Source organism: Sorangium sp. So ce185 (genome assembly GCF_051526825.1).
Taxonomy (GTDB): Bacteria; Myxococcota_A; Polyangia; order Polyangiales; family Polyangiaceae; genus Sorangium; species Sorangium cellulosum_D.
This window is the reverse complement of sequence record NZ_CP150316.1, coordinates 8208833-8265130: the sequence shown is the minus strand read 5'-3', so window position 1 is coordinate 8265130 and position 56298 is coordinate 8208833. Positions and strand designations below refer to the sequence as shown.

Below are 56298 nucleotides of genomic sequence, written 5' to 3'. Positions count from 1 at the left end.
GGGCCGGGAGCTCTACGAGAAGTTCTTCCGCAACTACACGCGCAAGCAGTGGGGGCTCGACCCGTCGGAGCTCGACGCCTCGGTCGCCTCGCGCGTGCCGGCGCGCACGAACTACGACTCCCGGTACTTCACGGACGAGTTCCAGGCCATGCCGCTGCGCGGCTACACGCGGATGTTCGAGAACATGCTGGACCACAAGAAGATCCGGATTCTCCTGAACACAGATTACCGCGACATCATGAACGAGGTGAGCTTCAAGGAGATGATCTACACGGGCCCGGTAGACTCCTTCTTCGACTTCCGCTACGGGAAGCTCCCTTACCGCTCCCTGGAGTTCAAGTTCGAGACGCATGACAAGGAGACCTTCCAGCCCGGCGCGGTCGTCAACTACCCGAACGAGCACGCGTATACCCGCATCACGGAGTTCAAGTACCTCACGGGGCAGCAGCACCCGAAGACGAGCATCGTGTACGAGTTCCCGAGGGCCGAGGGCGACCCCTACTACCCGGTGCCGCGGCCCGAGAACGCGGAGATCTACCGGAAGTACAAGGCCCTCGCCGACGCGACGCCGAACGTGCATTTCGTCGGGCGGCTCGCGACGTACCGGTACTACAACATGGACCAGGTCGTGGGTCAGGCGCTCGCCACCTTCGACCACATCCGCGAAGCCAAGCTCGACGGAGCAGCGGTGACCGTCGCCGCCTAACGGACCCATGCCTCGACAGCACCTTGCACAGATCGGTATCCCAGGTTCGGTGCCGCCGCCGGCCGACAGCGGCGCTGCCCGCGGCTACCCGCGCCCGCTGCTCCGGCGAGAGGGCTGGACCTCGCTGAACGGGGCGTGGGAGTTCGCCCTCGATCCCCGGGCGGAGTGGAGCTCGCCGGCCGACGCGCGCTTCGACAGGACGATCGAGGTGCCGTTCGCCCCGGAGACGCCGCGGAGCGGGGTCGGCGAGACCGGCTTCTTCAAGGCCTGCTGGTACAGGCGCCAGGTCAAGGTGCCGGAGCTCGACCCCGCCGAGCGGCTCATCCTGCACTTCGGCGCCGTGGACTACCTGGCCAGGGTGTGGATCGAGGGCAGCTTCGCCGGCGAGCACGAGGGCGGCTACACGCCGTTCGAGCTCGACATCACCGAGCACGTGAAGGGGCGCGAGAGCGTCACGATCGTGGTTCAGGCCCACGACGATCCGAACGACCTCGCGAAGCCGCGCGGCAAGCAGGACTGGAAGCTCGAGCCTCACTCCATCTGGTACCCGCGGACCACGGGGATCTGGCAGACGGTGTGGCTCGAGCGCGTGCCGCGCATGCGCGTCGAGTACCTCCGGTGGACCCCGAACCTCGAGCGCTGGGAGATCGCGGTCGAGGTCCGCGTCGCCAACGCGCCGGTGGAGGGCGCGCGCGTCGGCGTGCGGCTGCGCGTCGGCGACATGACGATCGCGAACGACCAGTACACGGTCGTGGCCGGGGAGGTCCACCGGCGCATCACGCTCTCCGACCCAGGCATCGACGACTTCCGCAACGAGCTCCTGTGGTGCCCCGAGCGCCCGACGCTGATCGAGGCCGACATCGTCCTCTACGACCAGTCCGGGATGACGATCGACCGCGTGAAGAGCTACACGGCGCTGCGCTCGGTGGCCGTCCGCGGGGACCGCTTCCTCCTGAACGGGCGGGCGTACGTCCTCAGGATGGTGCTCGACCAGGGCTACTGGGAGGGGACCGGGATCACCGCCCCCGACGACGAGGCGCTGCGCCGCGACGTCGAGCTCACGAAGCAGATGGGCTTCAACGGCGCCCGGAAGCACCAGAAGATCGAGGATCCGCGGTACCTCTACTGGGCCGACAAGCTCGGCCTGCTCGTGTGGGAGGAGATGCCGAGCGCCTACCGGCACACGCGCAAGTCGATCGAGCGGCTCGCGCGGCAGTGGCTCGAGGCGATCCGGCGGGACATCAGCCACCCGTGCATCGTCGCGTGGGTGCCGTTCAACGAGTCGTGGGGCGTCCCGAACCTGCCGGACAACCCGAACGAGCGGCACTACGTGCAGGCGCTCTATCACCTCACGAGGTCGATGGACTACACGAGGCCGGTCATCGGCAACGACGGGTGGGAGAGCGTGGCGACCGACATCATCGGGATCCACGACTACGATCCGTCGCCCGAGCGCATCGCGCGCCGCTACTTCGCGCACGACGTCGTGCCCAAGCTGCTGAAGCGGGAGAGGCCCGGGGGGCGCGCCCTCGTGCTCGACCCGTCGGTCAGCCACGAGACCGCGATCGTGCTGTCGGAGTTCGGCGGGATCGCGGTCGCGCCCGGCGGCGGCGACGGCGGCACGTGGGGGTACTCCGCGTGCAGGACCTCGGAGGAGTTCGCCGAGCGCTACACGAAGCTCATGAAGGTGATCAACTCCCTCGAGCTGCTCGCCGGCTTCTGTTACACGCAGTTCGCCGACACGTACCAGGAGGCGAACGGCCTCCTCCACGCCGACCGCACGCCGAAGTTCCCGCTCCACAAGATGGCGGCGGCGACGCAGGGGATCCCGTTCGTCGGCCCGAACGAGACGCCCTCGACGCTGAGCGACGGGGGGCTCGCGGACATGCCGGCCCTTGCGGACATGCCCGGGCTCGTGGACATGGGTGCGCCGCGATGACCGCGCGCGGGCTGGGCTTCGAGGCCGTCTTCGGCCGCCCGGCGAAGCTCGCGGCCGAGGCGCCGGGGCGCGTGAACCTGATCGGCGAGCACACCGATTACAGCGGCGGGTACGTGCTGCCGACGGCGATCCCGCAGAAGACGCGCATCGAGATCGCGCCGCGGGACGACGGGCTCGTCCAGGTCGCGAGCGAGAACGTGGACGGCGGCGCCCCGCTCTCGTTCCGCGCCGGCGAGGAGGCGCGCCGCGGCCTGTGGCTCGACTACGTGCAGGGCATCACCGCGGTCCTCCGCGGCCGGGGCGCGTCGATCCCGGGCTTCGACGCGAAGGTAGCGTCGTCGGTGCCGCTCGGCAGCGGCCTGTCGTCGAGCGCCTCGCTGCTCGTGGCGCTCGCCCGCGCCTTGCGGTCGATGCTCGATCTCTCCATCGACGACGTGGAGATCGCCCGCATCGCGCACGCGGCGGAGCACGACTTCGTGGGCGCGCCCGTCGGGAACATGGATCAGATGGCCGCGAGCCTCGCCGACGAGCACACGGCGCTGTTCATCGACACGAGGACCCTCGCGTTCGAGCGCATCCCGCTGCCCGCCGAGGCCGAGCTGCTCGTCGTGAACTCGGGGGTGGCGCACCAGCACGCGAGCGGCGACTACAAGACGCGGCGCGCGGAGTGCGAGCGCGCCGCGGCCCTGCTCGGCGTGCCGCAGCTCCGGGACGTCGACGCGGCCGCCGAGCAGCGCATCGCGTCGCTGCCGGCGCCGCTCGACCGGCGCGCGCGCCACGTGGTGACCGAGAACGCCCGGGTGCTCGCCGCCGTGGCCGCGCTCCGCGCCGGGGATCTCGGCCGTTTGGGCGAGCTCTTCGACGCGTCGCACCGGTCGATGCGCGACGACTTCGAGGTGTCGGTGCCGGCGGTCGACGCGCTGGTGGAGAGCGCGCGGGCGCAGCCGGACGTCTTCGGCGCCCGGCTGACCGGCGGCGGCTTCGGCGGCTCGATCGTGGCCCTGGTGAAGCGCGGCTGCGCGGCACAGGTGGGCCGGGCGGTCGTGGAGGCCTACGGGCGAACGCCGGGCCGGCACGCGACGGTGCTGGTGGGAGGGGTGGCCCCGTGAGCGAGCGCGCCGGGATCGCGCTCTGGGCCGGCGTCGAGTGCACGGTCAACCGCGTCGGCGACCAGTACTTCAACCAGCTGGAGCGCACGGGCCACCACGGCCGCATCACCGATCTGGACCTGCTCGCGGAGCTCGGGGTCACGGCCGTCCGGTACCCGGTCCTCTGGGAGCGCACGGCCCCGGACGGCCCGCGGAGCGCCGATTTTTCGTGGGCAGACGAGCGCCTCCACCGGCTGCGGGAGCTCGGCATCGACGTGATCGTCGGGCTGGTCCACCACGGCAGCGGCCCGCCGTGGACCAGCCTGATGGAGGACAACTTCGCGAGCGGCCTCGCGGAGTTCGCCGGCGCCGTGGCGGAGCGCTACCCGTGGGTGCGCGACTTCACGCCGGTGAACGAGCCGCTCACGACCGCGCGCTTCAGCGCGCTCTACGGGCACTGGTACCCGCACCGCCGGGACTCGGCCTCCCTCATGCGCGCGCTGCTCGTGGAGACGCGCGCCACCGCGGCCGCGATGCGCGCGATCCGGCGGGTGCGCCCGGACGCGCGGCTCGTGCAGACGGAGGACTTCGGCGCGATCGCCAGCACGCCCCGGCTCGCCTACCAGGCGGAGTTCGAGAACCACCGGCGCTGGCTGAGCCTCGATCTGCTGTACGGGCGCGTCGACGCCGCGCACCCGCTGCGCCAGCACCTCCGCGACTGCGGCGTGAGCGACGAGGAGCTCGCGCGGCTCGCGGCGGAGCCGTGCCCGCCGGACGTGATCGGCGTGAACTACTACCTGACGAGCGATCGGTTCCTCGATCACCGCGTCGAGCGCTACCCCTCGTGGACGCACGGCGGCAACGGGCGCGACGCGTACGCCGACGTGGAGGCGGTGCGCGTCCGGGAGGAGGGGATCTTCGGCCACCACGAGGTGCTGCGCGACGTCTGGCGGCGGTACGCGACGCCGATCGCGATCACCGAGGTCCACCTCGGGTGCACGCCGGAGGAGCAGATCCGCTGGCTTGTGGAGGCGTGGGAGGGCGCGCGCGCGGCCCGGGCGGAGGGCGCCGACGTGCGGGCGGTGACGCTGTGGTCCGCCTTCGGGGCGTACGACTGGGACAGCCTGGTCACCCAGGCGCGCGGCCACTACGAGCCGGGGGTCTTCGACGTGCGCGGGCCCGCGCCGCGGCCCACGGCGCTCGCGGCGGTCGCGAAGGAGCTCGCGTCCACCGGCCGGACCGAGCACCCGCTCGCCGGGGCGCCGGGCTGGTGGCGGCGCGACGAGCGGCTGCTCTACGGGGCGCCGCGATCGACGGAAGCGGCGCTGGCGGCCGGGTAGGCCGGCGTTCCAGCCGTGCTCTCCGCTCCGTGGGGAGCCGCAGGGCGATACCCTGGCGTCATGAACCATGGTTCGTGGACTGCTGGGATCCTCGCGGCGCTGGCCTCTTTCCTGGCGATGGAGGCCAGCGCGGGCGCGTGCGGCATGCCGTATCCGGGCGTGACCGAGGTCTTCCCGGCGAGCGGCGCGACGACCCCGGGGAACGCCGCGCTCTTCTTCGCCGGCCACGCCCTCTCGCTGGACGCCGTGTCGGTGACGGTCGACGGCGAGCCGGCGAGCCTCGTGGCCGCGCCGGACGTGCCGGCGGCGGGGTACGATCTCGTCGCGCGGATCGAGCCGCCGCCCGGCGAGGGGCAGGCGATCGTGATCGAGGGCAGCTTCTGCCCGGACGAGGGGTGCGAGGCGACGCGGATCGAGCTCACGGCCGGCGCCGCGGACACCGAGGCGCCGCCGACGCCGAGCGGGCTCTCGTTCGACCTCTACGATTATGCCGACGCCACGCCGAGCAGCGGGAGCTGCGAGTCGCACAGCCACCTCGCGTGGTGGGTCACGGCCGAGGGCGATGCTGCGGGGACCGGCGAGTCCCCCGTGATCTACACGGTCGAGGCGTTCCGGGACGTCAGCTTCACGGAGCCGGTGTTCTCGACGAGCCGGCTCACGACCGACGCGTCGGTGACCATGGCCATCCATCAGACCGTGGACGTGCTCGCCGGCGTCGATGCCCCGACGGCGCTCTGCTTCCGGGTCACGGCGATGGATGCGGCCGGGAACGTCGCCGGCGAGGCCGTGCACGCCTGCAGGCCTTGCTTCTACAGGAAGGATCCGGAGACGGCGCAGCCGAGCTCTTCGCGGCCGTCGGAGCCGGAGTGGACGGAGCAGGACGTCTATCCCGGGGGAACGTGCGATTCAGGGATGGAGCCGGGCAGCGGCGGCGGGGGCGCTGGCGATGGCGACGACGACGAGGACGCCGCGGTGCGCGGCTGCAGCTGCCGCGCCGCCGGCGAGCGCGGCCCGGGCGGCGCGGCGGCGCTCGGGGGAGCGGCGCTCGCGCTGCTCGCGTGCGCGGCGCGGGCCCGGCGAAGGGAGCGCTGCCCTCACTGATCCCACTCGATCACGATCCGCTTTGGGTCCTCCGGATCCACCTTCACCGCGACCGGCTCCTTGCTCGTCAGCTGCCCCACCCGCAGCCGCGGCACGCTGTGCCGGATGACCGCCGTGTACGGCTCGCGGTTCTCGAGCATCACGTGCAGGTGGAGCGTTACCACCGGATCCCGGTTGGTCGTCACGCCGGTGTCGTCGAACTTCGTGATGATCGCCTTGCCCGGGAGCCCCGACGCCCGGATGCGCGCGGTCCGCGCGTTGACCTTGCCCCAGAAGAAGAGGATCGCGCCCATGAGCAGGCAGAAGAAGGCGACCTGGCCGAGCGCCGCTCGGTTCTTGCCGAGGTGCGCCGAGAGGACCGCATACGCGCCGTCGGACACCGACGCCGCGCCGAACAGCAGGCCGAGGAGCGCGAGGAGGACGCCGGCGATGATCATGACAGGCCTCCTCAGGGCGCCAGGAGCAGCACCTTGACCTGGCTCGGGACGAGCCGCATCCCCGGGCAGTTCGTGGAGTTTTGCAGGCTCATGCTGGTCATCCTCGTCGCGGGGATGCCGCCGATCAGGCACGTGAACGCGCCCGTGAGATGGCGGCTCGGGCCCATGACCATCCCGGACGCCACCCCCATGTTGATCCCGGTGTTGTCGCCGTTCGTCAGCGGGACCGTCGTCGCCATGTTGTGCGCCGGGGTGCCCATGAACAGGATGTTGTACGCCGCGGGGACGCCCATCGGGCCGGCCGCGATGTTCGGATAAGGAATGGGGACCGGCGCCGGCGTCGGCGTGAGGCAGACGTCGGGGAACCCGAGATCCAGGCCCATCATCTGGGAGTTCGCGAACATGGCAGCGCCTCCTATCCGAGGTGAATCTGCTCGCCGTCGAGCTTGACCAGCTCCTCGGCGGTGACCAGCGTGTTCTCGCCCCGCAGGCTCGCCGTCTGCTTCGCGGCGTAGTCGATGCGATCGGCGCGCACGTGGTCGAACTGCTCGATGAGGCGATACGACCTCTTGAGCTTCTGCGTGAGCCGCTCGGCCACCGTCTCGAGGCTGGTGAAGACCATCTTGGCCTTCTCCACCTCGGCGTGGACCGCCGCGCCGAAGCAGGAGAGGCGCTGGAAGACGACGTTGCCTTCGACGGTGTTGACCCGGACGCCGGCAGACGCGACCGAGACGTCCTTGCCCGACGCGAGATCGATGCCCTCCTGCGCGGCGACCCGGAAGCGACCTCGCCGCAGCTGGAGCTCGATGTCGCCGTCGTGCACGACGCGCGCGGCCGCCCCCGGCGCGCGCTCCAGGACCGCCAGGACATAGCTCTTGCCGCGCTCGGACCTGGCGAGCAGCACGACGTCGCCGACCTCGGGCTCGACGAGGCAGCTCACCGCGCGCTGCGCCTCGTGCTCGCCCGTGCCCGCGCGGACGACGAAGCCGCCCGCGCCCGCGCCGACGACCCGCCCGGTCTCCTGGAACGTCTCCGTGCTCTCGAGCTTCCGTGCCAGATTCTGCATCGATGTCCTGCTCATCCGATCGTCACACGCTCAGTGGGGGGATTTGAACGCTTCCGCCTCTGCCAGCGCCTCGTCGTCGCCGAGCGCGGCGGCGCGGCTCGTCCAGACGGCGCCCTCCTCCTCGACCTTGTGGTACCGCGCCCGGAAGAGCGTCGCCCCGGAGAAATCGGCGCCCGAGACGTCGGCGTAGGAGAAGTCGGCGTACGTGAGATCCGCGCCGGCGAAGACGGCGCCAGCGCACGCGGCCCGCGTGAAGACGCACTGCTGCAGGTCGGCCGAGGCCGCGTTCGTGGAGGAGAGCGTGGCCTCGACGAACAACGACTGGCGCAGGAGGGCCCGCCGCAGGGAGGCGCGCGTGAGGTTCGCCTGGACGAAGACGGCGTTCTGGGCGGTCGCGCCGGTGAGGTCCGCGCCGGTGAGGTTCGCGCCCTTGAAGTTGCACTGGACGAGCGTCGCGCCCCGGAAGCTCGTGGCCTCGAGATCGGCGTCCATGAACTGCGTGAGCGTGAGATCCATCCCCGAGAGATCCATGCCCGAGAGCTTGCTTTGCATCAAGATCGCGTTCTCGAGCCGGGCGCCCGCGAGGACGGCGCCCGTGAGGTCGGCCTTCATCAGGACGGTCTGCTTGAGGTGCGCGCCCGCGAAGCTCGTGCCCTGGAGGCTCGCGTCGACGATGCTGGCCCGATCCAGGTTGGTCCTGGAGAGGTCGGCGCCGACCAGGATCGGCTTGACCAGGGCGGCGATGACGAGGTTGGCGCCGGCGAGCACGGCCGAGGTGAGGTCGACGTCGACGAGCTTCGCGGCGATCATCGTGGCGCCGGTGAGGTCGGCCCCGGCGAGGCGGCCCTTGTCCATGACGAGGTGATGCAGGTTGGCGCCGGTGAGATCCGCGCCGCGCAGATCGCACTCCATCAGCACCGACTCCTTGAGGCGCGCCCCCGAGAGCTTCGCGCCGTGCAGGTCGACGCGCTCGAAGATGCACCCCGAGAGATCTGCGCCGGTCAGGTCCATGCCGGCGAGGCTGACCTTCTCCAGGACCTCGCCGCCCCGCACCAGCGCGACGAGCTCATCCCTGTCCACGGGCGCTCCCTTGCACGACCCGAGCCTGGTGCACGACCCGAGCCTGGTTGACGTGCGCGTCGTCGAGGTTTGTCGCGCGGTCGCCCTCGACCCGCGCGAGATCGGCGCGAAACAGGTTGGCGCCCCGGAGGTCGGCGCCGCGGAGGTTCGCCTTCTGGAGGAGCGCGTAGATGAGGTTGGCGCCCGTCAGGGCGGCCTGGCTCAGGTCCGCCTTGACGAGCCTCGACTCACGGGCCTCCGCGTGGTGCAGCCTGGCGCCGCGCAGGTCGCACTCGCTGAGATCCGCGCCCTTGAGGAGCGCGCCGGTGAAGTCGGCGCCGGCGAGCTTCGTGCCGCGCAGGTTGGCGGCGGTCAGGTTGGCGCCCCGCAGATCGGCGCCCTCGAAGCAGGAGTCGACGACGATCCGGAGGTTCTCGAGCATGGCGCCCCGGAAATTGGCGCGGTTGCCCTTCGAGGTGACGAACAGGGCGGACTTCAGCGTGGCGCCGGTGAAGTCCACGCCTTCGACGGTGACCTCGATGAAATTGCACTTGGTGAGATCCGCGCCGCGGAGGTTGATCCCGGTGAGGTCGTTCCGGAGGAAGATGAGCTCGGGCGCCGAGGCTTGCTGGAAGTCGGCTCCGGCGACGAGCGCCTCGGAGAGGTCGGCGCCCTTCAGCCGGGCGCCGCGGAAGCTCGCGCGCGAGAGGTTGGTCCTGGCGAAGACCGCCCCGGCGCAATCCGCGCCGGCCGCCTGCGCGTCGCTCAGATCGGCCTCGCCGAGGTTCGCGCCCGCGAGCTTCGCGCCGGTGAGGTCGGCCCCGGAGAGGTCGCACCGCGCGAGGACGGCGTCGCTGAGGTTCGCGCCCGCGAGGTTCGCGCCCGCGAGGCTCGCGGCCTCGAGGAAGATGCCGGAGAGGTCCGCGCCCCGCAGATCCACCCCGGAGAGGTCGACCCCGGTGAAGTCGCGGGCGTCGAACCGCTCGCCCGCCTGGCGGCCGGCGAGCAGCGCGTCGCGGAGGCGCGCGGAGCCGGCCGGGTCGAGGCGCGCGGCGGGAGGGAAGTGCTGCGTATAACGCCGGTAAGCCTCGTTCATCTTCTGCTCTTGCAGGAGGAGCTTCTGCTCGAGCTCCGGATCGGCCAGCTTGGCCTCGACGTCGGGGAGCGCGACGCCGCCGTTCCGCGCCATGACGAGGATGTCCTTGAGCCGCTCGAGCTCGGCCTTCGCCGAGAACCGAGGCGGCCCGCCGGCCTTCTTCTTCTGCTCCTCGACGAGCGCGTCGTAATCGAGCCCCTGCGCCGCCAGCGCCTCCCGGGCCTGCGCCTCGGACGCCTTGCGCCGGTCCTCGGCCTCGCTCTTGAGCTTCTCGACGTCGGCCATGGCGCGCTCGACGTACGCCGGGAGCTCGTCCAGATCGGGCGCGGGCTCCTCCGGGGGCAGCGCGGCGGGGATGTGCTCGTCCGGATCGAGGCCGAGCGCCCGGAGCTCCCCCCGCAGCCGCTCGAGCTCCTTCTCGGCCCGCCGGCGCTGGTTCTTCTGGAGCAGGTCTTCCCGCGCGAGCAGGTCGCCCACGTCGCCTATCTTGTCGTCCGCGATCTTCGGCTTGCTGGCCGGCTCGGGCGGCATCAGGTCGCCGTCGCGCAGCGCGAGCAGGTGGCCGTCCTTCTTGTCGAGGCGCCGCGCCAGGACGTCGCGGTAATGGCTCTCGGGCTTCGGCGACGCCAGCGACTCGCAACCGACGATGATCTCCAGCACGTCGGACGCGTCGTCCTCGGCGATCTCGGTGAGGCCCCGGAAGATCAGGATGCCGCGCTCGCGGTGCGGGAAGAAGCGCACCGTGTCGAGGCGGGTCGCGATCTCGCGGAGCTCGTCGCCGGCGTCGGTCTTCTGCCGGATGAAGCAGCGGGTGGCCACGCCGGGGAGCGCGGACTCGATGAGCGGCTCCGTGGGGTGCATGTTCTCGAGCGAGAACGGCTCGTCTCCGCGGAAGTACCCCTCGATCTGCTGGTCGTCCGGGGCCGTGTTGAAGAACCCGAGATCCGTGTCCTTCGCGAGCCCCGGGAACCCGTCCTTGAGCCACGCCTCGTCGTAGGTGCCGATCTTCGAGAAGCGCTGCGGCCACATGAAGTCGAGCGCGTCGAAGCCGGCCGGATCGGGGCGGTCCCTCGGCGAGCGCACGAGTCGGTCCGGATCCTCGATGTTGGGCAGGAGGTGGACCTCGCCCTGCGCGCCGCGGACCGGGGCGAACCCCTTGCCGACCGGGTTCTTCGCGAACCCCTCGCCGCCGAACGCGTTCTCGTACCGGATCGGCATCTCGGTGAACGGCGCCGGATCCGACGCGACGCCGCGCGTCCAGCGCCGCTCGCCGACCAGGTAAAGGGTCTTGTCGATCGCGCCGAGCCTGACGCGGGCGGAGCACGCGGGGGCCGGGCGGCCTCCGGGCGGGTAGCCCCGGGCGCTCAGGAGGACCTCGCCGCGCGGCTTCGGCATGCACATGTCGAGCACGCCCTCTTTCCCGAGCTCCTCGCCGACCATCTTCCAGAGGTTGATCTCGGGCAGGAGCGTGGAGGGGGACGAGAGGGGGAAGAAGACGAGCAGGGTGGTGACGAAATAGAAGCGGCGGTCGAGCTCGAAGACCTTGTACAGGAGGCCCAGCCGCATCGGCTTGACGGTCTTCATAGACGGATGTGCGCGGCCGCGATGGCGAGATCGAGCGCGGCCTGCTTGATGGTGGGGCCGTGGGTCGCCCAGAGCTCGAGGGCCTTGGTGCGGATCTCCGCGGCCTTGGCCTTGATGTCGGCGGTCTTGATCTCGACGTGCGGGCCGACGTGGATCTCGATGTTGGCGGCGAGCAGGGCCTCGAACTTCAGGCCGACGACCGACTCGATCTTCCCGCCGATCAGGTTCTCGTTCTTGATGCCGACGGTGGTCTCCGAGGTGGCGGAGATGGTGGTGCCGATGAAGGAGCCCAGCGTGGTGAGGATCTCGTCACCCTTGTTGGTGACGTTCATCTTGTTGCACGTGAGGTTGTAGTCGAGGCTGATGGTCTGGTTGACGGCGCCGGTGACGTTCTGGGTGACGCCGGCCTTGTACGTCTGGGTGAGCGCCCCGTCGACCTCCTCGAGCAGGGTGCCGTGCACCTTGAACGTGCTCGGGTTCGTGATGTCGACGGTGGCGCCCCCGGCGCTGACCGTGAGCTTGTAGCCGCCCGTGGTGACGGTCTCCTCGCGCCCCTTCGCGACGGTGGTCACCTGCTTGTCCTTGTAGGTCTCCGTGACGAGGTTGTCGACGACCGTCCTGAAGGGGCCGACGATCCACTCGGTCGAGCTCTGGTCGACCCATTCCTTCTTGTGGCCGACGGTCCAGAGATCGAGGTCCTCTCCGATGTACAAGTACGTCATCCCGTCGGTGTTCAGGTACAGGTTGCTGTCGTCGTTGGGCGCGCCCATCCGGATGAAGGTGTTCTTCGTGGGCGTGGAGAGGGTGACGCGCTGGCCGCCGTCCTGGTCCTCGAGCTCGAGGCGGTTGCGGCCGCCGGTCTGGATGATGTTGGTCGTGCGGTTCTGGGACGTGACGGGGCTCGGGTTGAGCGCGTTCGGGACGACGCCGGCGATGACCGGGAGATCGGGGTCGCCGCCGAGGAAGGTGAAGAGGACCTCGACGCCCTTGCGGAGGGGGAAGTGCCACCCTTCGACGCCGCCGCCGTGGGGCTGCAGCATGCGGACCCAGGTGGAGGCCTTGCCGTCCTTGAGGGGGCTCTCGTCGAACTCGAACTTGACGGCGTAGCGGCCGTGGTCGTCGACCTGCGCGTACTCGCTCTCGGCCTCGCCGTCGATGGTCCCGTTCTCGAAGCCGTAGATGCGCGGCCACGGGGTGCGGCTCTCGGCGCGGTACTGGACGCCGGCCGGGATGGCCTTGAACTCCATCCGGTACACGTCGTCGGACTCGACGCCGAGCAGCTTCTTGATCTCCGCTCCGCCGCCGGCCGCGATCGCGACGTGCTCGGTCTGGGTGATCAGGTATTTCGCGTTGAGGGCGCCGCGCGGGTGGTCCTCGAGCTCGAACAGGTATCCGGGGCGAAAGAAGGGGGCGGTGCCGCCGCCTTGGGCCACGACCTGCCGCGCGAGCAGCTCCTCGGCGCGGATCTTCGCGAGCCGCGCGCCCTCCTCGGGGGTGAAGAAGCGGCCGGCATGCTGGTTGATCTCGCCGATGCCCGTCATGGAGACCGGCGCGCTCCCGGAGACGTCGAGCAGCGGCCGCGCGTAATCGTAGTCGCGGAGCTTGACCCGCGCCGGCAGCGCGGTGTGCCGGCAGAGGAACGACGAGAGCGACGCCCCGGCGACGACGTCGGTGTCCGAGACCGGGTGATACCGGACCGGCGTCCGCTCGATGGGGCCGTGGGCGGAGGACTTGTCGGTGATGATGAGCTTCTCGGAGCTGCCTTCGTGCTCGAAGTAGTAATAAAGCCCCTCGCGCTCCATCCAGCGTGAGATGAAGTCGAGGTGGCTCTCGCGGTACTGGCAGACGTGCTCGTGCGGCTTGTAATCGCCGTAGAGCCTGAGCTCGTAGTCCTCCGGCAGCAGCCCGCCGTCCTCGAGGATCGCCTTGATGATGTCGGGGATCGTCTGATCGGTGAAGATGCGGCTGTGCTGGGTGAGGGTGAGCTGCCAGAGGTGCGGGACGAGCGTGGCGCGGAAGAGCGCGCGGCTGTAGGTCTCCTGCACGAGCTCGAGCGTGGACAGGATGCCGTGGAAGACGAAGGGCGGCGTGTCGTCGTCGTCGCGATCGAGCGTCAACGTGGCCTTGGCGCCGATCGTGTCGGCCATGTCGATGTCACGGCTGTCGTCGCTGGTGAGCGCGAGGTAGATCTCGAAGCAATACGGCCGCGAGATGCCCTCGGTGCCTCGCACGCCGAGCACGCGGGCGGCCTCGGGCAGGACGCTGGAGCTGATGGAGACGACATCCTTCATGGCCATCGCAGGTCCCTGGGCGCCAGGCACCCCGGCGCGGTGGTTGCAGTCAAACGTGGCAAACGTGTGATGGAGAGTGGGATCGAAGACGGCGCCAGGACGAGCCCTGTCCGCAAATCCAGACGATATCGGCCGGTATCCGGACCGTCAACACGGATTCACGGCGGCTCCCCTCCCTGGGTGAGCCGCTCGCCGGCGGCCGCCGTCGAGCGGCCCGCGTGCGCCGCGTGCGCGAGCGACGCGCGCGCGAGCGCCGCGAGGGCGGCCTCTCCCCACCCCGCGCCGAGCTCTGCCGCCGGCCACGGCTCGCCGCGATAATAGAAGGAGCCAGCCATGAACTCGCGAGTCACCGCCTCGCGCATCCGGCGCGCCAGGTCGATGTCCCGGGCCTGCTCGAGCTGCAAGAGGCGGAGATCCTCGCGCTGCGAGGGCGCGCGGCGCTCGGCCCGCCGGATCATCCGGCGCGCGCGGAGCAGATCGATCGAGAGATCGCGCGCGCGCTCCGGGTCGCCCGCGGCGACCCAGATGAGCCGCCCGGCGAGCGGCGGGCGCCCGCTGCGGTCGCGCCACTCCGCGTCGGATCTGCGGTACATCGGGAGGTAGCGGAGGTCGAGCCCGAGCGCCGCGTCCCCCGGAGGCCGGAGCAGCGGCGTGTCGTGCTGGCGCTTGCCGTCCGAGTACCACGCGCGCAGCGGCGCTGACCGCCCCTCGAGGCGAGGGACGACGAGGCCGTGGAGGAGCTCGCCGAGCAGCTCGCGTATCAGCTCGCTCGTGTGCTCGAAGGTCACGGTGAAGTCGTCCCGCTCGCGGCGCCACGGCTCGAAGGACGCGGTGAGGAGCTGGGCCCCGCGGCGCTCGGTGAGCGCGGCGAGGCGCGCGGCCTCGAGCGCCGCGAGGCAGGCGCTCACGGCCGCGACGGGGACGCTCTCCCGAGGGCCGCCGTAGAGCGATCGCGCGATCCCGGACGGCGTGACGGGGGCCGCGTCCGCGGAGAGCTCGAGCAAGGCGACCGCGCGCGCGACGCGCGAGACGAGCGGGCGCTGCCCGTCGAGCTCCGGGAGGTCGTCGATTTGCGCCACCGCGGCGAGGACCGCGGGATCGAGCGCGGCGCGCGCCGCGTCGAAGGCGGCGTCGAGCGGGACGCAGCGGTCGAGCGGCGCGTCGCGGAGGCCCTCGGCGCGGAGGATCTCGCCGACCCAGCCGGGCACGGAGAGCGGGGCTTCACCGCCCGGCGCGGCGCTCGCGCGCAGGGCCGACGCGGTCCGGATGAGGAGGTCGATCACCTCGGGGAGCAGCGGCCAGGAGGCGACGAGCTCGTCCTCGGTGAGCGACGCCGAGGCGCGGGCGTGCTGGACGAGCTCCGCGGCGCGCTGCCGGAAGAGATCGCGGAGGGCGGCCTCGGCGGGCGGCCGCTTGGCGAGCGCGCCGAGGCGGAGGACGTCCGGCAGGGAGCGATCGAGGCGGAGGCGGAGATCGGCTGGAAAGAGCGCCTCGAGCGGCCCGAGGTCCTCGGGCTCGCGGCCGTCGTCGCGGGCGGTCGCGACGAGCCAGGCCCGCGACTTGAGGCGCTGGGCGAGGTGGGAGAGGAACGAGACGACGTTGCGCCGCCCGGCGTCGTCCGCGGCGGCGAGCGCGTCGACATCGTCGATGCCGAGGCACAGCGTCTTCGCCGGCGCGCGCAGGCGGAGGAGGGCGAAGATCTCCTCGACGGCATCCTTGACGGAGAGCTCCCTGCGCCGCTCCGCGGGCTCTCCGAGGCGCTCCTTCAGCTGCTGGAGGACCACGGCGTGCAGCGACGCGCCCCGCGCCCCTTCGCGCGCGGCGCTGACGACGACGCTCGCCCCGTCGATGCGCGCGCGCAGCGCGCCGAGGGCATCGCGGAGCTCGGGGGCGAGATCGCGCGGGCTGCGCGCGGCGCCGGGGAGGGGGCCGCCCGGCGGAGGTGCGCGGTGCAGGCCGGTCAGGAGCAGCCGGAGGAGCGTGGACTTGCCCGAACCAGGAGGTCCCGCGATCCAGAGAAAGGGCAGGGGCGCCGCCCGCCCCTCGTCGAGGGCCGCGGTGAGCCGCCGGAGCGCGCGGAGGAGCGGCGCGCCGAGGCTGGGTGGAACGAGGACGCCGGCGAGATCGCCCGGAGCGGGCGCCGCGCCTCGCCCCGAGGCGCCCGCGCCCGGCAGCGGGAGGCAGGGGTCGACGAGGAAGAGATCGCGGAGCCGCATGCGACGGGTCGCCCAGCGTAGCAAGGCGCGCTCTCCGCCGGCAGCGCGGCGGGCGGCGCGCCCCGGTCAGAGCACCCGCGCGAGCACCACGACCGAGTAGCCGACCGCCTGCTGCTTGCCGGGGTTGTGGTACGAGTGGCGCTGATCGCCGCGGAACACCGCGACGTCGCCGGCGCCGAGCGTGAACCGCTCGCCGCTGACCACGAGCTGGAGCTCCCCCGACTCGCACGTCAGGTACTCGCGGGTGCCGGGGGTGTGCGGGACGCCCGTCATGCGCCCGCCCGGGGGGATCTCGATGCGATCCATCTCCATGCCCGGGATCGGATCCGGCAGGAGCTTGCGGACGAGCGCCTGGCCGGGGGAGCGCGTGGGCAGCGCGTCGCGCGCGTAGAGCTGGCACGTGGCGCGGGGCGCGGAGAGCATCTCCTCGATCGAGACCTGGAGCGCGGCGGCGGCGCGGTGGAGCACGCCGAGCGTCGGGTTCGCCGCGCCGGACTCGAGGTGCGCCCACGTCGCCCGGGGCACGCCGGCGAGCTTGGCCAGCTGCTGCTGCGTGAGCCCGCGGGCCTCGCGCAGCTGCTTGATGTTCTTCGCGAGCCGCCCGGCGAGCTCCGCATCCTGATCCATGACCGGAGATTAGCATGATTCCAAGATACTGGAGGTGGCTCCAAATTATGGGTCAGCGCAGATTAGGCTCTGGGCGAGGAGGAAGCACCATGAACGACGAGTCGACCGGAAGCGAGTCGCTGATCCAGGCTGGAGGCATCTCCCAGCCGTCTCTCGCCGACGCCGCGCGGGACGCCGACGCCGCGCGGGACGCCCACGCCGCGCGGGGCGCGCCGTTCGCGCCGCGCGCGGCGCTGGTCACCGGGGCGAGCCGCGGGCTGGGCGCCGCGCTCGCGCGGGAGCTCGCCCGGAGGGGCGCGAAGGTGGTCCTGGTCGCGCGCGAGCGCGCGCCGCTCGAGGCCGTGGCGGCCGAGATCGCCGCGCAGGGCGGGGTGGCGCACGCGCTCGCGGCGGACATCGGCGACAAGGGCCAGACCCACGCGATCGCCGGCGCGGCGGCGGCGCTGGTCGGTCCCATCGATCTGCTCGTCCACAACGCGAGCACGCTCGGCAGGACGCCGCTGCCGATCCTGCTCGACACCGAGTGCGAGGATCTCGGCCGCGTGCTCGAGGTCAACGTGGTCGGCCCGTTCCGCCTCACCAAGGTGATCGCGGGCGCGATGGCGCTGCGGCGGCGCGGGGTGGTCGTCCACATCAGCTCGGACGCGGCCGTGAACGCCTACCCGCGGTGGGGCGCGTACGGCGCCTCGAAGGCGGCGCTCGATCACCTCAGCCGCACCTGGGCCGCCGAGCTCGAGGGCACGGGCGTCGCCTTCTACGCGGTGGATCCCGGCGAGATGAACACGCGGATGCACGCCGAGGCGATCCCCGACGCCGATCCGAGCGCGCTGGCCGACCCCGCGGACGTGGCGAGGCGCATCGTCGCCCTCATCGGCCGCGCCGGCGAGGTGCCGAGCGGCGCGCGCGTCGAGGCCGCGCGCTTCGAGGAGGCGCCATGAGCCCCGCCGCCTGGCCTCGCGAGAACCCCCTCGAGGAGCGGCTCCTCCACGTGGATCCCCGCCTCGGGCGCCTGCGCGACGGGCGCATCGCGGATCTGCCCGCGCTCCTCGATCCGGGCGATCTCCTGGTCGTGAACGACGGCGCCACGCTGCCGGCGTCGCTCCACGGCGCGACCGGGGGCGGCGCGGCGGTGGAGGTGCGCCTCATCGGCGAGCTGTCCGAGGGGCGCTACGCGGCCCTCCTGTTCGGCGCGGGCGACTGGCACACGCGCACCGAGGATCGCCCGCCGCCGCCCGCGCTCGGCCCGGGCGACGCGGTGACGTTCGGCGACGACCTGTCGGCCGCGGTCGAGCGGGTGTCGCCGGCCTCGCCGCGCCTCGTCGAGATCGCCTTCCGCGAGCGGGGCGCGCCGCTCTGGTCGGCGCTCTACCGGAGGGGGCGGCCGATCCAGTACGCGTACGTCGCGGCGCCGCTCGAGCTCTGGCACACGCAGACGCGCTACGCGAGCCGGCCGCTCTGCGCCGAGCTCCCGTCGGCGGGACGGCCGCTCGTGTGGGGGCTCTTGCTCGAGCTGATCCGCCGCGGCGTGCGCGTCGCCTCGCTGACGCACGCGGCCGGGATCTCGTCGACCGGCGAGCCGGCGCTCGACGCGCTGCTCCCGTTGCCGGAGCGCTTCGAGATCCCGGAGGAGACGGTGGCGGCGGTGCGCGAGGCCAAGGCGAGCGGGCGCCGGATCGTCGCGGTGGGCACGACGGTGACGCGCGCCCTGGAGGGCTGCGCCGCCCAGAACGGCGGTGAGCTTCGGGCCGGCTCGGGCGTCACCGATCTGGTCCTCCACCCTGGCTTCCGGCCGCGGGTGGTGGACGGGCTCCTGACCGGCGTGCACGACCCGACCGAGAGCCATTTCCGGCTCCTCGAGGCGTTCGCGCCGGCCCCGCTGCTCCACCGCGCCAACGCGTACGCCGAGCAGGCGGGGTATCTTTGCCACGAGTTCGGCGACTCCTACCTCGTGCTCAGCTGATCTCCGGGCGACGGCTCGCCGAGTACGGGCCGGTTCGGGACGCCGGCGTGGCTGCCTGGGCGGCGGAGAGCATCGATCTCGGCCTGGGCCTCGGCCACGTCGCGCCCCTGGTGCTCGGCCCGGCCGTCGTCCCCGAGATCACCGATCCGAGCGAGGCGGAGGCGGAGACGGAGCTCGCCGTGCTCTCGGCGGTGGCGCACGGCAACGGGCCGAACGGACCCGCCGTGGTCCTGGCGGCGCTCGCTGCCCTTGGCCGGCTCGACCAGGAGCACGCGATGGTCTACTTTCAGCTCATCTGGAACGCGTTGCGTGAGCCGATGCGGCAGGCTCTGGAGGCGTTGATCATGGAACGGCAGATCGAAGGCGAGGCGACGTTTCCCCCGTTCGTGCAGAAGCTCATCGATCGCGGCATGCGTGAGGGCAAGCTCGAGGGCATGCGTGAGGGCAAGCTCGAGGGCATGCGTGAGGGCGAGCTCAAGGGCAAGAGGGATACGCTGTTGCGGCTGCTCGCGCGTGCGGGGATCGTGCTCAGCGAGAACGAGAGCGCGCGCATCCAGGCATGCACGGACATCGCGATCCTCGATCGCTGGATCGATAACGTCCTTGGGGCGAAGACCGCCGCCGAAGTGCTCTCCTGACGGGTGACGGATGCGGCCCAACAGGCCATGAATCAGACGCGCTTCGACCGCCGGTGATCGCCAGGGCGCTGGGGCGCGAGAACGAAGGTGGACATGGCCCGATGCTGGTCAGAGGAGCACCCTAACCTTCGCGTCACGACGGACGCGCTTCGGCTGATGCCCGTCGTGGAGCTTGAGCCCGGCCGCTTCGGCTCGGCGCCCCATCCGAGCTCGGGGCCGTGGACCGCAACGGAAAGCGATGGCTACTGGCGGGCGTGCCTTCGTGCGGGCGGCCTGGCCGGTGTTGACCCCATCGTGCTCGGCTCGTGGTTCGTTGCGATCGATGCGCTGACGTCCCAGGACGCGCTGGTCCGGGTCCTGCGTGCACACCTCGGCGACAGCGCTCCAGCGGACGACGAGGTCGACGCCCTCAGCGGTGGCCTCGCGCTCGTCGACGACGGCGAGGTCCTCTTGTTACCGGCCTGTTGTGGTGATTTAAGCGATCTCGAAAATTGGCGGACAGCCGCCCATCGGTCGGCCGAATCGCCCGAGGTGCTCTGGATCGGTCACCCATGGCTCATGGCCTGGTATGCTGCCCCGATGCTTCACATTCGGGAAGACTCCGAGCACGGCATACCCGCTCAACCAAGAGAGCTCGTGGTCAAGCCAGAGATCCTGCAGCGCGCGGTGCGCCTCGCCGTCCAGGCTCTCGATGTTTTCTCCGAGCGAGTCGCGTCAGCGCTGCGGCACATCCCCGGCGTCATCGACGCGCGGGCGACTGCCAGGATCCTTGTTGGTAGGAGAGCGTCTTGATGGCGCATCACCCGAACGCGCGCAGACCGATCGCGATGAGGCGCGCTGCGAAGGGCCCGGTGGCTCCCCGCCCCGTCCTGCGCGAGAGGCCAACCCGTAGCCGTCTGGCGTCGACGAGCGCGACCTGGGTGCGCTCGGCGAGGGCCACGGGCGAGCGGCGACCGAGCGAGGGGAGGGCGGCGGTGCCGAGGATGCGCGGCCCGACGCCCGGGAGGCCGAGCACCATCTCGAGAGGGCGGCCTCGGTCGTGGTCGGCAGCTCGGCCGCCGTCTCGGCGGGGGCATCGACGGGGCCCGGCTCGTCGGGGCCACCTCCGATCGCGGGTGAGGGCGCGATCTCGGCCCACCTCTGCGCTCCCGGGGACGGATGGGACCGCCCTGCCCCGCGGGGTTCATCGCTCGCCGGCTTATCCCCGCGCCGGGTGACGGCCAGGGTCGCCCGAGGTACACTGCGCGCGATGAAGCTCGCCATCGACCTGTCGCCCGCGCAAGCCGACCGCCTGCATGAACGCGCAAAGAGCCTCGGCTTGCAGCCGGAAGAGCTGGCGCGGGCCGCCGTGGCAGATCTGCTGACGACGCCGGAGGACGAGTTTCTAGCTGCAGCCGAGATCGTCCTTCAGAAGAACGCAGAGCTGTACAGGCGGCTCGCCTGAGAGTGCGTTACTTGACCTTGGCGGAGGTCTTTTACCTCCACGAGCGGGTCCTTGCGGAGAGCGGTGGCGCCGCAGGCGTTCGCGACCTCCGAGCCGTCGAGGCTGCCGTGGCCCAGCCGAAGGCAACCTTCGCAGGTGAGGAGCTCTATCCTACCGTCGTCGCCAAGGCAGCGACGCTTTGCTTCTCGCTGGTGCAAGGCCACCCGTTCGTCGACGGTAACAAGCGTGTCGGTCATGCCGCGATGGAGGTCTTCCTCATGCTGAACGGCTACTCCCTTGATGCGCATGTCGACGAACAGGAGCGAATCATGCTCTCACTAGCCTCTGGCGCGCTTCCACGGGACCAGCTCCTCGGCTGGCTCGAACAGCATGTCCGGCGGCGGGAGACCTCCGTCTAGCAGGAGTTCATCCCCGTCATGCTGGCGTGACGCTCTGGCCGCCGCTCAAGCCCAAGCAGAACAGCGCCGTTCACATCCGCCTTGTACAGCTTCCTCCTCGCAGGAGCCCAGCCCATGTACATCTCGCTAGATCGCATCGACGTGGAGCTCGAATCGAAGGACGGTCGTGCGCGCGTGATTCAGACCGACCACCGAACGGCAGCCGAGATATCGGCACGACCAGCCCTCTCGACCATCGTTGCGCTGATCCGGTGCCTCAACCCGCGTCGAGCCTATGGTGAGCTCGAGCTGTTCTACAATTGTCAGCACGATCCGCCTGCGTTTCTCCGCGATGCCGTCGCGGCGTGCGGAGCTCGGCTCTGGGTCGGCGATGACCCTGCGACTCTCGACCAGGATCTGCCTCAGGCCGCGATCGATGAGGGCGCGGTCGATCGACTCGTCAACGGCGCGATGCAGGAGCTCGCGCGCGAGCTCGTAGAAGGATCGGGCGCGACCGAACCTCTCGGAGCCCTTGAGCTGCTGGAGCAGGAAATGGCCAGAACGGGGTTTCCCGACGAGGAGGAGGATGTCACGGCGTTCTGGACCTCCGTCTTGGAGCTCGGCGCGCTCGCGGGCGCCGCCGTCGGTGCGTCGAACAGCGGTGCATGGTTCCATGACGTCGCAGGCCAAGCGACGTTGCCGCTCAAGTACAGGTGCTCCTTTCGAGGAGAGGTGGCCGCGGCGAACCCCCTCGGCAAAGCGCTCAAGTTCATTCGTGAGCAGGGAGGCGGAGAGGAGCCGAGCTTTCTCGTCAGGACGCTCAGGTCGAGCTCGTGAGCGAACCAGGCGAGGTGCGCGATCAGCGCCGCCGCACGGAGGGCTCCCGCGGGCCATGAAACCGCCGCTGCCTTCCCGGTGTCGTAGAGCGAGAAGAGGCGACAACGCACCGACAGGTACATCGAGATAGGCGGCCTCGAGGTCGTCTGAGCGCGCGTGCGGCGCTCCCCCTCACCTCACGAGCGGGACGTCCGCGGCGACCTCCGCGAGGTCATCCTCGAGCTGATGACCGCGGGCGTCGAGCTCGCGAAAGGTCGCGCTGGGGAGCGCTTCGCGGTAGCGCGCGAGGTGCGTGAACGGCACGGTCTCGTCGTCACGGCTGTGATAGAAGAAGAGCCGTAGCTCCGCCGGCAGCTTGGCCGCGAAATCGTCGGCGAGCGCAAACTCGGGCACGTCCCAGTCCTCGACACGCCAGAACGGCGCGGCGATGAGAAAGAGGCCGGAAGCTCGGCCGTCAAGCGGCTCCTCGGCGGCGTACTTCAGCAGGAGCGAAGCGCCGAACGAGTGGCCGACGAGCGCCGCCTTGCGCTCGAACGCTGCGAGCTCCCGCGCGATCGCGTCCTTCCACGCTGCATAGGTCGGGTTCCGCTCGTTCGGCATCGCTGGATAGCGGACGTCGTACTCGACGCCGAGCGCGCCCTGGAGGGACTCCGCGAGCGGTCTGTCCGCTTCATATGCACCTTCACCGCCGCCGTGGATGAACAGCACGGGATTTTTCAAAGCTTGCTCCTCGAGGCTCCGCCGAGGGCGGTGTTATCACGATTCTCCGCGGCCTGAACGAGAACCCGCCGCGGAGGCAATCGGGCTCGCTCGGCGTGGAAAGCGGCGGCCTCTCCGAGCGCTCTGGCGCGGGGCGCCCCCGTCCGATGATGCGCGTGGCTCGCGTCACCAGGGCCTCCCGGCGGCCGCGCGCGCCGCCTCGACGCGGCGCACGCACGCCTCCCGGCTGGCCCTGGCGGCGGCCTCGGGCACGCGCAATAGCTCCATCCGCCGGTCGACCGGCATGCAGTAGGTGGTCGCCGCCCACAGCTTCGGGTCCTCGACGCTGCGGAGCTCCTCGAGATCGGTCCACACCCGCACCACCGTGTCGTCCGCCGCGGCGACGATGCGCTGGCCATCCGGGCTGAACGCCACGGCGTTGATCGGCGCATCGACGGCGCGGAGGACCAGCGGCTCGCCCGCGCCGCCTCCGTGCCACACCCGCACGGTCTCGTCCTGCGATCCTGTGGCGATGCGCGTGCCGTCGGGGCTGAACGCCACCCCGAGCACCCAGTGCTCGTGGCCGCGGAGGACGAGGGGCTCGCCGGCGCCGTCGGCGCGCCACACCCGCGCGGTCCGGTCCCAGGACGCGGTGGCGACGCGCCGGCCATCGGGGCTGAACGCCACCGCGTTGATGCCGTCGTCGTGACCACGCAAGACCGTCGGCTCGCCGGCGCCGTCGGCGCGCCACACCCGGGCGGTGTTGTCCGACGATCCGGAGACGATGCGCTGGCCGTCGGGGCTGAACGCCGCCGCGTAGACGCGATCCGTGTGGCCGCGGAGGACGAGGGGCTCGCCGGCGCCGTCGGCGCGCCACACCCGCACGGTCCGGTCCCAGGACCCGCTGGCGATGCGCTGGCCGTCGGGGCTGAACGCCGCCGCGTAGACCTGATCGTCGTGACCGCGGAGGACGAGGGGCTCGCCGGCGCCGTCGGCGCGCCACACCCGCACGGTCTTGTCGGCGGACCCGCTGACGACGCGCTGGCCGTCGGGGCTGAACGCCACCGAGTTGACCTCGTCGTCGTGACCCCGGAGGACGATCGGCTCGCCGGTGCCGTCGGCGTTCCACACCCGCACCGTCCTGTCGAGCGACGCAGAGGCGACGCGCCGGCCATCGGGGCTGAACGCCACCCCGTAGACGCGATCCGTGTGGCCGCGGAGGGCGAGGGGCTCGCCGGTGTCGTCGACGTTCCACACCCGCGCGGTCCTGTCGTGCGACGCGGTGACGAGGTGATGGCCATCCGGGCTGAACGCCACGGAATAGACCTGATCGTCGTGACCGCGGAGCACGAACGGATCCCCCGTGCCGTCGGCGTTCCACACCCGCGCCGTCTCGTCCTGCGACGCGGAGGCGACGCGCCGGCCATCGGGGCTGAACGCCACCCCGTAGATTCGATCCGTGTGGCCGCGGAGGACGATGGGCTCGCCGGTGCCGTCGGCGTTCCACACCCGCACCGTCCTGTCCCAGGACGCGGTGACGATGCGCTCGCCATCGGGGCTGAACGCCGCCGCGTACACCCGATCGGTGTGGCCGCGGAGGACGATGGGCTCGCCGGCGCCGTCGGCGCGCCACACCCGCGCCGTCCGGTCCTGCGCCCCGGTGACGATGCGCTCGCCATCGGGGCTGAACGCCGCCGAATAGACCTGATCGGTGTGGCCGCGGAGGACGACGGGCTCGCCGGCGCCGTCGGCGCGCCACACCCGCGCCGTCCGATCGGCGGACGCGGTGACGATGCGGGCGGCGTCGGGGCTGAACGCCGCCGCGTAGACCCGATCGTCGTGGCCGCGGAGGACGATGGGCTCGCCGGCGCCGTCGGCGTTCCACACCCGCGCGGTCCGGTCCTGCGCCCCGGTGACGACGCGTCGGCCGTCGGGGCTGAACGCCGCCGACTCGACCTGAGCCGTGTGGCCGCGGAGGACGATGGGCTCGCCGGTGCCGTCGGCGCTCCACACCCGCGCGGCCCTGTCGGCCGACGCGGTGACGATGCGCTTGCCGTCAGGGCTATAGTCCGCGTCCAGCACCCCGTCCGGGTGGACGAGCACCGCGCGCGCGAGCCTGCTGTACAGCGCCCAGCGCGCGAGGACGGCCCACCCCCGCGGCTCGTCGCGCGGCTCGACCTCGCGCAGGATCGCGAGCACGCTCGTGGGATCGGCCTGCAGCTCGCGCGCCGCGGCCACGCGGGTGGCGTTGCGCGCGCGCAGGGCCTCCCGATCGGCGCGCGCGGCCTGCTGGTCGGCGCGGACCGCCAGGTACGACACCGCGACCGCGAACGCGGTGAGCGCGGCGATCACGCCCGTGGTGAGCCGCCGGCGCAGGCGGCGCGCCCGCTCGCAGTAGGCCACGACGGCCAGGAGATAGCGCTCCTCGCGCCGGCCGAGCCCGGCGCGCCACTCGGCCCCGTGCTCGGCGCGGCGGCGCTCGTACCACGCTCGGGCGTCGCTCGCCGCGCGATCGCGCCAGAGCAGCCCCTCGGCCTGCCCGCTCGCCGCCCATGGCTCGGCCGCGGCGCGCAGCCGGGCCAGGAACTCCGCGTCCTGCTCGCTCTCGGCGAGCCACTGCCCGAGCTTCGCCCACCGCTCGATCAACGATTCGTGCACCAGCTCCACGGTCGTGCCCTCGCGCTCGCCGCCGGGCTCGATGAGCAGCAGCCGCGCGGCGGCGAGGTGCTGGACCACCTGCGCGATCGCCTGGGCGGCGTCGCCCTGACCGTCCGGCGCGAGCTCGCGGAGCTCCTCCAGGCGCACGACGGCGCGCGTGCGCTCGGGCGTCACGAGGCGCAGGAGCACCGCCCGGGCCAGCCGCTGCTCGTGGGGCGGCAGCGCCGAGAGCACCGCGTCCGCGTGCGAGGACAGGGCGCCGGCCACGCCGCCGAGCCGCTCGTAGCTCTCCCGCGTCAACATCCGGCGCTCGCGATCGCGCGCCTCCCACAGCTTCGCGGCCGTGAACTGCAGGAGCGGCAAGGGGCTCCGGGTGCTCTCGAGCGTGCTCAGCATGTGCTCGACCATGGCCGGGGTCTCGAACCGGTGGCCGGCCGCCTCGGTGGGCCGCGTCAGGGCCTCGCGCAGGCCGTCGCGTCCCATGGAGGGGAGGAACGAGAGCCCGCGGGTCACCTCGGTCATGAAGTGGTGGTCGTCGGCGATGCGATCGAGGAAGTCCGAGCGGATGGCGAGCAGGACGCGCAGCGGCGAGGACGCGTCGTCGGCCGCGCCCGCGAGGCACGCGATGAACGCCGCCCGCGCCTCGGCGGCGGCGCCGAGCGTGTAGAGCTCCTCGAACTGATCGACGAAGAGCAGGATGCGGTGCCGCTTCCCCACCCGGCGGCAGCGCGCGCGCAGCCGGGCGCCCAGGCTGCCCGGCTGCACGCGCAGCGTGGCGACGAGCTCGTCGTGGTCGGGGAGCTCGGGCGAGCCCGTCGCGCTGGCGGGCTCCGCCTCGGCGACCTGCGCGAGCACGTCGACGAGGGCGGACAGCGGGCTGTGCCCGGGGCGCAGGATGAACGCTTCCCAGCGATCGCCCAGGCGCTTCAACGCCGGGATCACGCCCGCGCGCACGAACGACGATTTGCCCGCCCCCGAGGGCCCGGCGACGGCGACGAGCTGCTGGTTGCGCAGCCGCGTCAGCAGGGCGGCGACCTCGCGCTCGCGCCCGAAGAAGCGCGGGGCGTCCGCCTCCTGGAACGCGGCGAGGCCGGCGAACGGGCTCTCGTCCTCGCTCAGCGCGAGCGACGTTCGGCCGGGCAGGAGGTCCTCGAGCTCGGCGAGGAGCTCCTTGGCCGAGCCGATGCGCTCGGCCGCGCGCTTCTTCAGGCAGCGGTCGATGAGGGCGCCGAGCGGGCCGACGTCCGGGCGCCGCTCGCTGGTGGCGGGCATCGGCAGCTCGAGGTTCACGATCTCCACGAGCCGCGCCGCCGAGAACGGGTCGAGCGGGTGCGCCCCGGTGACCAACTCGTGGAGGATGATGCCCACGGCCCAGAGGTCGGAGCGGGCGTCGATGTCCCCGCCCCGCAGCTGCTCGGGGGACATGTACCGGGGCGTGCCCAGGATCGTGCTCTGCGCGCTCGGCCGAGCCCCGCCGGCGAGCACCATGCGCACGCCCGTGAACATCGAGATCCGCTCGGCCTCGATCTGCTTGGCGATGCCGAAATCGAGCACCTTGATGGAGCCGGAGTCCTCCAGGGCGATGTTCTCCGGCTTGAGGTCGCGGTGCACGATCCCGAGGTCGTGCGCGCAGGCCAGCGCGCGGACCACCGGGATCATGAGCTCGACGGCCAGGCTGGGCGACAGCGGGCCGGGCGGCGTGTGCGCGATGGGCGATCCGGACGCGCTCGGGTGCTCGCGCTGCGACATCCACTCGCGCAGCGTGCGGCCCTTGACGTACTCGAGCACGAGGTACGGGTGCCCGTGGATCTCGTCCGCCTCGTGGATGACCACGATGTTCTCGTGCCTGCAGCGCGCCGTGGCGCGCGCCTCGGCGAGGAAGCGGGCGATGCCTTGCCGGCTGTGCTCGCGGAGCAGCTTGATGGCGACGAGGCGGCCGAGCCTCGTGTCGCGGGCCAGGAACACGACCCCCATGCCGCCCTGGCCCAGCTTGCGGATGATCTCGTAGTGCTTGATGGTGTCGCCGACGTTCGGGGGCACGTAGGCCGCGAGGGCATCCGCCGGCGTCGCCAGGGCATCCGCCGGCGTCGTCGGGGCCTCCTCCGCGGACGGCGTGGCCCCCGACATCTCCGGCGTCTCCACCTCCTCGGGCAGCGCGCCCGCGGCAGGCCGCGTCAGAGGCGCCGAGCCCGGGCTCTCCGCCGTCTCCGCGCCGGTGGGCACGCCGAGGTCGACGAGGGCCGCGCGGCGGAGCCCGCCCGGCTCACAGGCGTCGAGCTCGCGCAGGAGGCCCTCGGCCGTGACGAGCCGCTCGTCGGCCTCCTCGTTCGTCGCCCGCCGCACGATCGCGCCGACCGGGTGCCCGAGGAGCGCGGGAGGGATCCGGACCGGCCCGCGGCCCTGCTGCTGGACATCGCCCCCGTCCGGAGGGCTGGCCCGGTCCGCGCGCCTGCCCGTGAGGCACTCGAGGAACATGAGCGCCCAGGCGTACAGATCCGAGCGCGCCGTCGGGGCGGGCCCCCAGATCTGCTCGGGGGCTGCATACGCCAGCGAGCCCAGGGGCTCGGTCCCCGAGGCGGGCCCTCCGCCCCGGCCGCTCCGCAGGCTCGCGGCGACCGCGGCGACGCCGAAATCGAGCACGCGCGCGTCCCGCCGCGCCGTCGAGGGGACGATCATCACGTGCGTCGGCCGGAGCGCCCCGTGGACGATGCCCTGTCTATGCGCGCAGGCCAGCGCGTCGAGGACCTGCCGCATCAGGTGCCGCGCCTCCTGCGGCTCGAGCGCGCCCTGCTGCGACAGCTGCTCGGCCAGGCTCTGGCCGGGCACGAGCTCGCTGACCGTGAACACGTGCCCCTCGTCCGCCTGCCCCCAGTCGATGGGCCGGACGATGCTGGGATGGTGGAGCTGCGCGCAGCGACACATCTCTTGCAGGGAGCGCGCGAGGTCTTCTGGATCGGCGGGGTCGCCGCCGAGGTCGAGGCGCATGAGCCTGAGGGCGATCGGCTGCCCGGTCTCGATCCGTCGCCCCCGGTACACGGTGCCGAGGCTGCTCTCCCGGAGCACGGAGAGGAGCTCGTAGCGGCCCTGGAACACCATCCCTGGAGCGAGAGTCTCCCGGTTCATCGAAACCCCTCAGGTGGCAGCCGCCTCCCCGCGGCGGCCTCGGGCGGAAGGCCCGACGCCACGAGAGCATCGCGCCGATCGCGGCCGTCGAGCCCGTTCGGCGCGTGGCCGGGAGAGCTCGACGAGATGGCCGGTCCGATGCTCGGGCAGCCGATGTCGCTGCCCACCATTTCATAAAGTGGCCCCCGCGCGTCGTCCGGCGCCGGCGCGCCGCCAGCGCGTCGAGCGCGGGCCGGGCGGGCGGCCCGACCCACGTCGCAGCGGACGACCCGGCCCACGTTGACGGCACCGCGGCGGATCGCTAGACGGCGTGCGAATGGTCGATGCGTCCGAGACCCCTTTCGCCCTGCTGGGCGGCGAGCCGGCGGTGCGCCGGCTGGTCGAGCGCTTCTACGACCTCATGGGCCGCGACGAGCCGGCGCTCGCGCGCCTCCACGTGTGCGACGAGCGCGGCCAGGTCGCGCGGGAGAGCCGGGACCGATTCGCGCTCTTCCTGATCGGCTGGCTGGGCGGGCCGCAGGACTACATCGCGGCGCACGGCCACCCGCGGCTGCGAATGCGCCACGCCCGCGTCCCGGTCGATGTGGCGATGCGCGACGCGTGGCTGCGCTGCATGCGCGCGGCGATGACCGAGCTCGGCGTGCCCGCGCCGCTCCACGCCTTCCTCGACCAGCGCTTCGGCGAGGTGGCGGACTTCATGCGCAACCGACCGGGCTGAGCCGTTTCCTCCACGTCCGGTGAGCGCCCGCCGCTGCTGGTGCGGAGGTTGCACGCAGGCCCACCATGAAGACGCAGAAGAAGAACCAGCCAGCGAAGACCGCAACGACCGCAACCCGGCAGGAGACGCCAGCCCCGGCTGCCGAGCGGGAAGCGAAGGAGTCGCCGGAGGGCGATCTCGTCGGCGGGGCTGCCGAGGGCGCGCTCGTCGGAGGTCTGCTGGGAGGCGGCGGCGGCGCGGCCGCGGGCGGCGCCGCCGGGCTGATCGGCGGTGTGCTGGGCGAGGACGACGACTCCGGCTGGTGAGGGGCGCCGGTCCTCGGGCGCCGCGCGCGAGAGCGCCCTGGCTGCTCGGGCGTGAGCGGCGCCTCCCGGAGCGCACCGGGTCAGGCGCCTGCGGGCGTCGCGGGCGGCGCGGCGTCCGCCTGCCGCTCTTGCCAGGCCGGGCCGTCGAGGAGGCGGGCCACCATCATGCTGCTCACGTTGTCGCCGACCGCGTTGACCAGCGTGGCCGGCGGATCCACGAGCGCGCCGACGGTGGAGATGATGGGCAGCGCCTCCATCGGAAACCCGAAGAGCGAGACGATCACCAGCTCTCCGATGAATCCCCCGCCGGGGACGCCGCTCATCACGGTGCCGCTCAGGAGCGCGACCCCCAGCACGGCCAGGTACGTGTCGGCTCCGCCGAGCTCGCGGCCGAAGACGCCGAACAGCAGCGCCGTCTTGAGCACCGCCGAGAGGCACGAGCCCTCCATGTGGATGGTCGCGCCGATCGGGATGACCACCTCCGCGATGTCGTCAGGCACCCGGGAGCGCCGCGCCGCCTCGAGGTTCGCGGGGATGGCCGCCATGCTGCTCGAGGTCGCGAGCGCGGTGAGCGCCGGCGCGGGGATGTTCTTCCAGAACGCCCTCGCCCCGCGGCCGCGGCCGGCGAGCCACGCGTAGAGCGTGAAGGCGAGGAAGAAGTACGCGGCGGCGAGCGGGTAGAAGAGCCCGACGGCGCGCACGTACGACTGGAGCAGCGTCGGGCCGAAGGCGCCGACGAGGTGCGCGAAGTAGGCGCCGAGGCCGATCGGCGCGTAGTACATCACGAAGTCGACGAGCTTGAGCATCACCTCGTTCGCCGAGGCGAGCAGGCGCGCGACCGGCTGGCCGCGCTCGCCGGCGGCCGTGGTCCCGAGGCCGACCAGGAAGGCCATCACGATGAGCGGCAGCACGTTCCTGCGGGAGAGCAGGTCGCCGAAGTCGGGGACGCTGACGGCGCCCACGAGCTGATCGCCGAGGCTGACCGGCGCGACCTCCGGTTTGCCGGGCAGCGTCACCTGCAGGCCTTCGGCGGGCGGGTAGAGCGCGACGGCGGCGAGCATCAGCGCCGAAGCGACAAGGCCGGTCGCGACGAAGACGCCGAGCATCGCGGTCACGATGCGCCCGAGGCGCCGCAGGCTGCCCATGCCCGCCACCGCGGAGGAGATGGAGAAGAAGATCAGCGGCACGACGAGGGTGAACAGGAGGTTGAGGAAGAGGTCGCCGAGCGGCTTGAGCACCGCCGTGCGCTCGCCGAGCGCGAGGCCGAGCCCGGCGCCGGCGGCGATCGAGGCGAGCAGGAGGAGGGTGAAGCGGTGGGCCGTGAGGAGGGGCCGCAGCGTTCTCGTCATCGCGGCCGCCAGCATGCCGGCCGCGTCACTCCGGCCTGAGCGCGAAAAGTGCCGCCCTGGTGAAAATTTCCGCGATGAGCCCGATCGCGCGCTCATCGAGGTCGAACGCGTGGTGATGGTGCGGCGCCGCGGTCGGCCCGCCCGCCCCCACCGTGAAGAGGCATCCAGGAACGCGGCTCGTGAACTCCGAGAAATCCTCGCTGACCGTGAGCGGCCCGGGATCCATGACCTCTGCGCGCTGCGTCGCCCGCGCCGCGGCCGCGACCAGATCCACGGGCGCTGCGGCGTTGGCCGTCACGGGCGAGCTCGACAGCACCCTGAACTCGCACGAGGCCCGCAGCGCCGAGCACACCCCCGAGGCGATCCCCTGGATGCGGTCGAGCGCGTGCTCCCGGCTCTCCTGCGAGAACCACCGCACCGTACCCTGGAGCGCCACGCGCTCCACGACGACGTTGGCCGCGTTCCCGCCGGAGATGGCCGAGATGCTCACGACGAGCGGCTCGCCCGGCTTCGTCTCGCGCGAGACGATCGACTGCAGCGCGGTCACGACCTGCGCCGCCGTGTAGATCGGATCGACCGACAGGTGCGGCAGCCCGCCGTGGCCCGCCTTCCCGACCACGGCGATCTCGAACGTGTCGATCCCCGCGAAGAACGGCCCGGGCCGCGTCGCCACCACCCCGAACGGCAGGGGCGAGATCACGTGCGCGCCGAGCGCCTGATCGACGCCGTCGAGCGCCCCCGCCTCGATCATCTGCAGCGCGCCGCCCGCGAGCTCCTCCGCGGGCTGGAAGAGGAAGCGCACCCTGCCGGCGATGCGGTCCCGGCGCGCCGCGAGCAGCGTGGCCGCGCCGAGCAGCGCGCTCACGTGGGCGTCGTGGCCGCACGCGTGCATCACGCCCCTCGTCTCGGACGGGAAGTCGTGCCCCGATTGCTCCTCGACCGGGAGCGCGTCCATGTCGGCGCGCAACAGCAGGGTGCCGCCGGCGCGCTCGCCCTCGAGGTCGGCGATGACGCCCGTCCCGGCCACGCCGGTGCGCACCGACAGGCCGAGCCCGCGCAGCCGCTCCGCGACGATCTGCGACGTGCGCACCTCCGTGTAGCCGAGCTCGGGGTGCCGGTGCAGATCGCGCCGCACGGCGACGAGATCGCGATCGAGGAGCTGCACGTCCCTGCTCAGGTCATCGGCCATGCCGCGATGGTACCACCCGCCTCGACGCGCCGCGCCGGCGACCGCGTCGCCCGCGGCCCGCGGGGCGAGCTTCGCGCCGGTGACGATTTCCTGAATCCTTCGCCCCGCGCCGGGGCTTCTCCGGGCGAACGATGGAGGAGCGCATGAGACGCAATGTGGGAAAGATGGATCGCCTGTTCCGTGGTCTTTCGGCGCTGGCCCTGCTGGCGTGCGCCTGGGCGGCGCCGCTGCCGCTCGCGGCGCGCCTCGGCGCGCTCGGTCTGACGGGCGTGTACCTGCTGTTCACGGCGCTGTCGGGCGCGTGCCTCGGGTACGCTCTGCTCGGCAGGTCCACCTGCCGGCTCCGGTCGGGCTGAGGCGCTCGATGGACGCGTCGACGTCACACGAAAAAGCCGGCTCCACCGGGCGCGGCAGCTCGTCCGGGCGGAGGTCCTCCGGCGGGAGGGCGCGCCACCCGCGCCTCCCGCGCGTAACGGAGGAGGGTAGGGGCATGTTCGCGAGCAAGAGCCTCGCGGCGCACGTCGCGCGCGGGGCGATCGGCCTCGGGGCCCTCGCGGCCTCGGCGCTCCTCGCGCGGGATCTCCTCTGGGCGTCGATCGCGCTGCTGCCCGTCGCGCTCGTGGCGCTGCGCGGATGCCCGATGTGCTGGACGGTGGGGCTGATCCAGGTGGTCGTCGCCAGGGCGCGCGGGGAGCGCCCCGAGGGGGTGTGCGACGACGGCGGGTGCGCTGGAGGGCCGGCGGGGCGCGGGTGAGCTCTCGTGGTGCCTCCGGAGCTCGGCGCGCATCCGCGAAAGGCGCCGATCCGGCCGCCCCTCGGGCGCGCGAAGCGCTGGTCCCGGGGGCGCGCTCGGCGTATGGAAACGCCCATCATGCATCGGGTGTTCATCGACGGGCAGGAAGGGACGACGGGGCTCCAGATCCGCGAGCGGCTGCAGGGCCGCCGCGATCTCCAGCTGCTCGAGATCGATCCGGAGCGGCGCAAGGACCCGGCGGCGCGCCGCGCGATGATCAACGAGGCGGATCTGCTCATCACGTGCCTGCCCGACGACGCCGCCCGCGAGTCCATCGGGATGATCGAGAACCCGAGCACGCGCGTCATCGATCCGAGCACCGCGCACCGCACCGCCGACGGCTGGGTGTACGGCTTCCCGGAGCTCCGCCCCGGGCAACGCGAGGCCGTCCGGCGCGCGCGGCGCGTCGCCGTCCCCGGGTGCCACGCGACCGGGTTCCTCGCGCTCGTGGTCCCGCTGGTCGACCAGGGGCTCCTGCCCAGGGACGCCCGCGTCGTCGCTCACTCGCTCACCGGCTACAGCGGCGGCGGGCGCAAGATGATCCAGGCCTACGAGCAGGCCGACCCGGCCCGCCGCGAGCAGCTCCGCAGCGCGCGCCCGTACGGGCTCACCCTGCAGCACAAGCACCTGCCGGAGATGCGCGCGATCGCCGGGCTCGAGCGGGCGCCGCTCTTCCAGCCGGTCGTCGGCGATTTCTACAAGGGCATGCTCGTCTCGGTCCCGCTCTTCGTGGACGCCCTGAGCCGACCGGCGACGCCCGCGTCGGTGCACGAGCTCTACGCGTCGTACTATGCCGGCGAGCCGTTCATCCGGGTGATGCCGCTCGGCGGCCAGGGCGCGCTCGACGACGGCTACCTGGGCGCCCTCGAGTGCAACGACACGAACCGACTCGACGTCTTCGTGTTCGGCAAGCCCGATCAGATCCTGGTCGTCGCGCGCCTCGACAACCTCGGCAAAGGCGCCTCCGGCGCGGCGGTGCAGAACCTGAATCTGATGCTGGGCACGCCGGAGGACACCGGCCTCGGCTGATCCCGGCCGCGCGCTGGGCGCTCGCTGTCGCGTCGGCCGGCGAGCGCCCAAGCGCCCGCCGGCGCGCCGCGGTCGACGCGTCACGCCCCCATGCGCTGCGCCGGCTGCGCCAGCATCTCGGGGAGCCCGGCCACGGCCTGGACGTCGGGGGGGAAGTCCGCGAGCTCCTGGACCTGGCGAACCTCGATGATCGCGTCTTCCGAGCCGGGGCAGCGCGAGGCCCACGCGATCGCCTCTTCCCTCGATTTCACCTGGATGATCCAGTAGCCGCCGAGCACCTCCTTCGCCTCGGCAAAAGGCCCGTCGACCACCCGGGGCTTCCCTCCGGGGAACGAGATGCGCGCGCCCATCGAGGGCGGGTGGAGGCCGTCGAGCGCGAGCAGCACGCCCGCCTTCTGCAAGGATTCGTTGTACCTCATCATCGCAGCGACCGCCTTGGCGTCCGGCATCGTGCCCGGCGCCGCGCTCTCGTATCCCCTCGGGATCATCAGCATCATGAATCGCATCGTCGTGTCTCCCTTCTCGAGCCGGGCTCGGCGCGGCCTCGACCGGCCGTGAGCCCTCGCCCTTGTCGACGCGACGAACGAGCGGACGCGAGATCGACACGGCCGTCGATTTTTTTTCTGCGTCGGCCCAGGCGAGGGCGCCCGCGCCGCCCGCCCTCACCCGTCCGTCCGGCCCCCAGCGCCCTGGCTCGGCGCCTCCGTCATCCCCCCGTACGTCCCGAGGAGCAGCTCGCCGGCTCACCCGGCGCGGGTGTAGAGCCGCGGCGCCGAGCTCTCCAGCGCGGCGCTCAGGCGCTCGGCGGCGTCCTCCGACGCGCGCCGGCAGGCGATCCGCCATGGCCGGCGCAGCGGGCCGGACGAGAGCCGCTTGACCGTCAGATCGCCGTCCCCGAGATAGCCGTGCGCCATCCACTCCGACAGGACCGCGATGCCCATGCCGGCGCGCGCCGCGTCGATGACGGCCTCGGTCAGCGGAAAGCGCAGGAACTCGAGCCTGGGCCGCCTTCGCCCGAAGACGGCGCTCATGAACCAGCGCGCCTCGGCCGGCGGCGTGTTCGACGTGATGAGCGGGACCTTCCGCAGGTGGTCGCGCGTGAGCGACCCCCGCCCGGCGAGCGGGTGCGAGGTCGAGACCACGAACACGACCTCGTCCGAGAAGAGCGGCCGCTCCGCGAGCGCGCCGCCCCCCTCGCGGGGGCCCGGCAACGAGGCGGTGGTGAGCAGCGCGACGTCGATGTCGCCCCGGACCAGCGCGCCGACCGGATCCTGGGTGTGCTCCACCGCGAGCTCCACCTCGAGGCGGGGCAGCCGGCGCCGGAGGCTCGCCATCGCCGAGGGCAGCCAGCGGTACGCCGTGTAGCACTCGCACACGAGGCGGACGCGCGTCGTCGGGGCCGCGGGCGCCGCCACCTCCAGCTCGAGCTCCCGGAGCTGCGCGAGGATGAGCCCGGCGCCCGCGATGAGCCGCTCGCCCGCGGCGGTCGGCGTGACCCCGCGCGCGGTGCGCTCGAACAGGCGCGCGCCGACCCGCTCCTCCGCCTGGGCGAGCGCCCGGCTCACGGCGGACTGCGTGATGTGCATCGCGGACGCCGCGCCCGCCGTGCTCCCGGCGGCCGCGAGCGCGACGGCGAGCTCCAGATCGCGGATCTCGAGCTGGGGCCGCGGGCCGATGGCCGGGGGCGCGGGGAGAGAAGTTATGCGTGACACGCATAGATCCTATCACGACGATGCGTTGGACGCACAGCCCCTCGAGGCGCACCTTCCTCGCCGTCAGGAGGTCTTCATGAAGCTCTATTTCTCCCCGCTCGCATGCTCTCTCGCCACGCGCATCGCGCTCTACGAGGCCGGCGCCGAGGCCTCGTTCGTCGAGGTCGACCCGAAGACGAAGCGCACCGAGGACGGCGCGGACTTCCGCGCCGTCCACCCGCTCGGGCTCGTGCCCGCGCTCGAGATCGAGGGCGGCGAGATCCTCACCGAGAACGCGGCGATCCTGCAGCTCGTCGCGGACCGGTCCCCGGAAGCCGGGCTCGCGCCGCGGGATCCGCTCGGCCGGGCGCGGCTCCAGCAGTGGCTCTGCTTCATCGGCACCGAGCTCCACAAGGCGGTCTACGTGCCGCTGCTCGACAAGGCGGCCCCGGCAGAGGTCAAGGGTTACGCGCTCGCCAAGGCGGACGCGCGCCTCGGCTGGGTGGCGGGGCGGCTCGAAGGGCGGGAGTTTCTGCTCGATCGCTTCTCGGTCGCCGACGCCTACCTCTTCGCGGTGCTCAACTGGTCCTCGGTCACGCCCGTCGACCTGAATGCCTGGCCGGCGCTCCGCGCGTACCAGGCGCGCCTGCGGGCGCGCCCCAGCGTGGCGCGCGCCTTCGACGAGGAGTGGGCGCGCTTCGTGCGGGAGACCCAGCGGCACGGGGAGAGCCTCCCCGCCGGCGCCCAGCGCGCCGTCGGGTGACGGATCCACCGCGACCTGCGCGCGCCGCACGAGATCGACGGCGGCGCGCGGCCCCGGGGCGAGCTGCCCGGGGCCGCGGCCGGACATCGCGCCGGCCGGCGCAGCGCGTCGTCACGGGAGCTGGTGCGGCATGGGGTGGCATTCCTGCTTTGGCTTTGAGCGCGGATCCGGCATCCTCTATATCGAGCTCCTCGGCTGGCGCTGAAAGGCGAGCTGCGCGCAGCGCTTCAACGAGCGTTGATCGAAGCGGCGGCCAGAGCGCCGGCGAAAGCGCCAGCAACACTCCGGGGAGACCAGTTTATGCAACTGCGGTCGGTTCTGCTCAGCGTCATCGCGTGTTCTTCCCTCTTCACGCCCGGCTGTTACCTCGGGGACGAGGGCGCCTCCGAGGAGGTCGGCGAGGTCGCCTCGCCGCAGCTGGAGCCGGACCGCTGGTCCTGGCGGCTCTTCAAGCTGTCCCTCGGCGGGGTCCCGTTCGCGAGGGCGCTGGCCATCGGCGGCGCGAACACGGGCAATTACACGGCGGACACCGAATATTGGTACGTGGATCCGGCGGCCCTCTCGGCGCTCGGAACCAAGAACATCGTCTTCACCCACAGCGGCGGCGACAGCTACCCGCCCTCGCAGCGCGGCCCGCAGAGCTTTGCGCTGCCCAGGGAGGTGCCCTGGGAGGCCTTCCAGACGGACCCGGTGAGCGGCGGAGCCCTTTACCGAAAGGACAACGTTTACCTCCGGATCACCAAGAACCAGAGCGGCCTCACCCGGCTCACGTGGTACCAGATCCTCGCCGACGGCGTCCCGAAGAACATCGTGCCTTCCGGGACGTTCGTGCCGGTGCGCGGGTCGGTGAGCGTGCCGAGCGGGCACGTGGGCTATTACATCGACCAGGCGGTCGAGTAGCGCGGCCGCGGGTTCCTGGCGTCGCGACCGGTGCGCCGCGCCGCGCTCCGGCCAGCCCTGGAGGCCGCGCATGTACGGGGTCGGGCCGCCGTGGGCGACCAAGCAGCTCGTGACTTGCGCGCTCGGGGGGCCTCGCGCGACGGGGGCCGACCGCGTGGAGGCGTACGTCTTGCGACATTCCCCGACACGGAGCGGCTCTCCCCGGCCGCGAAGGCTCTCCCCCGGTCGTGAAGCGTATCGCTCGCGCGGCACGCGGCACGAGACACGCGGCACGAGAGACGGCCGCGCGCCGTCGTCGCGCGTCCGCCGAACGCGCTTTTCGTGCGCGAGCGTCTCTGATACGAAGTCATCATGAGATACTTGCGACAACTCTTCGTCTGCTCGGTTCTTTCGGCGCTCACGATCCCGGTCGGCTGCGGACCGGAGGCGCCGGACGTCGCCGAGCAGGTTTCCGACGTTGGCTCGATCAGCCTCGCCCTGGTCGGGACCAGCGCCACGGGCGCGACCTACCGCCTATCCCAGGCGTGGTTCAACCTCTACGGTCCGACGCACCGGCTCGTCCATGGAGACGGCGACACGGCGGTGCTCACGGAGGTGCTGCCGGTCGGCCACTACGACGTCTACCTCGAGCCCGGCTGGATCCTCGAGCGGTGGACCGGCGGCGGCTACCAGCAGGTCGAGGCGACGCTGACGTCGCCGAACCCGACGCCGGTCTATATCTACGAAGGCGCGGCGGCGACGGTCGTGTTTCAGTTCCGGTCGGACGGCGATGTCATCTCCGTCGGCCAGGGGACGCTCGACATCGCCATCGGGGTCGACGACACGCCGGCGCTCAGCGAGGACACCGACGTGGCGTGCAGCAACGGCTACGACGACGACGGTGACGGGTACACGGACTGCAACGATTGGGACTGCCAGTGGCAGCCCTTCTGCGCGCCATTGCGCGAGGACACCGACGTGGCGTGCAGCAACGGCTACGACGACGACGGTGACGGGTACACGGACTGCAGCGATTGGGACTGCCAGTGGCAGCCCTTCTGCGCGTCATGGCGCGAGGACAACGACGCGGCGTGCAGCAACGGCTACGACGACGACGGGGACGGGTACACGGACTGCAGCGATTGGGACTGCCAGTGGCTGCCCGTCTGCGTGCCCTATCCCGAGAACACCGACGTGGCGTGCAGCAACGGCTACGACGACGACGGGGACGGGTACGCGGACTGCAGCGATCCGGAGTGCCAGTGGCAGCCCTACTGCCAGCCGGTGCGCGAGGACAACGACGCGGCGTGCAGCAACGGCTACGACGACGACGGGGACGGGTACGCGGACTGCAGCGATCCGGAGTGCCAGGGGCAGCCCGTCTGCACGGTGTGGGGCGAGAGCACCGACGCGGCGTGCAGCAACGGCTACGACGACGACGGGGACGGGCTCGCGGATTGCAGCGATCCGGACTGCCAATGGCTGCCCTTCTGCGCGACGCCGGCCATCCTCATCGAGAGCTTCGACGACGGAGACTTCATAAGCGGCGCGCCGTACGCCGGCATCTCGCCGCCGTTCACCGGGCCGTGGGTGGCGATTCTCGACGCGACCATCCCGTACGTCGAGCTGGTCCCGTCGGCAGGGCCCGGCACCGGGACGGCGCTCGGCGTTTACTCCCCGGCGATCCCCACCGAGTGGGGCGCCGGCGTCATGCTCGACTTCGACCCGTGGTCGGTCAACGTGGCGAGCTTCCAGGGAATCCGATTCAAGATGCGCTCCCTGTCCTACCCGATCCGCTTCGAGGTCAGCTCGATCCTCACCGTGCCCGAGGGCGGATACTGCTCGAATTGCCTCGACTATCATGGAACCGAGCTCTGGTCCGGATCCGATTGGATCACCGTGGAAGTGCGCTGGTCGGAGCTGCTGCAGCGGGGGTGGGGCACGCCGGCGGCGCTCGACCCGTGGAACGTCATGGCCCTGATCTGGCGCACGCCCGCGGGGCAGGCGGCGTCCCTCGAGCTCGACGACATCGAGCTGTTCTGAGCCCAGGCGCCCGGCCGTCCGCGGCGCCGGGCGTCCGCGCGGCGCCAGGGCTGGTGTCGCTTCCTGCGCGGCGCCGCGGGGCGGCGCGCCGGTCACGGGCTCGATCGCGGCGACGCCGGGCGCCGGCTCAGCCGCTGCATGCAGTGCGTGAGGCCGGCCCGCAGGTTGGCCTTGGTCACGATGGCGCTGAGGTCGAGCCCCAGCGCCACCATCGTTTGCGCCACGTTCGGGCGAATGCCGCAGATGATCCCCTCGGCGCCGAGCAGCTGGATGGCCCTCACGAGCTTGATCAGGTGATCGGCCACCTTCGTGTCCACGACCTGCACGCCGGTGAGATCCAGGACCGCGAAGCGCGCCGAGCGATTCGAGATCGCCTCGAGCAGGCTCTCCATCGCCTCGGCCGTCCTCGCGCTGTCGACGACGCCGATCATGGGCAGCGCCAGCACGCCGTCCCAGACCTCGATGATCGGCGCGGCGAGCTCCCGGATGACCCGCTGCTGCGCCTCGATCACGTCGAGCTTCGTCTGGAGGGCCTCGTGCGCGCGCTGGCCCTCCGTCACGTCGAGCGAGAACCCGACGACGGAGCGGACGCGCCCCGCGGCCTCGGAGAGCGGGACCATCCAGCTCTCCCACACGCAGCCGTGGACCTCCGACAGCCCGTGCACCGCCTCGCCGGCCAGCGCGCGCTCGATGCCGCCCGCCATGTCGCCGTAAAGCGCGAAGATGTTCTGTCCAACGAGCTGTCCAGGCCGATGACCGGCGGCCGCGAGCCCCTTGCCGTCGTGGTAGGTGTACGTGCCATCGGCGTCGATGGCCCACACCGCGATGGGAAGAGCGTTGATGAGCGCGCCGAGGATCCGGTCCCGTTCCCTCAGCCGGGCCAGCTCGCCCTGGGCGCCGTCGCCGGGGGGCGCGTCGCGGAACGAGCCGTAGACCAGCCCGTCCGTGCGCGCGCCGCGCACGACGCACGAGAGCGGCTTGTAGCGCTGCTCGGCGCTCAGGACGCGGCCGCGGAGCTCCACGGGGGCGGCGCCTCCGCGGACCTGCTCCCAGCTCGTCGTGAGCGTGCGGCGGTCCTCCGGGTGGAAGAGCTCTGTCAACGTGGTCCCTTGTGCGAGCGCAGGTCCGACGGCCTGGCCCAGCGCTTCGCTCCATCGCAACAGCGCGCCGTCGCCCCTCGCGACGAACAGCATCTCCGTAGAGTGGGCGATGAAATCGTCCAGCGAACCAAGCGATCCATTCGCTTCGGTCATCGTGCTCCCCTCCGCAACCGGACAGGCGAATCGCGGTTGCGCATCCGACGTTACATCGATGACCGCACGTCGATAGTAGGGGGCAATCCGGAACGCGAACCAGGGCCTGACCTTAACCCGGCCGCAGACCTCCACGACAGGGAAGCGGCGCCGCTGGCCGCCCGCCAGCGAGCGCCGCTAGGCGTACGACCGGTACATACCGGTTCGTCCGCGTCGGAGCGGCTCAGTCGCCGGCGACCTGGGTGGGAATGCCGAGCAGGTAGATCTTCTTCATCCTGCCGCCGATCACCCCCTTTTCCCATCGGTACCCTTCGTCCCCGAGCCCTCGCAAGAGCTCGTCCAGGTCCTCGAGCGTGTAGGTCCTCGCGTTCGAGACCGCCCCGTCCCAGGCGAAGCACAGCGGGATGATCGGGAAGAGGTACGTGAAGACGAGCTGCCGCGCGGTCACGGGCCTCGCCAGCGGCGTCATGAGGAGGCACATCAGGAAGTTGGCCGGCAGGGCGGTCCACCAGAGAAACGCCGGATAGCTGTTGTCGCTGATCTCGAAGATGCAGATGGGCTGTCTGCTCCTCTGGGCCGTCTCCAGGATCTTTCTCGCGCTCTCCGGTCTCATGTGGTGGAAGCTGCTGATCATGGTCCTGAGCCCCGCCGTCTCGCGGCCCACCTCGGTGGCGTCGAGCGGGGTCGTCCGGTACGACACGTTGCTCCCTTCCCGGGCGTTGATGCGCGCCGCCGCCTCCGCGTTGGGGTAGAGATCGGTGAGCGTCAGCGTGACGCCCTCGAACCCCGGCTTCTGGTTCAGGCGCTCCAGGACGTCGAGCATCGGGCCCCCGCTCCCGGAGCAGAGGTCGACGATGCTCGTGGAGCGCGACTCACGGAGCGCCCGGGCGACCAGCTCCGCCAGCTCGTCGCTCGATCCGAGCGCCCGGTGTACGGTCACGATCAGGCGCGTCATGCAGGCCCGCATCCACCCGGGAAACCAGCTGAAGTCTTCGAGCTCGAACAGATGGATGCGCTTCATGTCGTTCCTCGAGGCCGTGCGGCTCGGCCGCGCGCGGCAACGCGGATCGAGCGCTGGAGCCGTGGGCTATCGCTCGTCCGCCCTGCGGGGGATCTCGGGTCGTGGAGTGTATTCGAGTTTGCGCCGGAGCGGAGGGAGATTCGACGCGGAGCCGAGGGGCGCATCAGCGCTCGCCTCGCGGGTCGGAGCGCGCCAGCACGCCGGCCTCGGCCCGGGCGGGATCGGCGCCCCCGGCCTCCTGGCTCCGGTCGATCTCCGTGCCTTCCTGTCTCCCCGCATGACTCCGCCCAGGCTCCTCGCGGCGGGTATCCGTCACCCGTACGCTGAGCCCAGGCCGCTCCAGCCGCCGCTGGACGCACAAGCGGCCGTCTCAAGGTGTGGTATGTAGTCGAAGGTGAGATCTGGGAGTGATCGCAGCAGGGGGGCTCAAGTGAGACAGATTGTATGTTTCGTCGTCGCCGTCACCGCTGGCCTGACGTCGTTCGCCTCGATCGCCGAAGCGAAGGATAGGCTGGGTCCCAACGAGGTGCTGAACAAGGGGGATTTTCTGACCTCCAACAACAGCGTCTATACTCTCGTCTGTCAAGAGGACGGGAACCTCGTACTCTATATCAGGGGCGGCAGTCGCGCCCTCTGGGCCTCGAATACGGATGGTAAAGCGATAACCGGCTGCTTCATGCAAGCAGACGGCAACCTGGTCTTGTATGCGCACAGCGGCCGCGCGATCTGGGCGACCGGGACGCACGGGCACCCTGGCGCTCATCTCGTCGTTCAAGATGACGGAAACGTTGTTATCTATTCGCTCGAAGGGAAAGCCTTGTGGGCGACCGGGACGTATCACTGAGGCTCATGTCGTCCGCCCGATGATTACAGGGGCGATGCTGCTCGCGCTCGTCTCCTCCCGCGTCTCGTGCCCGCACCAGTACGCGAGCGCGCTCCTGAGGTCTTCGAGGCGCGCCGTGCGCCCCGACCCGTCGCTCGCCCAGGCGATATGCCCGTCCGGCCTGACCAGGAGGGCATCCACAGCTGCGAGCTCGGCCGGCGGGTCGACGAGCGTCGCCTGGACGACGTCGACGCGATCGCGGTAGGCCCCGCCCGCCGCCCGGAGATCGGCGTCGCCGGCGAGGTCGAGCAGCACGAACCGGCCCGCGTGGAGCAGCGCGTGGAGGCGCGCCGGGCCGCGCGCGGCCTTGAGGGCGCGGTCGGGCGCCCGCCCGCCGACCGAGGCGTGCGCCGGCGCGCCCTCGGCGGGGGGATACGCGACGTCGAGCGCGCTGATCTGCCCGGCGAGGCGCCGGTTCACGGCGTCGATCGCGAGCAGGTCGCTCATGAGCTCGCGGAGGGCCAGGCCGGGATCCGACAGATCCATGAGCTGCGTTTGCGCCTCCGTGTTGCGCGACAGCGCCCGGCCGACGGGGTGGCGCTCGTCATGGTAGCTGTCGAGCAGGTGGGGCGGCGCCCAGCCCTTGACCGCGGCGGCGAGCTTCCAGCCGAGGTTCATCGCGTCCTGCAGACCGACGTTGAGCCCCTGGCCGCCCATCGGGAAATGGATATGCGCGGCGTCGCCCGCGAGGAGCGCGCGCCCGAGGCGGTACCGCTCGGCCAGCCGCGTCGCGTTGCCGAACCGGGACAGCCAGCGCGCGCCGCGCATGCCGAAGTCCGTCCCGAGGATCCGCCGCACCGAGCCCCGCAGCTCGTCCAGCGTCACCGGCTCGGACCGGTCGGCGTGGGCCCGCAGCGGATCGTGCACGACGAAGCGGTGGAGCCCGTCGCCGAGCGGCACCAGGAGCACGGCGCCGGCCGGGCCCGCGAGGGAGACGGGCCGGGCGGGGCGCTCCGCGAGCTCGACGTCGCCGAGGAAGGCCGTCCGCGTCGCGTCGCTGCCCGGGAAGCGGATGCCGAGCGAGCGTCGCACCACGCTCCCGGCCCCGTCGCAGCCCGCGACGTAGCCGGCGCGCGCGCCGTAGCGCCCCTCGGGGCCCTCGACCTGCAGCGAGACGCCCCCCTCGTCCTGCGAGACCTCGACCACCGCGTGGCCGCGCAGGACCTCGACCCCGAGCTCGCGGGCCCGCTCCTCCAGGAGCTCCTCCGTCTGGACCTGCGGCAGGAACAGCGTGTACGGGTGCCGCGTATCGAGGCGCGAGAGATCGAGCCGCGGCTCGAGCACCGCGAAGTGCGCCGCCGGCACCGGGGCGCCGCGGCGCAGGAAGCGATCCACGAGCCCGCGCTGGTCGAGGATCTCCAGCGTCCTCGGGTGCAGCGTGAGCGCGCGCGACTCCTGCATCCGCGCGGGCCGCTGCTCCAGCACCCGCACCCGCACCCGCGCGAGCGCGAGCTCGCAAGCCAGCATCAGGCCGACCGGACCTCCCCCCACGACGACCACCTCGGCATCCATCGCCATCGAAGCCTCCACGTCCAACAACGACTTGAACGTTGTTAGAGTGACTCGAACGGTGTTAGAGTCAAGGCGCTGGCCCGATTTCCGGGCGCGAGGATCCGGGGAAGCCGGGGAAGGGGAGAGCGAGGCGCGGGCATGGGGCTGACACGCGAGCAGGTGGTTTCGACGGCGCTGCGGCTGCTCGGCGAGGTCGGGCTCGACGCGCTGACGATGCGCCGGCTCGGCCAGGAGCTGAACGTGCAGGCGGCGACGTTGTACTGGCACGTCAAGAACAAGCAGGAACTGCTCGACGCGATGGCGGAAGCGATGCTGGAGGGCTGCGTTGCCCGCGCGCCGGAGGGGGCGACGTGGCGCGACCGGGCGGCCGAGATGGCCGGGCGGCTCCGTGAGGCGCTCCTCGCGCACCGGGACGGGGCGCGGGTGTTCGCGGGGACCTACGTCACGCAGGAGAACACGCTGCGGTTCTCGGACATGCTGCTCGGCGCGCTGGGCGACGCCGGGCTGTCGCCGCGCGCCGCGGCGTGGGGGGCGTGGACGCTTGTCTATTACACGATCGGCTTCACGCTCGAAGAGCAGGCCATGACCCCGGCCGGCGGGGTGGGCGGCGGCAAGGCCGACCCGGCGCACCTCCGGGAGGCGATGGCGCGCGGGGCGTATCCGCACCTCGCGGCGGCGTTCCCGCACATGGCCGACGCCGATCTCGACGCGCGGTTCCGCTACGGCGCGCGGCTCATCCTCGAGGGCCTCGCGGCGGCGCCGGGCGATGCGCCGCCGAGCCCCGCGCCGCCGAGCCCCGCGCCCGAAGCCCCGCCGCGCCCGCGCGCGGGGCGGCGTCCGCTCCGCCGGAGCCGGTGACGGCGGCGCGCTCTCCGCGGATCACCGCGCTGCGCAGGTCCTCCGGAGGGCGCGCGCCTTGTCGATGCACGCCGTGAGGGCGTCCTCCGCGGGCTCGTCCGGGCACGAGACCTCGAAATCGCGGATCGCGTCGCGGAGCCCGCGCAGGCGCGGGCCGCCGGCGCCGAGGTCGAGCTTGCCCTTGCGCCCGTCGTCGTCGTCGTCGTCGCCTCCGACGAGCAGCAGCGTGCCGACCACCGCGCCCACGACGACGACGCCGGTGAGGACGCCCGCCACGATGACGCCGGTCTTGCCCTCGACGTCCGGGGGCTCGGCGTCCGGGAGCGACGGCGTGCCCGCCGGGACCTTCGGCGCCTCGAGCCCCGCGGCCAGCACCGTGGTGGTGATCCCGCCCGCGAGCCCCAGGCCGCCGATGACGAGGCTCGACACCGTGAGCGCGCTCGGCCCGGCGCTGGCGCTCGCGTCCACGTCCACGTCCACGCTGGCGGAGAGGCGCGCCTGCGCCGCGTTGCACACCGCGTAGGCGTCGAGGCGGTGGATCTCGAGCGACGCGCGCGGCGCGGTCTCGGGCGGCAGCTTCGCCGCGAGGATGATGTCGTCCGCCGAGCGCCGGAGCGTCAGCGTCGCGGGCTCGGCGTCCGGCGCGGCCGCGGCGTCGGGGGCGGCCGCGGGTCGCGTGGAGGCCTTGCCGCACCCGGCCAGTCCACATGCGATGAGCAGGAGCGTCGTGCAGGAGAGGACATGATCGCGTCGCAGGGTCATACTGCCACGCTACGCTGAACTCCCGCGGTTTCGTCGAGTGAAATCGGCCTCGCCGCAGATCGGATATCGGCCGACGAGCGGGCTCTGCGTGGGACAAAGCCGCGGTGTGTACGGCGCGTGGAGGAGCTCAAGGCGCGATGTAGGTCGGCCCTGCCACGGTGTTGAGCGGTCGGCGATGTCGGCCCCGGGCCGCTCGGCCGCGACCTTGGCGACGCCGTTCGTCGCGCCGGTTGTACGCGGGATCGTTCGTCGACTGACGGCCTCCGTACGCCGTCCCGATCTCTGGATGCCGGGGTGGCGCGCGCCCGGAAGACGCGTTGTGTACACCACCGATGTACGCATGACCCCGCGCGATCCTGCCGCGTGAAGAGAGCCTCCGACGAGCGGCGCGTAGCGGCCGGATCCACCTCGCAGCGCGCCGGACGGCGATCTCGCGGCGCCGTCGCGAGCCACGGTGGTCGAGCCCGCGCCGCCTCGCGCGCGTGGCGCGCTCGATCAAGCCTGGATCCGGGCCGTTCCGAGCAGCTACGCTGAGATGCCCCATGCCTCCGCCCCGACCGCCTCGCGACCATGGCCCGCGCCACGCTCCGTTGCCCTCGTCCGCGGTGTCCGCGCTCATCCGCCCCGGCAGGCTCGACGCGCTCCTCGCCCCCTGGATGCCCGACGCGGAGGAGCGCGACTTCGTGGTCCGGTGCATCGTGGGAGAGGGCCCCATCCATCACCGCGGCGCGAGCTACACGCTGCTCTGCCTGCTCGGCCTCCTGCTCGAGGAGCTCGGCCCGGACGAGGGCGGCGCGCCGCGCGGCGAGGCGCTGCCCGTCCCGATCCGCCTGCCGCCGCACCTCGCGCGCGGCAGCGAGCACGACTACCCGCTGGCCATCCCGCTCGCGCCGCTGGCGCGCCTCGCCCCGAAGGGCTCGCCGGAGCTCGCCGCGCTCGTCGACTGCCTCACCGACGGCCCGCCGCACCACGCGCTCGCCAACGCCGCCATGATCTGCCTGCTCGACGCCCTCTTCGCGCGCGCTGGGCGCGCCCGCGTCGGGGCCGGGGTGGAGCCGGCCTGATGGCGCTGCCGCCGGCGCTCGGGCAGGCGTTCCGGATGGTGGCCGCCGAGCTGGGCATGCGCTCGGCGGCGCGGCTGTTCCTGCGCGAGCTGATGGCGGCCGGCGGCGCACCGCTCGTCGGCGAGGCCCGCGACCAGCTCGGGCGCGAGTTCCCCGTCCTCGACTTCATCGCCGAGCAGTGGCTCTCCGGCGGCGCCGAGGCGCCGCTCGACCCCGCGGGCGTCCTCGACGCGCTCCGCGGCGTGACCCGGCTGCTCGTCGTGGGGCTCGAGGCCGACTGCCTCGACGCGCTCGTGCCGCGGCTCTCCGGCGTCGACGCGGGCCTCGTCACCGACGGGGGCGGGCTCGACCCCGACTTCCGGCGGGTGCTCGCGAACTACGACGGGCTCATGACGCCGGTGGAGCTGTCCGAGCTCCACCGTTGGGCCGGGCGGAGGAGCGCGCTGCTCACCTTCGTCTACGGCACCGACGGGCACGCGGCGCACGTGAGCCCCTCGTGGCTGCGCGTCTCGGGCCCCGACGTGCGGACCCAGTTCCGCTCGCTGATCGGCTGGGACATCCTCGGGCGGCCCATGACGGTGTACCCGCGCTGGATGGTGGAGACGAGCCCGGCCGATTTCTCGTGCCTCGTGCGGCCGGCGCCGCCCGGGCACGGGGCCGCCGCGGCCGTCGCGTCGCCTCGCCCGCGCGCGCCCACGCCCGCGCGCGAGGCGACGTGACGGCGCCCCAGGCCGCGCTCCTCGTCGTCCTGCTCGGCGCGCTCTTGCTCCAGGCGCTCCTGCCGTCGCGCCGCGTGCTCATCGTGACGGGCGGCGCGGCCCTCGCCTCCCTCGCGTCGACGCTGCTGGGGGTCGCGACGACGCAGCGCCTCCTCGCCGAGGTGCCGTGGGACGTGCTCGTCATCCTCGTGACGCTGGGGCTCCTGTCCCAGCTGCTCGCCGCCTCGCGGCTCTTCGACCGCCTCGCCGTCGCGGCGACGCGGCTGAGCGGCGCCGAGCCCTTCCGCGTCATCTTGGTGTTCTCGATCGCGATGTACCTCGTGAGCGGCGTCGTCAACAACCTCACGGCGCTCGTGCTCGTCCTGCCCGTGCTGCACGTGCTGCTCAAGCTCATGGGCACGCGGCAGCGGTACGTCTCCTGGCTGCTCGGCCTCCTGCTCGTCGCCTGCAACCTCGGCGGGGCCGCCACGCCGATCGGCGACTTCCCGGCCATCCTGCTGCTCGGCCGGGGCAGCATGACGTTCGGGGCCTACCTCTCGCGCGCCGCCCCGGCGACGCTCTTCGCGCTCGCCCTCCTGCTCCTCGTCGTGGGCGCCGTGGTGCGCCCGGCCGCTGGCGTGCCGCGCGATCCGGTCTCGGCGCGGCTCACGCGCGCGGCGATGGAGGCGCTGCACCGGCGGGTGCGCGTCGATCGGCGCCTCCTCGTGCCGGCGGCGGCGTCGCTCTCCGCGATGGTGGTCGCGTGGCTGTTCCTGCCCGCGGAGCTCGGCGTCGGCCCGGAGCTCGTGTGCTGGCTCGGCACCGGCGCGGCGCTGCTCATGGCGCGCAGGCTCGGCGAGCGGCTCGCGAGGGCGGGGCTCGACATCGAGGCGGTGCTCTTCCTCCTCTCGCTCTTCGTGATGGTGGCGGCGGTGCGGCGCACCGGCCTGTTCGAGGAGGTCTCGCGCTCGCTGGAGCGGCTGCCGGTCGCGCCGTCGCTCCAGCTCGTCGCGTTCCTCGTCCTCGCCGGCGTGTTGACCGGGCTGTTCTCGGCGGGCCCCAGCATGGCGGCGCTGCTCGACGTGGCCGAGTCGCTCGCCGAGCGGCTGCCCGGGCCCGCCGTCTATGTCGGCCTCGCCCTGTCGGTCTGCGCGGGCAGCTCGCTCTTCCTGACCGCCGCGACGTCGGGCCCGCTCGCGCAGGCGCTCACGGAGCGGGCCGACCTGCGCGACCTCGACGGCAAGCCCATCCGGTTCGGCTTCTTCGACTTCCTGCCGGCCGGCCTCTTGAGCTTCACGGTCATCCAGGCCGTGGCGATCGCGTACGCGCTCCTCGCCGTCTGGACGGGGCGATGAGCCGACCCTGCGCTGGCGCCGGGCGGGGCGGCCTTGACACCCGGAAACGCGTTCGCGTCTCCTGGCCGCCGCCTGCCACGCCGCGGCGCGACCCCAGCGCGCCTGTCCCGAAAGGAGCGGATCATGACGTTGCGACGCCCCGAACACTTCACCCATCACCACGCCCAGCTCGCGGATATCCGCCTGCACTATGTGCGCGAGGGGCGCGGGAGGCCGCTCATCCTGCTCCACGGCTGGCCGGGCTTCTGGTGGGAGTGGCACAAGAACATCGGCCCCCTGGCCGAGAGCTTCGATGTCATCGTGCCCGACCTGCGGGGTTACGGCGACTCCGAGAAGCCGGATCTCTCGCGCATCGATCTCTTCCACCTCGATCGCGTCGTGGAGGACATCGCCCAGCTGCTCGACCACCTCGGCATCGAGCAGGCCCTCCTCGCGGGCCACGACTACTCCGCGCTCGTCCTGCACAAATTCGTGCGCAAGCACCGCGACAAGGTGATCCAGGCCGCGATCATCAACCCCATCACGCCGGGGTTCGAGGGGCGATACCTGAGCCCCGGCCACTTCCCCGAGTCATGGTACTCGCAGTTCCACCAGCTGGACATGGCCGTCGAGCTGGTCGGCTCGAGCCGCGACGCGTGCCGCACCTACTTCCGTCACTTCCTGAACCACTGGTCGCACAACAAGGGTCTCTTCCAGGGGGAAGAGCTGGAGATCTACGTCGACAACTTCATGAAGCCCGGCAACATCCACGGCGGCTTCAACTTCTACCGCGCCAACCTGTCCATCACGAGCCAGCCCTGGACCCCGCTCGACCGGACCATCTCCGACTGCCGCGTGACGTTCCTGCAAGGCATGGGGGATCCCGTGGTCCCCTCCGCCTGGACCGACCTCGTCACGCCCTGGTACAGCCGCTACACGATCCATTACGTGCAGGATGGCGGGCACTTCTTGATGCGGGAGAAGCCGGCGTATGTGAACAAGCACCTCCGGGATGCGTTCCTGAAATAGGCGCCGGCCGCCGGGGGGTGGCCCAGTTGGCCCCGGAGTGATTCACATGAAGGCGGGAAGACAGGAAGAACAGTGATCTGTTCTCGCCGCCTTCCCGCCTTCATGTTCGAATCCGGCCACCGTCAGCGCGCCCCGGGGACGAGGAGCTCCTCGAGGACGGCCGTGAGCTCGTCGACCCGCACCGGCTTGGTCAGGTAGCGGTAGAACCCGGCCTGCTCGGCGCGGCGGGTGTCCCGGGGCATCGCCGCCGCGCTGAGCGCGATCACGGGGATGTCGCGCGTCTCCGGCCACTCCTCGAGCTTGCGCGCGGCCTCGTAGCCGCTCATCCCGGGGAGGTTGATGTCCATGATGACGACCTCGGGCCGCCGCGACCGCGCGAGCTCGATGCCGATCTCGGCGTTCGGCGCGGTGATCAGGCGGACGCGCTCGAACTCGGAGATCAGCTCCTCCATGAACGCGATGTTCGACGGGTTGTCCTCGACGTAGAGGACCGAATGGCGGACGCCGCCGGGCCCGGCGAGCGGAGACGCCTCCAGGCGCGCGTCCGCCTGCCCCGGGGCGGCGCTCTCCGGCGCTTCCTCGTGCGCCGGGAGCTCGATCCAGAACTCCGAGCCTTCGCCCGGCACGCTGCTGAAGCCGACGCCGCCGCCCATGAGCTCCGCGAGCCGCTTCGTGATGGCGAGGCCGATCCCGGTCCCCTCGATCGGCCCCGTCTCCTGGCCGGCGCGCTGGAAGGGCTGGAAGATCTTCGCGTGCTGCTCGCGAGGGATGCCGATGCCGTTGTCCGCCACGCAGACCCGCACGACGCCGTCCTCCGGCCTCGACACCGCGATCGTGGCGCGGCCCCCCCGCCGGCCGTACTTGATCGCGTTCGAGCCGTAGTTCATGAGGATCTGCGCGAAGCGGGTGCGATCCGCGGTGATCTTCGGGAGCTCCGCGGGCAAGGGCGCGAGGGCGATCTCGATGCCGGCGCGCTGGGCCATCGGGTCGAGCGTCGTCTTCACCTCGTCCAGCACCTCGGGGACGTTCACCGGCTCGATCGACACCGTCACGCGGCCGGCCTCGATGCGCGAGAGGTCCAGGATGTCGTCGATCAGCTTGAGCAGGTGCTCGCCGCCCTTCAGGACATGCTCGATCCGCTCCTTCTGGCGGTCGGTGAGCGGCGTCTTCCGGTCGCGGTGGAGGAGCTGCGCGAAGCCGAGGACCGCGTTGAGCGGCGTGCGGAGCTCGTGGCTCATCGAGGCGAGGAACTCGCTCTTCGCGGAGCTGGCCGCCTCGGCCAGGGCCCGCGCCTTGCGGAGCTCCTCCGCGCGCTGCACGTCGCCGGTCATGTCCCAGAGGGTGCACACGGTCCCGCCCTCGGCCGTCCGCCGCTCGGTCGCGCGCAGGCTGCGCCCGTCGCTCGTGCAGAGATCCAGCGTGCCGCTCGGCTCGGCGTGGTAGGCGAGGAGCCGCGCGCGGAAGGCGGCCGGCGGCTCGCCGCCGAGGGCGAACAGCCCCGCGGCGATGCCCTCGTCGATGAGCTCGGCGTAGCTCCGGCCGACGATCGGGCCGCTCACCCGCGCGCCGAGCCAGTGCCGGTACGCGCTGTTGCAGAGCGCGAGCCGATCCTGCGCGTCGAACACGGCGAACGCGCCCTGGAAGCTCTCCACCGCGCTCCTGAGGAGGTCGCTCGTGCGCTTCGCCTCGGCCTCCAGGCGCCTCCGCTCGCTGATGTCGCGGGCCACCTTCGAGGTGCCGACGAGCTTGCCCTGGGCGTCGTGGATCGGAGAGGCGGTGATCGCGACGTCGATGTCCCTGCCGTCCTTGCGCCGGCGCACCGTCTCGAAGTGCTCGATGTGCTCGCCCCGCTTGAGCCGCTCGAGCGTCCGCAGCACCTCGCCCTCCCGCCCCGGCGGGGCGAGCACGGTGAGGGGCCGGTCGATCATCTCCTCGGCGGTGTAGCCGAAGATCGCCTGCGCGCCCCGGTTCCAGCTGACGACGCGCCCGTCGAGCGCCTCGCCGATGATGGCGTCCTCGGACGAGTCGACGATCGCGGCCAGCCGCCGCATCGCGAGGTCGACCCGCTTGCGGTCGCTGATGTCGCGGATGGCGCTCGAGACGAGCGTGCCCCGCTCGGTCGTCAGCGGGCTGAGGCTGATCTCGACCGGGAACTCGCTGCCGTCCCTCCGGAGCCCGAACAGCTCCAGCCCCGACCCCATCGGGCGGGCCCTGGGCGCGGCGGTGAACGCCGCGCGGTTCCCCACGTGCGCCCCCCGGAATCGCTCCGGGAGGAGGAGCTCGATGGGCTGCCCGACGAGCTCGCCGCGCGCATGGCCGAACATCCGCTCGGTCTGGACGTTGACGAACACGATCCGCCCATGCTCGTCGACGACCACCATGGCGTCGGGCGCCGCGTCGATGAGCAGGCGGAACGTGCCGTCGTCGAGCGCTGGGGCGCCGGGCCCGCCGTGCGCCTGGTCGGGCGGAGACGGGCGTTCGCTGGAGGAGAGTTCACGGGTCATCGGGGAGCCTCACGCAGAAGACGGCGCCGGGCGCGTTGTCCTCGATCCGGATGGTCCCGCCGTGCGCCTCGACGGCCATCTTGCAGAAGGCGAGCCCGAGGCCGCGGCCGGAGCGGTGGACGGCCTCGTCGCCGCCGCCGAGCTGGACGAAGCGATCGAACACCCGCGCGCGCATCTCGGCGGGGACGCCCGGCCCCGCGTCCGCCACGCGGATCTCCACCGCGGCGCCGTCCTTCGCGGCGCTCACGGTCACCGCGGTGCCGGCCGGGGCGTGGTGGATGGCGTTCTCGAGGAGGTTCTCGAGCGTGCGGCGGAGCAGGTCCGGGTCGGCCTGGACGGCGGGCGCCTCGATGGCCTCGCGCAGCGCGATCGACCCGGCGCTCGCGCGCAGGTCGAGCGCGGCGAACGCCTCGTGGACGAGCGCGCGGAGGTCGACGCGCGCGCGCTCCGGGGCGAGCCGCCCTTCCTCGCTCTTGCTGATGTCGAGCAGGTCGTAGATGAGCCGCAGCAGGGAGCGCGCCTGATCGCGGATCTGCCGCGCGGAGTCGCGCGCCGGCTCCGGGAGCGCGCGGTCCCGGAGCAGGAACTGCGCGTGCAGGTCCATGCTGCTCACGGGGTTCTTCAGGTCGTGGACGACGAAGGCCGTGAGCTGCTCTTTCTGGAGCTGGAGGCGCATGAGCGCGTCCCGCTGCTGGCGGACGAGCTCGACGTGCTCGCGCAGCTCCGCGCCGAGCCGGCGCAGCCGCAGCGCGGCCTGCACGCGCGCGAGGAGCTCCGACGGGCGGACGGGCTTCGTCAGGAAGTCGTCGCCGCCGGCGCGCAGGGCGCTGTCGAACGTGTCGACGTCGCGCAGCGCCGTCAGGAACACGATCGGCGTGCTCTCGCCCCCGGGGAGGGCGCGGATCCGGGCGCACACGGCGAAGCCGTCCATGCCCGGCATCCGCACGTCGAGCAGCACGCAATCCGGCCTGTGGCGCTCGAACTGCTGGATCCCCTCCTCGCCCGTGACGGCGAGCACGACCTCGTGTCCCTCGTCCTCGAGCGTGGCCTGGGCCAGGGCGCGGTTCTGCTCGTTGTCATCGACGACGAGCACCCTGGATCTCGGCTCTGGCTGCTCCATGCGCCCCCGGTTGCGGGCGCGAGGGTACACGAGGGGCAGCGGGGCCACCATAGCGCCCGCCCTTCGGCCGAGCGGCGGTGCCGGTGCGCCGCGCAGGCCGCGCGCACCGCGGGTGGCCTGCGGCTCCGCGATCACCCCGGGTCGCCGTGGGGCGCGGCGAAGCCCCGCAGCAGCCGCTCGCGCTGCGCTCGCAGGTAGCGGATGTCCTCTTCGTACAGCGCGGGGTGGCCGGCTGCGATGTGCGCCTGGGACGCGGCTTCGCCGGCCTCGGCCCGCTTTCGCATGGTGGCGAGGAGGGCCGCCAGCCGGTCGACCACCGTGTCGAGCAGCTCCGCCCCGGCCGCGACGCCGTAAGCGCGGCAAAACGCGGCGGCCCGCCGCGCCTGCTCCTCCGGGCTGCCGGCGCTGTCCGGGTTGGTCGGCGCGTGCAGCGGCGCGAACCGGTAGACGGCGTAGGCCAGATCCCACGCGCGCGGCCCCGGGTGGGCGTTGTCGAAATCGATGAAGCCGACCACGCGGCCGGCGCGGACGACGCAGTTGTAGGGCGCGAGATCGCCGTGACAGACCACCTCGGCCGGCGAGCGGGCCGGCAGCTGCCACCGGTCGTCCGGCCCCGGCGCGAAGGTCGCGCTCGCGTCGTGGAGCCGGCGCAGCAAGGCGGCGGCGGACGTGAGGAGCTCGGGCGTGCGCAGCTCGGCCGGGAGCGCGTTGTGCACGTCGCCCTCGAGGTACGACAGCACCTCGTTCCCCTCGTCGTCGTAGCCGAACGGCTCCGGCGCCGCGTCGAAGCCCGCCGCGCGCAGGTGCCGCAGCAGCCGGTGGATGGCCGGCGCCGCCGCCGTCGCGGGCCGGTGGACCCGGTCCCCGCGCCGGCGCACGGTGTTGACCCCGCCCTGGAATACCGTCTCCTCGACCATGGTCCGTCCTCTCAGCCCCGCGCGCGCCTGCGTGCCGGCGCGCCTTCGTAGCGCATCCCCGGGACCGCGATCGCGCGATTCTGCGAGGACGAAGGTCCTCGAAGCGACAGAGAGTACAGCTCGACGATTCAGCGCGCGCCGACTCAGGAGCCATCTGCGAGCCATTCGCTGGCCAGCGCGAGCGTGCGCCGATTCTCGGGCACACCCTCGAGGAAGCTCGATCGGTAGGCGGGCTCGCTGATCTGGGCGGCGATCGCGTGAAGCCTGCTGCGCGCCTCCGCGAGCGCGGCGCGCGCTTCGGCGTGGCGCCCGGAGGCCTCGAGGCTCTCGACGTGCACGAGGCGCAGATACGATCCGCGGAAGAAGTGACTGCACATTCGCATGGAGGCGTAGCGGCTCAACCCTTCCGCCGCCGCGGCGACGGCCTCGTCCGTCCGGCCCTCCGCGAGCCGCAGCGCCGACAGCGTGGCCAGGGCACCGGGAACGTCCAGCGGACAGATCTGCTCGAACGTCGCGATCGCCGCCTGCACTTCGTGGTTCGCGGCATCGAGGTCGCCCGCGCGGCGCAGCACCTCCGCGAGCAGCCAGCGACCCCGAGCCTCCTTGAGCGGCAGGCCACGGTCACCGCCCGTCGGGAGGAGCTGCACCGCGTAGGACCGCGCCTCGGCCAGCGCCCCGCGATCCGCCAGCAGCCAGGCCATCACAAAGGACCGGTATGTCGAGCCAAGACCGAGCTCTCCGTCGGCCATCGGCAGCGCGCCGAGCATCCGCTCAGCGTCCTCGGCCGCGCCGAGATACCAGGCATTCATGGCCTCGAAGAGGCCCGCGATGGCCTCATAACGCCGCTGGCCGCTCTGCCGGGCGAGCGCTTTGCCCCTCCTTGCGTGCTCGAGCGCGCCGAAGGGATCGTCATTCACGCCCGCCCGCATCGACAGGAGGACATGATATGCAATGGTCACGAAGGGGCTCTCGTCTCCGTACGCCCGTGCGAGGCCCTCGAGCCGTGAGAGGAGCGCGTCTGCGTCCCGCGTCCGGCCCAGGAGATCCATGGTGTAGGAGCTCCAGGTGAGCGCGATCGTCAGCGGGTCCGCGCCGTCCGACCCGATATCCGCTTGTTTCAGCTCCTCCACGAGGGCGAGGAGCGCCTTGACCTGGCCCGTCTTCATCGCGACGCTGAAGTGCAGCAGCGCCGCCTGGGCCCAGGGCGTGCTCCCGCGCGGGGCGCTCTGCAAGAGCTCCGCGGCCTCGCTCCGCACGGAGAACGCCATCTCCGCATACCACGCGGCCGTCTCGCACACCGCGCCCAGCAGCCTCATGCGCAGATCGTCAGGTATCGGCAGCGCGAGCCCTCGGCGCGCGAGCGAGATCGCGCCTGGGCCGTCGCCGCCCCAGCTCGCATGGCGCGACGAGAGCAGGTAATACCGCCCTGCGCTTGGACCGTCGCCTCCCTTGTCGAAGTGCTCGGCCAGCACCCGCGCCGCTGGCTCGCCCCGCGCCTCCAGCCATTCGCCCGCGAGCCGGTGCCCGAGTGTCCGGTCTTCCTCGGTCAGCATCGCATACGCGCCCTCCCGTAGGAGCGCGTGCCGAAAGGCGAGCTCCTCCTCGCCCGGGAAGCGGCTGTCGGGGCGCCGCACCAGGAGCTCACGCTCCACCAGGGCGTCGAGGGCTGCCAGGACCGAGCTCCGGCGCGCCTCACCGCCGACGAGCGACGCGACGCCCCCGGCCCAGAGCTGAGGAGCTTTTGTTAGACGCAGGAGAGGCAGAAATTCCGGCTGAAACCGGCGATTTGCTCAGCTTGGTCGGCCGGAGTAGGATCATCCTTTTGGACAGGTGCAACAAATGAAAGACGCAACCCCCAACACCGCGATCCGTCGGACCCTCGGCTACCCGCGCGTGTCAACGAGGGAGCAGGAAATCGCGGGCGTCTCCCTGGACGCCCAGGCCGAGAAGATCGGCAACTACTGCCGGCTCCACTCGCTGCCGGAGCCGATCTTGTTTCCGGAAGTCGAGAGCGGCGGCGAGGAGAACGAAGCGAACAGGAAGAAGGTCGCCGCGCTCCTGGCCGACGTCCGCCGCGGCGACATGGTGATCGTGACGGACATCGACCGCTTCGGCCGCGACGTGGTCTTCATCGTGAAGAACGTCCGGCAGATCATGCGCAAGGGCGCCGTGTTCGTCGCCATCGACAAGGGCTTCGATTCGCGTTCGCCGATGGCAGAGGACACGCTGGCCAACTGGGCGGTCGGCGCGGAACAGGAGCGCCGTCGGATCAAGGAGCGGACCGAAGGGGGGCGCAAG

50 protein-coding genes (2 of these 50 only partly in view) are annotated in these 56298 nt (G+C 72.2%); 28 read left to right on the top strand and 22 right to left on the bottom strand.

What is annotated here, in order from left to right:
* The 5 genes in view from glf to WMF26_RS30295 are tightly spaced (at most 60 nt apart) and all read left to right on the top strand, a layout consistent with a single transcriptional unit that may run on beyond the window.
* On the top strand, positions 1 to 706 hold the 3' portion of the coding sequence (glf, locus tag WMF26_RS30315; protein WP_437331862.1) for a UDP-galactopyranose mutase. The gene continues 419 nt to the left of window position 1, outside the view; the window shows 706 of its 1125 coding nt (coding positions 420-1125); the start codon falls outside the window, past its left edge; it ends in the stop codon at positions 704 to 706.
* Positions 707 to 755: 49 nt separating this feature from the next.
* On the top strand, positions 756 to 2645 hold the full coding sequence (locus tag WMF26_RS30310) for a glycoside hydrolase family 2 protein (RefSeq protein ID WP_437995538.1): 1890 nt from the start codon (positions 756 to 758) through the stop codon (positions 2643 to 2645).
* A complete protein-coding gene (gene galK, locus WMF26_RS30305) occupies positions 2642 to 3754 on the top strand; it encodes a galactokinase (protein ID WP_437995537.1) in 1113 nt (370 codons plus the stop codon). The genes WMF26_RS30310 and galK overlap by 4 nt, the downstream gene beginning before the upstream one ends.
* A complete protein-coding gene (locus WMF26_RS30300; protein WP_437995536.1) occupies positions 3751 to 5073 on the top strand; it encodes a family 1 glycosylhydrolase in 1323 nt (440 codons plus the stop codon). The genes galK and WMF26_RS30300 overlap by 4 nt, the downstream gene beginning before the upstream one ends.
* Positions 5074 to 5133: 60 nt before the next feature.
* Positions 5134 to 6174, top strand: a complete 1041-nt coding sequence (locus WMF26_RS30295; RefSeq protein WP_437995535.1) for a hypothetical protein — start codon at positions 5134 to 5136, stop codon at positions 6172 to 6174.
* On the opposite strand, the gene WMF26_RS30290 is transcribed toward WMF26_RS30295, so the two are convergent.
* The 8 genes from WMF26_RS30290 to WMF26_RS30255 all read right to left on the bottom strand — a co-directional run bounded on the left by WMF26_RS30290 (position 6168) and on the right by WMF26_RS30255 (position 16550).
* The gene (locus tag WMF26_RS30290) at positions 6168 to 6611 is read right to left on the bottom strand and encodes a hypothetical protein (protein ID WP_437995534.1); all 444 of its coding nucleotides are present in this window, start codon (positions 6609 to 6611) and stop codon (positions 6168 to 6170) included. The genes WMF26_RS30295 and WMF26_RS30290 overlap by 7 nt on opposite strands.
* 11 nt (positions 6612 to 6622) lie before the next feature.
* Positions 6623 to 7015 (bottom strand): DUF4150 domain-containing protein, encoded by a 393-nt coding sequence (locus WMF26_RS30285; RefSeq protein ID WP_437331856.1) that lies wholly within the window; start codon positions 7013 to 7015, stop codon positions 6623 to 6625.
* Between the two features lie 11 nt (positions 7016 to 7026).
* Positions 7027 to 7677: a DUF3540 domain-containing protein gene (locus tag WMF26_RS30280; RefSeq protein ID WP_437331855.1), complete on the bottom strand. Its 651-nt coding sequence runs from the start codon at positions 7675 to 7677 to the stop codon at positions 7027 to 7029.
* Positions 7678 to 7707: 30 nt separating this feature from the next.
* Entirely contained in the window at positions 7708 to 8757 is a 1050-nt protein-coding gene (locus tag WMF26_RS30275) for a pentapeptide repeat-containing protein (protein ID WP_437331854.1), read from the bottom strand.
* Entirely contained in the window at positions 8744 to 11416 is a 2673-nt protein-coding gene (locus WMF26_RS30270) for a DUF2169 domain-containing protein (RefSeq protein WP_437995533.1), read from the bottom strand. The genes WMF26_RS30275 and WMF26_RS30270 overlap by 14 nt, the downstream gene beginning before the upstream one ends.
* Positions 11413 to 13713 (bottom strand): type VI secretion system Vgr family protein, encoded by a 2301-nt coding sequence (locus WMF26_RS30265; protein WP_437995532.1) that lies wholly within the window; start codon positions 13711 to 13713, stop codon positions 11413 to 11415. Before WMF26_RS30265 ends, WMF26_RS30270 begins: the two co-directional genes overlap by 4 nt.
* Positions 13714 to 13865: 152 nt before the next feature.
* Positions 13866 to 15923, bottom strand: a complete 2058-nt coding sequence (locus tag WMF26_RS30260; RefSeq protein ID WP_437995531.1) for an AAA family ATPase — start codon at positions 15921 to 15923, stop codon at positions 13866 to 13868.
* Positions 15924 to 15989: 66 nt separating this feature from the next.
* Positions 15990 to 16550, bottom strand: a complete 561-nt coding sequence (locus WMF26_RS30255) for a helix-turn-helix domain-containing protein (protein ID WP_437331850.1) — start codon at positions 16548 to 16550, stop codon at positions 15990 to 15992.
* An 89-nt stretch (positions 16551 to 16639) separates the two neighbouring features.
* Between WMF26_RS30255 and WMF26_RS30250 the strand changes: the two genes are divergently transcribed.
* The 7 genes from WMF26_RS30250 (at position 16640) to WMF26_RS30220 (ending at position 21806) form a co-directional block, all read left to right on the top strand.
* Positions 16640 to 17488: an SDR family NAD(P)-dependent oxidoreductase gene (locus WMF26_RS30250; RefSeq protein ID WP_437995530.1), complete on the top strand. Its 849-nt coding sequence runs from the start codon at positions 16640 to 16642 to the stop codon at positions 17486 to 17488.
* The gene (locus WMF26_RS30245) at positions 17485 to 18510 is read left to right on the top strand and encodes an S-adenosylmethionine:tRNA ribosyltransferase-isomerase (RefSeq protein WP_437995529.1); all 1026 of its coding nucleotides are present in this window, start codon (positions 17485 to 17487) and stop codon (positions 18508 to 18510) included. The genes WMF26_RS30250 and WMF26_RS30245 overlap by 4 nt, the downstream gene beginning before the upstream one ends.
* Positions 18511 to 18557: 47 nt before the next feature.
* Positions 18558 to 19148: a hypothetical protein gene (locus tag WMF26_RS30240; protein WP_437995528.1), complete on the top strand. Its 591-nt coding sequence runs from the start codon at positions 18558 to 18560 to the stop codon at positions 19146 to 19148.
* A 156-nt stretch (positions 19149 to 19304) separates the two neighbouring features.
* The gene (locus WMF26_RS30235; protein ID WP_437995527.1) at positions 19305 to 19940 is read left to right on the top strand and encodes a hypothetical protein; all 636 of its coding nucleotides are present in this window, start codon (positions 19305 to 19307) and stop codon (positions 19938 to 19940) included.
* Positions 19941 to 20397: 457 nt separating this feature from the next.
* Complete coding sequence (locus tag WMF26_RS30230) at positions 20398 to 20592, top strand: DNA-binding protein (RefSeq protein ID WP_437720551.1); 195 nt, start codon at positions 20398 to 20400, stop codon at positions 20590 to 20592.
* A gap of 2 nt (positions 20593 to 20594) precedes the next feature.
* Positions 20595 to 20990, top strand: coding sequence for a type II toxin-antitoxin system death-on-curing family toxin (locus tag WMF26_RS30225; RefSeq protein WP_437995526.1), 396 nt, complete (start codon positions 20595 to 20597; stop codon positions 20988 to 20990).
* Between the two features lie 114 nt (positions 20991 to 21104).
* Positions 21105 to 21806, top strand: coding sequence for a hypothetical protein (locus WMF26_RS30220; RefSeq protein ID WP_437995525.1), 702 nt, complete (start codon positions 21105 to 21107; stop codon positions 21804 to 21806).
* A 171-nt stretch (positions 21807 to 21977) separates the two neighbouring features.
* On the opposite strand, the gene WMF26_RS30215 is transcribed toward WMF26_RS30220, so the two are convergent.
* Positions 21978 to 22526 carry an alpha/beta fold hydrolase gene (locus WMF26_RS30215; protein WP_437995524.1) on the bottom strand — a complete coding sequence of 183 codons (549 nt, stop codon included), beginning with the start codon at positions 22524 to 22526 and terminating at the stop codon, positions 21978 to 21980.
* 165 nt (positions 22527 to 22691) lie between these two features.
* Positions 22692 to 28286, bottom strand: coding sequence for an nSTAND1 domain-containing NTPase (locus WMF26_RS30210; protein ID WP_437995523.1), 5595 nt, complete (start codon positions 28284 to 28286; stop codon positions 22692 to 22694).
* 316 nt (positions 28287 to 28602) lie between these two features.
* On the opposite strand from WMF26_RS30210, the gene WMF26_RS30205 reads away from it, so the two are divergent.
* Positions 28603 to 29004, top strand: a complete 402-nt coding sequence (locus tag WMF26_RS30205; RefSeq protein ID WP_020737951.1) for a group II truncated hemoglobin — start codon at positions 28603 to 28605, stop codon at positions 29002 to 29004.
* Positions 29005 to 29069: 65 nt separating this feature from the next.
* Positions 29070 to 29309 carry a hypothetical protein gene (locus WMF26_RS30200; protein ID WP_437995522.1) on the top strand — a complete coding sequence of 80 codons (240 nt, stop codon included), beginning with the start codon at positions 29070 to 29072 and terminating at the stop codon, positions 29307 to 29309.
* 80 nt (positions 29310 to 29389) lie between these two features.
* Here the strand turns inward: WMF26_RS30200 and WMF26_RS30195 are convergent, their stop codons facing one another.
* Positions 29390 to 30658, bottom strand: coding sequence for a dicarboxylate/amino acid:cation symporter (locus WMF26_RS30195; protein ID WP_437995521.1), 1269 nt, complete (start codon positions 30656 to 30658; stop codon positions 29390 to 29392).
* A 25-nt stretch (positions 30659 to 30683) separates the two neighbouring features.
* Positions 30684 to 31847: a M20 metallopeptidase family protein gene (locus WMF26_RS30190; RefSeq protein WP_437995520.1), complete on the bottom strand. Its 1164-nt coding sequence runs from the start codon at positions 31845 to 31847 to the stop codon at positions 30684 to 30686.
* 143 nt (positions 31848 to 31990) lie between these two features.
* On the opposite strand from WMF26_RS30190, the gene WMF26_RS30185 reads away from it, so the two are divergent.
* The 3 genes from WMF26_RS30185 (at position 31991) to argC (ending at position 33669) form a co-directional block, all read left to right on the top strand.
* A complete protein-coding gene (locus WMF26_RS30185) occupies positions 31991 to 32203 on the top strand; it encodes a YgaP family membrane protein (protein WP_437995519.1) in 213 nt (70 codons plus the stop codon).
* Between the two features lie 134 nt (positions 32204 to 32337).
* A complete protein-coding gene (locus WMF26_RS30180; RefSeq protein WP_437995518.1) occupies positions 32338 to 32601 on the top strand; it encodes a hypothetical protein in 264 nt (87 codons plus the stop codon).
* A 114-nt stretch (positions 32602 to 32715) separates the two neighbouring features.
* Positions 32716 to 33669 (top strand): N-acetyl-gamma-glutamyl-phosphate reductase, encoded by a 954-nt coding sequence (gene argC, locus WMF26_RS30175; RefSeq protein WP_061625575.1) that lies wholly within the window; start codon positions 32716 to 32718, stop codon positions 33667 to 33669.
* An 80-nt stretch (positions 33670 to 33749) separates the two neighbouring features.
* On the opposite strand, the gene WMF26_RS30170 is transcribed toward argC, so the two are convergent.
* Both WMF26_RS30170 and WMF26_RS30165 read right to left on the bottom strand, forming a co-directional pair.
* Positions 33750 to 34175, bottom strand: a complete 426-nt coding sequence (locus WMF26_RS30170) for a YciI family protein (RefSeq protein ID WP_437331833.1) — start codon at positions 34173 to 34175, stop codon at positions 33750 to 33752.
* A 237-nt stretch (positions 34176 to 34412) separates the two neighbouring features.
* A complete protein-coding gene (locus WMF26_RS30165) occupies positions 34413 to 35381 on the bottom strand; it encodes a LysR family transcriptional regulator (RefSeq protein ID WP_437995517.1) in 969 nt (322 codons plus the stop codon).
* Between the two features lie 76 nt (positions 35382 to 35457).
* Between WMF26_RS30165 and WMF26_RS30160 the strand changes: the two genes are divergently transcribed.
* The 3 genes from WMF26_RS30160 (at position 35458) to WMF26_RS30150 (ending at position 39045) form a co-directional block, all read left to right on the top strand.
* A complete protein-coding gene (locus WMF26_RS30160; RefSeq protein WP_437995516.1) occupies positions 35458 to 36123 on the top strand; it encodes a glutathione binding-like protein in 666 nt (221 codons plus the stop codon).
* Between the two features lie 300 nt (positions 36124 to 36423).
* A complete protein-coding gene (locus WMF26_RS30155) occupies positions 36424 to 37023 on the top strand; it encodes a hypothetical protein (protein WP_437995515.1) in 600 nt (199 codons plus the stop codon).
* A 351-nt stretch (positions 37024 to 37374) separates the two neighbouring features.
* Positions 37375 to 39045, top strand: a complete 1671-nt coding sequence (locus WMF26_RS30150; RefSeq protein WP_437995514.1) for a hypothetical protein — start codon at positions 37375 to 37377, stop codon at positions 39043 to 39045.
* 92 nt (positions 39046 to 39137) lie between these two features.
* On the opposite strand, the gene WMF26_RS30145 is transcribed toward WMF26_RS30150, so the two are convergent.
* A complete protein-coding gene (locus WMF26_RS30145) occupies positions 39138 to 40298 on the bottom strand; it encodes an STAS domain-containing protein (protein WP_437995513.1) in 1161 nt (386 codons plus the stop codon).
* 223 nt (positions 40299 to 40521) lie between these two features.
* Positions 40522 to 41319: a class I SAM-dependent methyltransferase gene (locus tag WMF26_RS30140; protein WP_061624222.1), complete on the bottom strand. Its 798-nt coding sequence runs from the start codon at positions 41317 to 41319 to the stop codon at positions 40522 to 40524.
* A gap of 430 nt (positions 41320 to 41749) precedes the next feature.
* On the opposite strand from WMF26_RS30140, the gene WMF26_RS30135 reads away from it, so the two are divergent.
* Positions 41750 to 42163: a lectin gene (locus WMF26_RS30135; RefSeq protein ID WP_437995512.1), complete on the top strand. Its 414-nt coding sequence runs from the start codon at positions 41750 to 41752 to the stop codon at positions 42161 to 42163.
* 3 nt (positions 42164 to 42166) lie between these two features.
* Here the strand turns inward: WMF26_RS30135 and WMF26_RS30130 are convergent, their stop codons facing one another.
* Complete coding sequence (locus tag WMF26_RS30130) at positions 42167 to 43714, bottom strand: monooxygenase (protein ID WP_438002464.1); 1548 nt, start codon at positions 43712 to 43714, stop codon at positions 42167 to 42169.
* Between the two features lie 138 nt (positions 43715 to 43852).
* Here WMF26_RS30130 and WMF26_RS30125 point away from each other — a divergent pair, with 138 nt between their 5' ends.
* Positions 43853 to 44572: a TetR/AcrR family transcriptional regulator C-terminal domain-containing protein gene (locus tag WMF26_RS30125; protein ID WP_437995511.1), complete on the top strand. Its 720-nt coding sequence runs from the start codon at positions 43853 to 43855 to the stop codon at positions 44570 to 44572.
* Positions 44573 to 44593: 21 nt separating this feature from the next.
* Here WMF26_RS30125 and WMF26_RS30120 read toward each other — a convergent pair whose 3' ends face one another.
* On the bottom strand, positions 44594 to 45334 hold the full coding sequence (locus WMF26_RS30120; RefSeq protein WP_437995510.1) for a transcriptional regulator: 741 nt from the start codon (positions 45332 to 45334) through the stop codon (positions 44594 to 44596).
* Between the two features lie 605 nt (positions 45335 to 45939).
* On the opposite strand from WMF26_RS30120, the gene WMF26_RS30115 reads away from it, so the two are divergent.
* The 4 genes from WMF26_RS30115 to WMF26_RS30100 all read left to right on the top strand — a co-directional run bounded on the left by WMF26_RS30115 (position 45940) and on the right by WMF26_RS30100 (position 49459).
* On the top strand, positions 45940 to 46398 hold the full coding sequence (locus tag WMF26_RS30115) for a hypothetical protein (RefSeq protein ID WP_061627361.1): 459 nt from the start codon (positions 45940 to 45942) through the stop codon (positions 46396 to 46398).
* Positions 46398 to 47117 (top strand): hypothetical protein, encoded by a 720-nt coding sequence (locus tag WMF26_RS30110; RefSeq protein ID WP_437949661.1) that lies wholly within the window; start codon positions 46398 to 46400, stop codon positions 47115 to 47117. The genes WMF26_RS30115 and WMF26_RS30110 overlap by 1 nt, the downstream gene beginning before the upstream one ends.
* Complete coding sequence (locus WMF26_RS30105; protein ID WP_437995509.1) at positions 47114 to 48451, top strand: SLC13 family permease; 1338 nt, start codon at positions 47114 to 47116, stop codon at positions 48449 to 48451. The genes WMF26_RS30110 and WMF26_RS30105 overlap by 4 nt, the downstream gene beginning before the upstream one ends.
* Before the next feature lie 123 nt (positions 48452 to 48574).
* Positions 48575 to 49459 (top strand): alpha/beta fold hydrolase, encoded by an 885-nt coding sequence (locus tag WMF26_RS30100; RefSeq protein WP_437995508.1) that lies wholly within the window; start codon positions 48575 to 48577, stop codon positions 49457 to 49459.
* Positions 49460 to 49581: 122 nt separating this feature from the next.
* On the opposite strand, the gene WMF26_RS30095 is transcribed toward WMF26_RS30100, so the two are convergent.
* From WMF26_RS30095 to WMF26_RS30080, 4 genes are all read right to left on the bottom strand, one after another.
* A complete protein-coding gene (locus WMF26_RS30095) occupies positions 49582 to 51963 on the bottom strand; it encodes a PAS domain S-box protein (RefSeq protein ID WP_437995507.1) in 2382 nt (793 codons plus the stop codon).
* Positions 51953 to 53056 carry a hybrid sensor histidine kinase/response regulator gene (locus tag WMF26_RS30090; protein ID WP_437995506.1) on the bottom strand — a complete coding sequence of 368 codons (1104 nt, stop codon included), beginning with the start codon at positions 53054 to 53056 and terminating at the stop codon, positions 51953 to 51955. Before WMF26_RS30090 ends, WMF26_RS30095 begins: the two co-directional genes overlap by 11 nt.
* Before the next feature lie 158 nt (positions 53057 to 53214).
* Complete coding sequence (locus WMF26_RS30085) at positions 53215 to 54000, bottom strand: phosphotransferase (protein ID WP_437995505.1); 786 nt, start codon at positions 53998 to 54000, stop codon at positions 53215 to 53217.
* A 143-nt stretch (positions 54001 to 54143) separates the two neighbouring features.
* Entirely contained in the window at positions 54144 to 55130 is a 987-nt protein-coding gene (locus tag WMF26_RS30080; RefSeq protein ID WP_437995504.1) for a hypothetical protein, read from the bottom strand.
* A gap of 16 nt (positions 55131 to 55146) precedes the next feature.
* Here WMF26_RS30080 and WMF26_RS30075 point away from each other — a divergent pair, with 16 nt between their 5' ends.
* Both WMF26_RS30075 and WMF26_RS30070 read left to right on the top strand, forming a co-directional pair.
* Entirely contained in the window at positions 55147 to 55419 is a 273-nt protein-coding gene (locus WMF26_RS30075; protein WP_437995503.1) for a hypothetical protein, read from the top strand.
* 420 nt (positions 55420 to 55839) lie between these two features.
* Positions 55840 to 56298 carry the start of a recombinase family protein gene (locus WMF26_RS30070; protein WP_437995502.1) on the top strand. The gene runs 1230 nt beyond the window's last position, so only the first 459 of its 1689 coding nucleotides appear in the window; its start codon is at positions 55840 to 55842; the stop codon falls past the right edge of the window.

Bases quoted from the DNA above. Each gene is read 5' to 3' on its own strand.
- galK (WP_437995537.1), top strand. From the start codon at position 2,642: ATGACCGCGCGCGGGCTGGGCTTCGAGGCCGTCTTCGGCCGCCCGGCG.
- WMF26_RS30295 (WP_437995535.1), top strand. From the start codon at position 5,134: ATGAACCATGGTTCGTGGACTGCTGGGATCCTCGCGGCGCTGGCCTCT.
- WMF26_RS30290 (WP_437995534.1), bottom strand. From the start codon at position 6,611: ATGATCATCGCCGGCGTCCTCCTCGCGCTCCTCGGCCTGCTGTTCGGC.
- WMF26_RS30285 (WP_437331856.1), bottom strand. From the start codon at position 7,015: ATGTTCGCGAACTCCCAGATGATGGGCCTGGATCTCGGGTTCCCCGAC.
- WMF26_RS30280 (WP_437331855.1), bottom strand. From the start codon at position 7,677: ATGCAGAATCTGGCACGGAAGCTCGAGAGCACGGAGACGTTCCAGGAG.
- WMF26_RS30270 (WP_437995533.1), bottom strand. From the start codon at position 11,416: ATGAAGACCGTCAAGCCGATGCGGCTGGGCCTCCTGTACAAGGTCTTC.
- WMF26_RS30265 (WP_437995532.1), bottom strand. From the start codon at position 13,713: ATGGCCATGAAGGATGTCGTCTCCATCAGCTCCAGCGTCCTGCCCGAG.
- WMF26_RS30260 (WP_437995531.1), bottom strand. From the start codon at position 15,923: ATGCGGCTCCGCGATCTCTTCCTCGTCGACCCCTGCCTCCCGCTGCCG.
- WMF26_RS30255 (WP_437331850.1), bottom strand. From the start codon at position 16,550: ATGGATCAGGATGCGGAGCTCGCCGGGCGGCTCGCGAAGAACATCAAG.
- WMF26_RS30250 (WP_437995530.1), top strand. From the start codon at position 16,640: ATGAACGACGAGTCGACCGGAAGCGAGTCGCTGATCCAGGCTGGAGGC.
- WMF26_RS30245 (WP_437995529.1), top strand. From the start codon at position 17,485: ATGAGCCCCGCCGCCTGGCCTCGCGAGAACCCCCTCGAGGAGCGGCTC.
- WMF26_RS30235 (WP_437995527.1), top strand. From the start codon at position 19,305: ATGCCCGTCGTGGAGCTTGAGCCCGGCCGCTTCGGCTCGGCGCCCCAT.
- WMF26_RS30230 (WP_437720551.1), top strand. From the start codon at position 20,398: ATGAAGCTCGCCATCGACCTGTCGCCCGCGCAAGCCGACCGCCTGCAT.
- WMF26_RS30220 (WP_437995525.1), top strand. From the start codon at position 21,105: ATGTACATCTCGCTAGATCGCATCGACGTGGAGCTCGAATCGAAGGAC.
- WMF26_RS30210 (WP_437995523.1), bottom strand. From the start codon at position 28,286: ATGAACCGGGAGACTCTCGCTCCAGGGATGGTGTTCCAGGGCCGCTAC.
- WMF26_RS30205 (WP_020737951.1), top strand. From the start codon at position 28,603: ATGGTCGATGCGTCCGAGACCCCTTTCGCCCTGCTGGGCGGCGAGCCG.
- WMF26_RS30200 (WP_437995522.1), top strand. From the start codon at position 29,070: ATGAAGACGCAGAAGAAGAACCAGCCAGCGAAGACCGCAACGACCGCA.
- WMF26_RS30195 (WP_437995521.1), bottom strand. From the start codon at position 30,658: ATGACGAGAACGCTGCGGCCCCTCCTCACGGCCCACCGCTTCACCCTC.
- WMF26_RS30190 (WP_437995520.1), bottom strand. From the start codon at position 31,847: ATGGCCGATGACCTGAGCAGGGACGTGCAGCTCCTCGATCGCGATCTC.
- WMF26_RS30185 (WP_437995519.1), top strand. From the start codon at position 31,991: ATGAGACGCAATGTGGGAAAGATGGATCGCCTGTTCCGTGGTCTTTCG.
- WMF26_RS30180 (WP_437995518.1), top strand. From the start codon at position 32,338: ATGTTCGCGAGCAAGAGCCTCGCGGCGCACGTCGCGCGCGGGGCGATC.
- WMF26_RS30170 (WP_437331833.1), bottom strand. From the start codon at position 34,175: ATGCGATTCATGATGCTGATGATCCCGAGGGGATACGAGAGCGCGGCG.
- WMF26_RS30160 (WP_437995516.1), top strand. From the start codon at position 35,458: ATGAAGCTCTATTTCTCCCCGCTCGCATGCTCTCTCGCCACGCGCATC.
- WMF26_RS30155 (WP_437995515.1), top strand. From the start codon at position 36,424: ATGCAACTGCGGTCGGTTCTGCTCAGCGTCATCGCGTGTTCTTCCCTC.
- WMF26_RS30150 (WP_437995514.1), top strand. From the start codon at position 37,375: ATGAGATACTTGCGACAACTCTTCGTCTGCTCGGTTCTTTCGGCGCTC.
- WMF26_RS30145 (WP_437995513.1), bottom strand. From the start codon at position 40,298: ATGACCGAAGCGAATGGATCGCTTGGTTCGCTGGACGATTTCATCGCC.
- WMF26_RS30140 (WP_061624222.1), bottom strand. From the start codon at position 41,319: ATGAAGCGCATCCATCTGTTCGAGCTCGAAGACTTCAGCTGGTTTCCC.
- WMF26_RS30130 (WP_438002464.1), bottom strand. From the start codon at position 43,714: ATGGATGCCGAGGTGGTCGTCGTGGGGGGAGGTCCGGTCGGCCTGATG.
- WMF26_RS30125 (WP_437995511.1), top strand. From the start codon at position 43,853: ATGGGGCTGACACGCGAGCAGGTGGTTTCGACGGCGCTGCGGCTGCTC.
- WMF26_RS30120 (WP_437995510.1), bottom strand. From the start codon at position 45,334: ATGACCCTGCGACGCGATCATGTCCTCTCCTGCACGACGCTCCTGCTC.
- WMF26_RS30110 (WP_437949661.1), top strand. From the start codon at position 46,398: ATGGCGCTGCCGCCGGCGCTCGGGCAGGCGTTCCGGATGGTGGCCGCC.
- WMF26_RS30100 (WP_437995508.1), top strand. From the start codon at position 48,575: ATGACGTTGCGACGCCCCGAACACTTCACCCATCACCACGCCCAGCTC.
- WMF26_RS30095 (WP_437995507.1), bottom strand. From the start codon at position 51,963: ATGACCCGTGAACTCTCCTCCAGCGAACGCCCGTCTCCGCCCGACCAG.
- WMF26_RS30085 (WP_437995505.1), bottom strand. From the start codon at position 54,000: ATGGTCGAGGAGACGGTATTCCAGGGCGGGGTCAACACCGTGCGCCGG.